The 55652-nt window shown below is 64.5% G+C and carries 55 protein-coding genes and 2 pseudogenes (2 of these 57 cut by a window edge); 16 read left to right on the top strand and 41 right to left on the bottom strand.

The features are described 5' to 3' along the window. The 3 genes in view from ACW9UR_RS24310 to ACW9UR_RS24300 are tightly spaced (at most 57 nt apart) and all read right to left on the bottom strand, a layout consistent with a single transcriptional unit that may run on beyond the window. A protein-coding gene (locus ACW9UR_RS24310; RefSeq protein WP_458919669.1) for an ABC transporter permease crosses the window boundary here: on the bottom strand, positions 1-875 show its 5' portion. It extends 277 nt beyond the left edge of the window; 875 of the gene's 1152 nt are visible here — the first part of the coding sequence; the start codon lies at positions 873-875; its stop codon lies off the left edge, out of view. Position 876: 1 nt separating this feature from the next. Beyond that, positions 877-1899 carry an ABC transporter permease gene (locus ACW9UR_RS24305; RefSeq protein ID WP_458919668.1) on the bottom strand — a complete coding sequence of 341 codons (1023 nt, stop codon included), beginning with the start codon at positions 1897-1899 and terminating at the stop codon, positions 877-879. A gap of 57 nt (positions 1900-1956) precedes the next feature. Beyond that, a complete protein-coding gene (locus tag ACW9UR_RS24300) occupies positions 1957-3978 on the bottom strand; it encodes an ABC transporter substrate-binding protein (protein ID WP_458919667.1) in 2022 nt (673 codons plus the stop codon). A 188-nt stretch (positions 3979-4166) separates the two neighbouring features. Between ACW9UR_RS24300 and ACW9UR_RS24295 the strand changes: the two are divergent. Continuing rightward, a pseudogene (locus ACW9UR_RS24295) lies at positions 4167-4935 on the top strand (IS256 family transposase); the annotation flags it as partial. Between the two features lie 111 nt (positions 4936-5046). Here ACW9UR_RS24295 and ACW9UR_RS24290 read toward each other — a convergent pair. Beyond that, a complete protein-coding gene (locus ACW9UR_RS24290) occupies positions 5047-5994 on the bottom strand; it encodes a helix-turn-helix domain-containing protein (RefSeq protein WP_458919666.1) in 948 nt (315 codons plus the stop codon). A gap of 45 nt (positions 5995-6039) precedes the next feature. On the opposite strand from ACW9UR_RS24290, the gene ACW9UR_RS24285 reads away from it, so the two are divergent. The 5 genes from ACW9UR_RS24285 (at position 6040) to ACW9UR_RS24265 (ending at position 12248) form a co-directional block, all read left to right on the top strand. Further along, complete coding sequence (locus ACW9UR_RS24285) at positions 6040-7311, top strand: ABC transporter substrate-binding protein (protein ID WP_458919665.1); 1272 nt, start codon at positions 6040-6042, stop codon at positions 7309-7311. Between the two features lie 89 nt (positions 7312-7400). After that, positions 7401-8261, top strand: coding sequence for a carbohydrate ABC transporter permease (locus tag ACW9UR_RS24280; protein ID WP_458919664.1), 861 nt, complete (start codon positions 7401-7403; stop codon positions 8259-8261). After that, positions 8258-9094, top strand: a complete 837-nt coding sequence (locus tag ACW9UR_RS24275; protein WP_458919663.1) for a carbohydrate ABC transporter permease — start codon at positions 8258-8260, stop codon at positions 9092-9094. Before ACW9UR_RS24280 ends, ACW9UR_RS24275 begins: the two co-directional genes overlap by 4 nt. Before the next feature lie 12 nt (positions 9095-9106). Further along, on the top strand, positions 9107-10180 hold the full coding sequence (locus ACW9UR_RS24270; RefSeq protein ID WP_458919662.1) for an ABC transporter ATP-binding protein: 1074 nt from the start codon (positions 9107-9109) through the stop codon (positions 10178-10180). Between the two features lie 76 nt (positions 10181-10256). Then, positions 10257-12248, top strand: coding sequence for a beta-galactosidase (locus ACW9UR_RS24265; protein WP_458919661.1), 1992 nt, complete (start codon positions 10257-10259; stop codon positions 12246-12248). A 42-nt stretch (positions 12249-12290) separates the two neighbouring features. Here ACW9UR_RS24265 and ACW9UR_RS24260 read toward each other — a convergent pair whose 3' ends face one another. The 18 genes from ACW9UR_RS24260 to ACW9UR_RS24175 form a co-directional block, all read right to left on the bottom strand. Then, positions 12291-12755: an OsmC family protein gene (locus tag ACW9UR_RS24260; protein ID WP_458919660.1), complete on the bottom strand. Its 465-nt coding sequence runs from the start codon at positions 12753-12755 to the stop codon at positions 12291-12293. A 9-nt stretch (positions 12756-12764) separates the two neighbouring features. Next, positions 12765-13469, bottom strand: coding sequence for an ABC transporter ATP-binding protein (locus ACW9UR_RS24255; RefSeq protein ID WP_458919659.1), 705 nt, complete (start codon positions 13467-13469; stop codon positions 12765-12767). Continuing rightward, the gene (locus tag ACW9UR_RS24250) at positions 13456-14205 is read right to left on the bottom strand and encodes an ABC transporter ATP-binding protein (RefSeq protein WP_458919658.1); all 750 of its coding nucleotides are present in this window, start codon (positions 14203-14205) and stop codon (positions 13456-13458) included. The genes ACW9UR_RS24255 and ACW9UR_RS24250 overlap by 14 nt, the downstream gene beginning before the upstream one ends. Further along, positions 14205-15128, bottom strand: coding sequence for a branched-chain amino acid ABC transporter permease (locus ACW9UR_RS24245; protein ID WP_458919657.1), 924 nt, complete (start codon positions 15126-15128; stop codon positions 14205-14207). Before ACW9UR_RS24245 ends, ACW9UR_RS24250 begins: the two co-directional genes overlap by 1 nt. After that, entirely contained in the window at positions 15125-16021 is an 897-nt protein-coding gene (locus ACW9UR_RS24240) for a branched-chain amino acid ABC transporter permease (RefSeq protein ID WP_458919656.1), read from the bottom strand. The genes ACW9UR_RS24245 and ACW9UR_RS24240 overlap by 4 nt, the downstream gene beginning before the upstream one ends. 91 nt (positions 16022-16112) lie before the next feature. Continuing rightward, positions 16113-17315, bottom strand: coding sequence for an ABC transporter substrate-binding protein (locus tag ACW9UR_RS24235; protein WP_458919655.1), 1203 nt, complete (start codon positions 17313-17315; stop codon positions 16113-16115). A gap of 79 nt (positions 17316-17394) precedes the next feature. Then, a complete protein-coding gene (locus ACW9UR_RS24230) occupies positions 17395-18282 on the bottom strand; it encodes an SMP-30/gluconolactonase/LRE family protein (RefSeq protein ID WP_458919654.1) in 888 nt (295 codons plus the stop codon). Next, positions 18279-18488 carry a tautomerase family protein gene (locus ACW9UR_RS24225; protein WP_458919653.1) on the bottom strand — a complete coding sequence of 70 codons (210 nt, stop codon included), beginning with the start codon at positions 18486-18488 and terminating at the stop codon, positions 18279-18281. Before ACW9UR_RS24225 ends, ACW9UR_RS24230 begins: the two co-directional genes overlap by 4 nt. A gap of 124 nt (positions 18489-18612) precedes the next feature. After that, positions 18613-19359 carry a response regulator transcription factor gene (locus tag ACW9UR_RS24220; RefSeq protein WP_458919652.1) on the bottom strand — a complete coding sequence of 249 codons (747 nt, stop codon included), beginning with the start codon at positions 19357-19359 and terminating at the stop codon, positions 18613-18615. Further along, complete coding sequence (locus ACW9UR_RS24215; protein WP_458919651.1) at positions 19347-20516, bottom strand: GAF domain-containing sensor histidine kinase; 1170 nt, start codon at positions 20514-20516, stop codon at positions 19347-19349. The genes ACW9UR_RS24220 and ACW9UR_RS24215 overlap by 13 nt, the downstream gene beginning before the upstream one ends. A 308-nt stretch (positions 20517-20824) precedes the next feature. Next, entirely contained in the window at positions 20825-22264 is a 1440-nt protein-coding gene (locus ACW9UR_RS24210; protein ID WP_458919650.1) for an aldehyde dehydrogenase family protein, read from the bottom strand. Between the two features lie 26 nt (positions 22265-22290). Continuing rightward, a complete protein-coding gene (locus ACW9UR_RS24205; RefSeq protein ID WP_458919649.1) occupies positions 22291-23289 on the bottom strand; it encodes an ABC transporter permease in 999 nt (332 codons plus the stop codon). Further along, the gene (locus ACW9UR_RS24200) at positions 23286-24797 is read right to left on the bottom strand and encodes a sugar ABC transporter ATP-binding protein (RefSeq protein WP_458919648.1); all 1512 of its coding nucleotides are present in this window, start codon (positions 24795-24797) and stop codon (positions 23286-23288) included. The genes ACW9UR_RS24205 and ACW9UR_RS24200 overlap by 4 nt, the downstream gene beginning before the upstream one ends. After that, positions 24797-25738 (bottom strand): ABC transporter permease, encoded by a 942-nt coding sequence (locus ACW9UR_RS24195; RefSeq protein ID WP_458919647.1) that lies wholly within the window; start codon positions 25736-25738, stop codon positions 24797-24799. The genes ACW9UR_RS24200 and ACW9UR_RS24195 overlap by 1 nt, the downstream gene beginning before the upstream one ends. 57 nt (positions 25739-25795) lie before the next feature. Beyond that, complete coding sequence (locus tag ACW9UR_RS24190) at positions 25796-26752, bottom strand: sugar ABC transporter substrate-binding protein (RefSeq protein WP_458919646.1); 957 nt, start codon at positions 26750-26752, stop codon at positions 25796-25798. Between the two features lie 120 nt (positions 26753-26872). Continuing rightward, complete coding sequence (locus ACW9UR_RS24185; RefSeq protein ID WP_458919645.1) at positions 26873-27898, bottom strand: zinc-binding dehydrogenase; 1026 nt, start codon at positions 27896-27898, stop codon at positions 26873-26875. Positions 27899-27905: 7 nt separating this feature from the next. Beyond that, the gene (locus tag ACW9UR_RS24180) at positions 27906-28622 is read right to left on the bottom strand and encodes an SDR family NAD(P)-dependent oxidoreductase (RefSeq protein WP_458919644.1); all 717 of its coding nucleotides are present in this window, start codon (positions 28620-28622) and stop codon (positions 27906-27908) included. Continuing rightward, entirely contained in the window at positions 28604-29737 is a 1134-nt protein-coding gene (locus ACW9UR_RS24175; protein WP_458919643.1) for an extracellular solute-binding protein, read from the bottom strand. The genes ACW9UR_RS24180 and ACW9UR_RS24175 overlap by 19 nt, the downstream gene beginning before the upstream one ends. 172 nt (positions 29738-29909) lie before the next feature. On the opposite strand from ACW9UR_RS24175, the gene ACW9UR_RS24170 reads away from it, so the two are divergent. The 6 genes from ACW9UR_RS24170 to ACW9UR_RS24145 are packed head-to-tail and all read left to right on the top strand — an operon-like array spanning position 29910 to position 35491. Beyond that, on the top strand, positions 29910-30905 hold the full coding sequence (locus tag ACW9UR_RS24170; protein WP_458919642.1) for a C4-dicarboxylate TRAP transporter substrate-binding protein: 996 nt from the start codon (positions 29910-29912) through the stop codon (positions 30903-30905). A gap of 52 nt (positions 30906-30957) precedes the next feature. Further along, positions 30958-31449, top strand: coding sequence for a TRAP transporter small permease (locus tag ACW9UR_RS24165; RefSeq protein ID WP_458919641.1), 492 nt, complete (start codon positions 30958-30960; stop codon positions 31447-31449). Then, on the top strand, positions 31449-32729 hold the full coding sequence (locus ACW9UR_RS24160; RefSeq protein ID WP_458919704.1) for a TRAP transporter large permease: 1281 nt from the start codon (positions 31449-31451) through the stop codon (positions 32727-32729). Before ACW9UR_RS24165 ends, ACW9UR_RS24160 begins: the two co-directional genes overlap by 1 nt. Then, positions 32726-33502 carry an enoyl-CoA hydratase/isomerase family protein gene (locus ACW9UR_RS24155; RefSeq protein WP_458919640.1) on the top strand — a complete coding sequence of 259 codons (777 nt, stop codon included), beginning with the start codon at positions 32726-32728 and terminating at the stop codon, positions 33500-33502. Before ACW9UR_RS24160 ends, ACW9UR_RS24155 begins: the two co-directional genes overlap by 4 nt. Positions 33503-33504: 2 nt before the next feature. After that, a complete protein-coding gene (locus tag ACW9UR_RS24150; protein ID WP_458919639.1) occupies positions 33505-34275 on the top strand; it encodes an IclR family transcriptional regulator in 771 nt (256 codons plus the stop codon). Positions 34276-34318: 43 nt separating this feature from the next. Next, entirely contained in the window at positions 34319-35491 is a 1173-nt protein-coding gene (locus tag ACW9UR_RS24145) for a CaiB/BaiF CoA transferase family protein (RefSeq protein WP_458919638.1), read from the top strand. 6 nt (positions 35492-35497) lie between these two features. On the opposite strand, the gene ACW9UR_RS24140 is transcribed toward ACW9UR_RS24145, so the two are convergent. The 11 genes and pseudogenes from ACW9UR_RS24140 to ACW9UR_RS24090 form a co-directional block, all read right to left on the bottom strand. Continuing rightward, a complete protein-coding gene (locus ACW9UR_RS24140) occupies positions 35498-36625 on the bottom strand; it encodes a CaiB/BaiF CoA transferase family protein (RefSeq protein ID WP_458919637.1) in 1128 nt (375 codons plus the stop codon). Between the two features lie 237 nt (positions 36626-36862). Further along, positions 36863-37093 carry a hypothetical protein gene (locus ACW9UR_RS24135; protein ID WP_458919636.1) on the bottom strand — a complete coding sequence of 77 codons (231 nt, stop codon included), beginning with the start codon at positions 37091-37093 and terminating at the stop codon, positions 36863-36865. A gap of 132 nt (positions 37094-37225) precedes the next feature. Continuing rightward, positions 37226-37423: pseudogene (locus tag ACW9UR_RS24130) on the bottom strand (IS6 family transposase); the annotation flags it as partial. A 21-nt stretch (positions 37424-37444) separates the two neighbouring features. Continuing rightward, a complete protein-coding gene (atzF, locus tag ACW9UR_RS24125) occupies positions 37445-39253 on the bottom strand; it encodes an allophanate hydrolase (protein ID WP_458919635.1) in 1809 nt (602 codons plus the stop codon). Positions 39254-39256: 3 nt separating this feature from the next. Then, positions 39257-39883 carry an urea amidolyase associated protein UAAP2 gene (locus ACW9UR_RS24120; RefSeq protein WP_458919634.1) on the bottom strand — a complete coding sequence of 209 codons (627 nt, stop codon included), beginning with the start codon at positions 39881-39883 and terminating at the stop codon, positions 39257-39259. Between the two features lie 12 nt (positions 39884-39895). Next, a complete protein-coding gene (locus tag ACW9UR_RS24115) occupies positions 39896-40720 on the bottom strand; it encodes a DUF1989 domain-containing protein (RefSeq protein ID WP_458919633.1) in 825 nt (274 codons plus the stop codon). A 109-nt stretch (positions 40721-40829) separates the two neighbouring features. Beyond that, positions 40830-41414, bottom strand: coding sequence for a cysteine hydrolase family protein (locus ACW9UR_RS24110; protein ID WP_458919632.1), 585 nt, complete (start codon positions 41412-41414; stop codon positions 40830-40832). A gap of 115 nt (positions 41415-41529) precedes the next feature. Next, complete coding sequence (locus ACW9UR_RS24105; protein ID WP_458919631.1) at positions 41530-42318, bottom strand: ABC transporter permease; 789 nt, start codon at positions 42316-42318, stop codon at positions 41530-41532. A gap of 4 nt (positions 42319-42322) precedes the next feature. After that, the gene (locus tag ACW9UR_RS24100; RefSeq protein WP_458919630.1) at positions 42323-43012 is read right to left on the bottom strand and encodes an ABC transporter permease; all 690 of its coding nucleotides are present in this window, start codon (positions 43010-43012) and stop codon (positions 42323-42325) included. A 76-nt stretch (positions 43013-43088) separates the two neighbouring features. Continuing rightward, complete coding sequence (locus ACW9UR_RS24095; protein WP_458919629.1) at positions 43089-43859, bottom strand: transporter substrate-binding domain-containing protein; 771 nt, start codon at positions 43857-43859, stop codon at positions 43089-43091. Positions 43860-43918: 59 nt separating this feature from the next. After that, on the bottom strand, positions 43919-44701 hold the full coding sequence (locus tag ACW9UR_RS24090; protein ID WP_458919628.1) for an ABC transporter ATP-binding protein: 783 nt from the start codon (positions 44699-44701) through the stop codon (positions 43919-43921). 128 nt (positions 44702-44829) lie between these two features. Here ACW9UR_RS24090 and ACW9UR_RS24085 point away from each other — a divergent pair, with 128 nt between their 5' ends. Next, a complete protein-coding gene (locus tag ACW9UR_RS24085) occupies positions 44830-45759 on the top strand; it encodes a LysR family transcriptional regulator (protein ID WP_458919627.1) in 930 nt (309 codons plus the stop codon). Here the strand turns inward: ACW9UR_RS24085 and ACW9UR_RS24080 are convergent. Then, positions 45756-46046: an ABC transporter substrate-binding protein gene (locus ACW9UR_RS24080; protein ID WP_458919626.1), complete on the bottom strand. Its 291-nt coding sequence runs from the start codon at positions 46044-46046 to the stop codon at positions 45756-45758. The genes ACW9UR_RS24085 and ACW9UR_RS24080 overlap by 4 nt on opposite strands. Before the next feature lie 158 nt (positions 46047-46204). On the opposite strand from ACW9UR_RS24080, the gene ACW9UR_RS24075 reads away from it, so the two are divergent. After that, a complete protein-coding gene (locus tag ACW9UR_RS24075; protein WP_458919703.1) occupies positions 46205-46861 on the top strand; it encodes an IclR family transcriptional regulator domain-containing protein in 657 nt (218 codons plus the stop codon). A 691-nt stretch (positions 46862-47552) separates the two neighbouring features. Here ACW9UR_RS24075 and ACW9UR_RS24070 read toward each other — a convergent pair. The 5 genes from ACW9UR_RS24070 to ACW9UR_RS24050 form a co-directional block, all read right to left on the bottom strand. After that, positions 47553-48716: an amidase family protein gene (locus tag ACW9UR_RS24070; RefSeq protein WP_458919625.1), complete on the bottom strand. Its 1164-nt coding sequence runs from the start codon at positions 48714-48716 to the stop codon at positions 47553-47555. Between the two features lie 19 nt (positions 48717-48735). Beyond that, positions 48736-49575: an ABC transporter ATP-binding protein gene (locus tag ACW9UR_RS24065; protein WP_458919624.1), complete on the bottom strand. Its 840-nt coding sequence runs from the start codon at positions 49573-49575 to the stop codon at positions 48736-48738. Positions 49576-49591: 16 nt separating this feature from the next. Continuing rightward, positions 49592-50413 (bottom strand): ABC transporter permease, encoded by an 822-nt coding sequence (locus ACW9UR_RS24060; RefSeq protein WP_458919623.1) that lies wholly within the window; start codon positions 50411-50413, stop codon positions 49592-49594. Continuing rightward, on the bottom strand, positions 50403-51362 hold the full coding sequence (locus ACW9UR_RS24055; RefSeq protein WP_458919622.1) for an ABC transporter substrate-binding protein: 960 nt from the start codon (positions 51360-51362) through the stop codon (positions 50403-50405). The genes ACW9UR_RS24060 and ACW9UR_RS24055 overlap by 11 nt, the downstream gene beginning before the upstream one ends. A 111-nt stretch (positions 51363-51473) precedes the next feature. After that, on the bottom strand, positions 51474-52241 hold the full coding sequence (locus ACW9UR_RS24050) for an IclR family transcriptional regulator (RefSeq protein WP_458919621.1): 768 nt from the start codon (positions 52239-52241) through the stop codon (positions 51474-51476). 75 nt (positions 52242-52316) lie between these two features. Between ACW9UR_RS24050 and ACW9UR_RS24045 the strand changes: the two genes are divergently transcribed. Next, positions 52317-53066, top strand: coding sequence for a sulfite exporter TauE/SafE family protein (locus ACW9UR_RS24045; RefSeq protein WP_458919620.1), 750 nt, complete (start codon positions 52317-52319; stop codon positions 53064-53066). Between the two features lie 123 nt (positions 53067-53189). On the opposite strand, the gene ACW9UR_RS24040 is transcribed toward ACW9UR_RS24045, so the two are convergent. Both ACW9UR_RS24040 and ACW9UR_RS24035 read right to left on the bottom strand, forming a co-directional pair. Continuing rightward, the gene (locus ACW9UR_RS24040) at positions 53190-53513 is read right to left on the bottom strand and encodes a hypothetical protein (protein ID WP_458919619.1); all 324 of its coding nucleotides are present in this window, start codon (positions 53511-53513) and stop codon (positions 53190-53192) included. A gap of 76 nt (positions 53514-53589) precedes the next feature. Beyond that, complete coding sequence (locus ACW9UR_RS24035; RefSeq protein WP_458919618.1) at positions 53590-54585, bottom strand: LacI family DNA-binding transcriptional regulator; 996 nt, start codon at positions 54583-54585, stop codon at positions 53590-53592. 172 nt (positions 54586-54757) lie between these two features. On the opposite strand from ACW9UR_RS24035, the gene ACW9UR_RS24030 reads away from it, so the two are divergent. Next, positions 54758-55652: the 5' portion of an extracellular solute-binding protein gene (locus ACW9UR_RS24030; RefSeq protein ID WP_458919617.1), read on the top strand. It continues 62 nt past the right edge of the window; the window shows 895 of its 957 coding nt (coding positions 1-895); it begins with the start codon at positions 54758-54760; its stop codon lies off the right edge, out of view.

Below are 55652 nucleotides of genomic sequence, written 5' to 3'. Positions count from 1 at the left end.
TGGCGCAGGATCACCCGCTGGTCCGAGGCCCCTACGGCCACTGCCGCCCGGACGTATTCCAGCGACCGCATCGACATCACCTTGCCCCGCAGTTCGCGGGCCAGGCTGGCCCAGCGGAACAGGATCAGGATCATGGCGAACATGAAGAAGACCTGCATCGGCTCGGCCCGACGCGGCAGGACCGCCGCCAGCGCCAGGTAGAGCGGCAATTCCGGGAAGGACTGGACGAACTCGATGAAGCGCTGGATCAGGTTGTCGACCGCGCCGCCTAGGTAGCCCGAGGTCACGCCCATCAGCGTCCCGATCACGCAGGCCACGCCCATCACCGAGAACGCCATCAGCAGGGTCAGCCGCGTGCCGTGGACCATGTTCGACAGAACGTCCCGGCCCAGGTTGTCGGTGCCCAGGAAGTGGACTGGTTGGCCATCGGCCCCGCCGACCAGATGCCGATCGAAGCTCAGCCCCAGGAATTGCCAGCTATCGCCCTGCACGAAAAGCGCCAGGTCGACCCGCCGGCCGACGCTGGGCTGGAAGGTGATCTCGAAGGTTTCGTCGTCCATCACTTCTTCGAAGCCCAGGACATGTGGGCGGGTCAGGCCGTTCTCGCCGAAGAACCGAACCTTCTGGGGGGGCGAATAGATCGCCGCCGCGTCCTTGGTCTGCGGCGCATAGGGGGCCAGAAAGCCCGCAAAGACCGCCGTCAGCAGGATTGCCAGCGACACGACCATCCCGGCCATGCCATAGGCGTTCCGGCGGAAGCGTCGCCGCACAAGCTGCCAGTAGGACAGCGACGTGCCGCGATATTCGGCGTTCAGCGCGGGATCGGCGGTCAGACCGCTGTCCGCGGCCACGAGGGTGGAGCCGTCATCGTGCATCTCAGGCCTTTCCGAACATTTCGCGGCGCACGCGCGGATCGACCAGCGCAAGCAGCATGTCGCCAAGCAGGTTGCCGATCACCAGCAGCGTCGCGACCATCAGGACGATGGCCGCCAGCACGTACATGTCGCGGTCCGCGACCGAGCTGAGGATCAGCGGACCCAGGGTCGGCACGCCCAGCACGATCGCGATCTCGATCTCGCCCTGGACCATGTAGCTGAAGCGCGACCCGGTATCCGAGATGATCGCGTGCAGCGCATTGGGGGCGGCGTGGCGGAACAGCACGCTGCGCCGGGACAGCCCCTTGGCGCGGGCGGTCTCGATGTACTGCATGTTCATCACGTCCAGCATGTTCCCGCGCATCACGCGCAGCGTGTAGGCCTGCCCGGCCCAGACCGAGATCAGGATGATCGGCCAGACGTGCAGGAAGAAATCCCACAGCTTGCCGAACGAGAAATGGTCCTGAAGGATGTATTCCGGCGACTGAAGCGCGCCGATGTAGGGCGAGTGCCATACGAAGGCGAGCAGGTAGAGCAGCACCAGCGATACGACGAATTTCGGGATCACCACGCCCATGAAGGCGAACACCGTCGCCAGCGTGTCGCCCAGCCGGTACTGGTTAGCAGCGGCATAGATGCCAAGCAGGATGCCGATCGACTGGCCGATGATGATGGCGATCAGTGCCAGCAGGATCGTGCGCGGCAGGCGCAGGCCGATCACCTCGGTCACGGGGCGGTTGTGGGCGAAGGACATGCCGAAATCGCCGTGCAACAGGATGTTCTTCATCCAGGTCACGTACTGGACCGGCAGCGGCTGGTTCAGGCCGTACCGTTCACGCATTTCCGCGACCTGCGGGGCGATTTCCTCTTCGGACAGGCCGGTCATCGCCATCGTCTTGCCGGCCCAGGCATCGACGAAATCGCCGGGCACCAGGTTGATGATCGAAAAGGCCACGATCGAGATGCCGATCAGCAGGGGGATCGCCGACAGCAGCCGTTCGGCCAGGAATTTCAGGAATGCCATGTTGTGCCTTCGGAACGGAGGGGCCGGGCGGCGCGGGGCCGCCCGGCGGATGCGGGATCAGTACTCGGCGATGGTGCCGGGCAGGATCTCGTCAAGCTGGTCGGCCTTCGCCGTCCACAGGCGTTCGCGGATCACCCCGTCCTCGGCCCACTGGAACAGGAAGACCGGCGTGCCCGGGTGGGCGTTGCGGATCCGCTTGTTCACCAGCAGGGCGGCAGGCGTCTGGATCGTGCCGATCGTATAGACGTTCTGCGTCAGCAGTTCCTGCATCCGCTGGACGATCTGGATCTTTTCGGCCGGCGCGCTGGTCGCCAGGAAGTCGGCATAGAGCGCGCCCAGTTCGACCTCGAAGTCCATCGTGTCGCGCGGCTGGTCGCCGGCCTGGTGATGCAGCGGGCACTTGTCACTGATCGGCAGGTGGCGGCAGGTCTTGTCGGTCGGGTTGGTGAAGTTCTCGCGCTTGAGTATCGCGTTGAACGTCCCGCCGTTCAGCATCGCCTCGACCGCGGACTCGTCGCTGGGCTTGGGCAGCACGCGAATGCCGACCTCGGCCAGTTGCGAGGCGACGGCGTCGACCTGCTTGCGGTCCTCGGGGCGGGTGGTGCGGTAGACCATGTCGATGGTCAGATCCTCGCCGCCGTCGGGCAGGTTGCGAATGCCGTTCCCGTCGCTGTCGGTCAGGCCAAGCCCGTCCAGAAGGGCGTTGGCCTTGTCCTGGTCGTAGGACTGAAACTCGGAATGTTCCTTGCTGTAGTAGGGAGAACCGGTCAGGAACCCTGCCACGTAGGGATAGGCGAACGGGCCACGGGCGACCGCCTGGCCGATGGCGTCGCGGTTCAGCGCGTGGCTGATCGCCTTGCGGAAATCGAGTTCGCGGAACACCGTGCGAAGCTGCTGGTCATAGGGATCGTCCGCTTCCTTGGCGGCATAGTTCAGTTCGATCCGCCAGCCCATCGTGCGGGGGCCGAACTTCGCGTCGACCGGCGCATCCTCGCTGCGCGACTGTTTCAGCGCCTCGACGTAGTTGGCCGGGTTCTCCATGTTCGAGAAATCCCCGGTGCCGGCCACGGCCTGCGTGGTGCGGTCGTCCCAGGTGGTCAGCTTGTAATGCGTTTCGTTGTGATAGGGCAGCTGGTTCCCGGCCTCGTCCACCTTCCAGTAATAGGGGTTGCGGCGCATCACGACCAGTTCGTCAGGCTTGTGCACCACAGGCACGAACGCCCCCATGACCGGGACGGGCAGGCTGTCGGCGGGCATTGCCTCGCGGTAGTCGTTGTAGGTCTTGTCCGGGTTGTAGCGGGGGTGGTGATCCTTCAGCCAGTGGCTCGGTCCCGGGCAACCCTGGATGTAGGCCAGCGCCTCGAGCGTCGCAGTGCCCTGGATTTTCCGGAAACTGAACTTGAAGGTGTAGTCGTCGATCACGGTCAGGACCGTGCCCTCGCCCAGGGTGCCCGGCTTCATGCGCGCGGTTACGTTGGGATCCTCGACGTTGTCCTCCCACCAGAAGCGGATGTCCTCGGTATCGAAGGGGTCACCGTCAGACCATTTCGCGCCCTCGATCAGGTGCATGGTCAGCTCGGTCCTGTTCTCGTTCCACTCCCACGACTTTGCGAGGTTTGGCAGAGGACCAGTCTGTTCTTCAGCCTTGATCTGCCAGCGGGGCCCTTGCCGTACAAGGCATTCCTGGACGGTCATGTCGATTCCGCCCCATCCCGCATTCTGCCCTGCCAGCCAGTTCCAGCCCTCGGGGCGGCCGCCGATCACGTGCCGGAACACGCCGCCAAACTCCCCGATCCCGTCCGACATCGCACCGGTCTTGAAGACGAGCGGTTCTTTCGGAAGACGGTCCTCCAGCGGCGGAAGTTTCCCCTCTGCGACCTGCTGATCCAGGAACGGCGCTTGGGAGTAGCTGTCGAGTGCCTTGTACTCGTAAAGATCGTCGATGCCGATCAGCTCGTACTCGAGGCTTGCTAGGCTCTTCTCTTCGGGCATCGGGTCTGCCGCCGCGGGTGCCGCTGGCAAGCCGAGCAGGCTGAAGCCGGTCAGCAGCTTCGTCGCCCAGAATAGTCGGTGATCCATCTGTTCCTCCCAAGAATTTTTATTGGAAAGGAATGTGTGTCTCTACCACACGCCACGCTTCCTGCCTCGCATGAATTAGTTCCGGAAACATCCGGCGCATGTGGGCGTCGCTCGGTCCGACACCCGCAGGGCGATCGAGTTTCGCGCCGACCGGTCAATGACGCATGTCGCCGAACCGGCTGCCCCCGATGACCAAACCAATGATGGACCTGCGTACGCTGGTAGAGAAGAGCGCGGATGCCGACCTGCTTCGCGAGATGATCGGCTTTGCTGCCGAGAGGCTGATGGAGCTGGAGGTCGGCGCCAAGACCGGTGCTGACTATTGCGAGAAGAGCAGCGAGCGCTTAGCGCAGCGTAACGGCTATCGCGGCCGGGACTGGCAGACCCGGGCCGGCAGCGTCGAGCTGCGCATCCCGCGCCTGCGCACCGGCTCCTATTTCCCCTCGTTCCTCGTTCCTCGAGCCGCGGCGCTCGGTTGAGAAAGCCCTGACCGCCGTGATCCAGGAAGCCTATGTCCATGGCGTCTCGACGCGCTCGATGGACGACCTGGTGCAGGCCATGGGTGGCACAGGGGTATCCAGGAGCCAGGTCAGCCGCCTGTGCGAGGAGATCGACGAGCGTGTGGACGCCTTCCTGACGCGACCTATCGAGGGCGAATGGCCCTACCTCTGGATCGATGCAACCTACCTCAAGGTGCGCCAGGGCGGGCCGATCGTATCCGTGGCGGTCACACTGGCAGTGGGCGTCAACACCAACGGCAGGCGCGAGGTTCTGGGCATGGCGATCGGCGCCTCCGAGGCGTTCGGCGGGGCGGCCGTCCACCGGACGCCCGCTTGTTCCGCCTTACCCTTCTGGACTGAGTTCCTAAGTGACCTCGTCTGCCGTGGCCTCGGCGGCGTGAAGCTTGTGATCAGCGTTGCGCATGAGGGCATCAAGGCTGCCACCGCTCGGGTCCTGCCCACAGTACACGCGATGTCGAGTGTGCCGCCAAAGCGAAGCGACTTCTGCATCAAATCGCAACGACCAGGTTCAAGACATCACGCATAGCACGCTACAGGGACTACCGGGTCAGGCTCTGAGGGGCTGTAGACGTGCGCTCGTATCGCGTCGAAAGTCTGACGGGCTTTGTCCCGTGTGCTTTCGGAACATGCGGTTGAAGTTCGACAGCGAGCCGAAACCGCTGCGCATGGCGATGTCCAGCACACCATCCTCTCCGCGCAACAGCAAGGCCTGTGCATAGGACAGGCGCAGCAGCAGGACATACTGGTTCAGCGTCATGCCGGTGGATTTCCGAAAGACGCTCATCGCGTACTTGGGATGGATCTGTGCCGAACTGGCGATGCTGATCGCATCGATCTCGTCCCGGAAATGGTCGGCCATGTATTCCAGCATCGAGCCGATCCGGTCGAAGCTCTGCTGGTCCGGGGCCTCGGTTCGCGTATCCCCGGCGCCGGGCGGGGTCAGCAAACGGTGCGGCGCGAGCACCAGTCGCTCGATCCGCAGCAGCAATTCCTCGCTGGCGATCACCCGCTTCTCGCGATGGTCCGAGCGCAGGTAGTCGCACCAGCGAGCAAAGGCCAGCCGATCCTCGTCCTGCGCCTCGCCCGTAACCAGCGCGCCGCCATGCATGAGCGTGTCGCGCAGCGTTTCGGGCAGCCGCAGCCGGAAGAACTGCATCAGCGGCAGGTGGATCGCCTCCATCTCGCCGTCGGGGGCACAATCGGCCAGCCGGTGCGGCAACCCGCCCCAGAACACCGCGACATGGCCCTGGGGTACAGTCAGGTCGAAGCCGTGCATCTGGTAGTGGACGTCGCCGCGCCTTGCGTAGTTCACCTCGATCTGGGCGTGCCAGTGCTGCGTGGCCATGATCGCCGGACGACCGCGGCCCAAGATGATCTCGTTCGGAAGCCGCTCGACGGTGCTTTCCGCCGGGTCCCACAATCTTTTCTCGACGATCTTACGATCCGGTGAGTTCGTGTTCCCTTGTGGCAAGACGGGGCCTTTGCGATGGGGCATGTTCACGTTCACAACATCATAACATGCCTGCGGAGGAACCACGACATGAAACGACTCACCGCCTGCGCCGTGGCCGCGCTGAGCCTTGCCGGGCAAGGCGCTGCCGCCCAGACCGAGATCACTGTCTGGGGCTGGGGCGTCGCCGCCAAGGCGCTCGATGCGACGGTCGCCGGGTTCAACGCGCAGCATCCCGACATCAAGGTGACGGTAGAGAACCTCGGCTACTCGCAGGTGAAAAGCCGGGTCCTGGCCGCCTGTGCCGCTGGCGGGACCGGGTTGCCGGACGTGTTCCAGTTCCAGAACATCGAGATGGAACTGATCAGCGCCCAGTTCCCCGATTGCGCAGCCGACCTCGTGCCGCTGGGCTTCACCGAGGATCACGCCGCGAACTTCCCCGATTTCAAGATGGCCGCGCTGCGCGATGGCGACCGCGTCATCGGCATGCCCTGGGACACCGGGCCCGCCGTCCTGTTCTACCGCCGCGATTTCTTCGAGAACGCCGGCGTGGACCCGGAAGGCATCGTCACCTGGGACGACTTCCACGCAGCGGGCGTGAAGATCATGGAGGCCAATCCCGGCGTCACCATGTCCAACGACAACCTCAACGGCGGCGCGGAATGGTTCCGCATGATCTCGAACGAGCAGGGCTGCGGCTATTTCTCGGAGGATGGCGAAAGCATCACTGTCAGCCAGCCGGGCTGCGTCGCCGCGCTCGAGGTACTGGGGCGCATGGTCAACGACGGGCTGGTGACGGCGGGTGATTTCGGCGAGCGGGTGCAGAACTCGGCCGCCGGAGTGGTCGCCACGCAGATGAACGGCGCCTGGTTCGATGGCACGCTGCGTGATAACGTTCCCGAGGATCATGAAGGTAAATGGGGCGTCACTCTGATGCCGACGGTCGCGGAAGGCGGCAGCCGCGCTGCGAACGTGGGTGGATCCCTGCTGGCGATTGCCGGGAACAGCGACCAGAAGGACGCCGCCTTCCAATACCTGTCCTACACGCTCGGCACCAACGAGGGGCAGATCACCATGCTGCGCGAGTACGGGCTGGTTCCCTCGCTTCTGAGCGCACTCGAGGATCCCTACATCGCCGAACCGCGCCCGTTCTACGGCGGCCAGAAGGTGTGGGAACTGATCCTCGGCCGGCTGGAGCATATCCGTCCGGCGACCGGCACGCCCTTCTTCGGCGACGCCGACCAGGTGATCCAGGCCACGCAGATCGCCTATATCAACGGCGAGTACGACAGCGCCCAGGAGGCGCTGGACGAAGCTGCCAAGCAAATCAGCTTCGCCACCGGCCTGCCCGTCGCCGAATGATCGCGGGCTGAACCGCTCGATCCGTCCATAAACGGGCGCCGCCGCTGCGGCGGGGCGCCCGGTTCTCATAACGAAATCAGGCCCGATACATGCGATACCGCACGGCAGCGGCATACGGTTTCCTTGCACCCTACCTGGCGATCTTCGCCGTGTTCTGGTGCTGGCCGATCCTCTACTCGTTTTTCCTGTCCTTCCTCTCCACCCGGCGCGCCCCGTGGAGCTGGAACCCCGGCATGACCTGGGGCAGGGTGGTGCAGGATCCGGCATACTGGAACGCGCTCGAGAACACGCTGACGATCCTGGTGATCCAGGTCCCGGTCATGCTGACGCTGGCGACGCTTCTGGCAGTGCTGCTGAACTCGCCGCTGCTGAAGGCACGGGGGCTGATGCGCTTTGCCTTCTTCGCCCCGGTCGTCATCGGCGAGGCCGCCTATGCCGCAGTCTTCCGGCTGATGTTCAACGCCGAATTCGGCATCGTGAACAAGATATTCGAGGGCGTGGGGCTGCCCGCGCTCAACTGGTTCGGCGATCCCGATGCGGCGATGGCCGTCATCATCGTCGCCGTGACCTGGCGCTGGGTCGGCTACAACGCGATCATCATCCTGGCGGGCCTGCAATCCATCCCCGAGGATGTCTACGAGGCCGCGACCCTCGACCGGGTCAGCCCGCGCCAGCAGTTTCTGCACATAACCCTGCCGTTGCTGCGCCCGATCATCCTGTTCTGCCTGGTGCTCTCGGTCATCGGCTCGATGCAGATGTTCGTCGAACCCTACCTGATCACCAACCAGGGCGGCCCCGGCGGCGGAACCGAGACGCTTGGTCTCTACCTTTACCGGCAGGGCTTCCTGAACCTGAACTTCGGCTACGCCTCGGCCATCGCCTACACGATCGCGATGCTGGCCGTCGCCATCGCCGCCCTCAACCTCTGGCTTGGAAGGGACCGCGCATGAGATCCCGAAGCGCAAACCGGCGCACCCAGTCGCTCGCCATCCATGCGGTGCTGGTGCCGCTGGCCATCGTCTGGCTGTTCCCGATCTGGATGATGGTCGTCTTCGCCACGATGGGTGACGAGGGGATCTTCAGCCCCAGGATCGAGCTGATCCCCCACGGTGAGTTCCTGTCGAACTTCCGCAAGCTCCAGGGCGACCTGGATTTCGTCCGCACCATCTTCGTTTCGGTCGTCGTCGCCAGTATCTACACCGTTCTGTCGATGGCGCTGACCTCGATGGCGGGCTGGGCACTGGCGCGCTATCGCTTTCACGGCAAGGTGGCCGTGGTGGCGATCATCCTGGGTACAATGACGCTGCCCTATTTCGTCGTGGTTATCCCACAGTTCATCATGGTGGCCCGCGATTTCGGCCTCAGCGACACATGGGTCGCGCTGATCGTGCCGCCGCTGTTCAACTCGCTCGGCGTGCTGTTCATGCGGCAGGCCTTCTCGATGATGCCGGCGGACCTGTTCGACGCCGCGCGGGTCGAGGGTGTCAGCGAGTGGAAGATCTTCCTGCACGTCGCGCTGCCAATGGCCAAGCCGACGCTGGCAGCACTGGGGATCATCCTGTTCCTGCACTCGTGGAACAACTACCTCTGGCCGCTGCTGATCGCCAACGACCCGCGGATGATGACCGCGCCGGTCGCGCTCGGCTCGCTGATCGGCATCACCGAGGTCAGCTGGGGCGGTATCATGGTCGGGGCGGTGCTGCTGACCGCGCCCATGCTGGCGGTCTTCGTGTTCCTGCAACGCTATTTCATGGCCGGCATCACCGCCGGCGCGGTCAAGTAGAAGGGGGGCGACATGGCATCCGTGACGCTTCGCGACCTGCGCAAGGTCTATGGCAACCACCCCGTGATCCACGGCGCCGACCTCGAGGTACCGGACGGCGAGTTTACCGTCTTCGTCGGCCCCTCGGGCTGCGGCAAGTCCACGCTGCTGCGCATGATCGCAGGGCTCGAGGACATCTCGGGCGGCGAGCTGCAGATCGACGGGCAGCGCATGAACGACACCCAGCCCGGGGATAGGGGCGTGGCGATGGTCTTTCAAAGCTACGCGCTCTATCCGCATATGAGTGTCGAGGGGAACATGTCCTTCGGCATGCGCATGACCGGCCACGACAAGGCGGACACCCGGTCCCGCGTCCGCGCCGCCGCCGACGTGCTGCAGCTGGGCGCACTGCTGGACCGGCTGCCCAAGGCGCTTTCCGGGGGGCAGCGGCAGCGCGTCGCCATCGGCCGGGCCATCGTGCGCAAACCGGGCGTGTTCCTGTTCGACGAGCCGCTGTCCAACCTCGACGCCGAACTGCGCGTCAAGATGCGTGTCGAAATCGCCCGCCTGCATGGCGAGTTGGGCGCGACGATGATCTACGTCACCCACGACCAGACCGAGGCGATGACTCTCGCCGACCGGATCGTCGTGCTGCGCGACGGCAGGATCGAGCAGGTCGGCGCACCGCTCGAGCTTTACCAGCGCCCCGTGAACCGCTTCGTGGCAGGGTTCATCGGCTCTCCGACGATGAACTTCTTCGACGCGCTGGTGACAAGCGGCGGCATTCGGCTGACCGGACATCCCGAGTGCACGCTCTCGCTTCCGCAGGCCGCGCGGCTGGACGATGGCGCGCGTGTCACCCTGGGGATCCGTCCCGAGCATTTCGCACCCGGACCGCTGCCCACGGGCAACCTGACGCTGAGTGTCGATGTCGTCGAACGGCTGGGCGCGACCAGCTACGCCTACGCCGAGACCCGCGGCGAGGCGCCGGTGATCGTAGCGCGTCCCGAGGATGCCGGAAACGACGCCCCCGGCGATAGCATCACCGTCGGCATCCGTCCCGACCGCGCGCATCTCTTCGACAAGGACGGCACCCGCATCGGCTGACCCGGCCGCACATCCCAGACCCCCGGCGCCGCCCCAAGGGGCGGCGGACGCAACCCCTTTGCCCGCAGGAGCGCACATGAGTTTCGACCGATCCCCCACCCAGACCCTCGGCGTCTGCTACTACCCCGAACACTGGCCTGAAGAGCGCTGGCCCACCGATGCCGCGATGATGGCCGAGGCCGGGATCACATTCGTCCGCATCGGCGAGTTCGCCTGGAGCCTGATGGAGCCCGAACCCGGGCGCTACGACTGGGACTGGCTGGACCGTGCTTTCGACGTGTTGCACCGGGCCGGGCTGAAGGTTGTTCTGGGCACGCCTACGGCGACGCCGCCGAAGTGGCTGGTGGACCGGATGCCGGACATGCTGGCAGTCGATGCGCAGGGCCATGTGCGGGGGTTCGGCTCGCGCCGTCATTATTGCTTCAGCCACGAAGGCTACCGTCGGGAAAGCGTGCGGATCACCGAGGCGCTCGCGCAGCGCTATGGCGAACACCCTGCACTGGCCGCCTGGCAGACCGACAATGAGTACGGCTGCCACAAGACAACGCTCAGCTACTCGCAGGCGGCCTTGAACGGGTTCCGGGACTGGCTGGCGCAGAAATACCAAAGCCCGGATGCACTGAACCGGGCCTGGGGCAACGTGTTCTGGTCGATGACCTATCGCAGCTTCGACGAGATCGAACTGCCGGTCGGTGCCGTGACCGAGACCAACCCATCGCACAAGCTCGACTTCCGGCGCTATGCCTCGGAACAGGTGGCAGCGTTCAACCGGCTTCAGACCGAGGTGATCCGGCGGCATTCTCCCGGCCGTCCGATCAGCCACAACTTCATGGGCAAGTTTTTCGAGTTCGATCACTACGAGGTCAGCGCCGACCTGGATATCGCGGCATGGGATGCATATCCCACGGGTTTCCTTGACCGCGAACTGGGCGACGAGACGCTGATCAAGCGCTACATGCAGGTCGGGCACCCGGATTTCGACGCCTTCCACCACGACCTCTACCGGACCTGTGGGCAGATCCGCAACGGCGACGATGCCGGGCGCTGGTGGGTGATGGAACAGCAGCCGCCGGGACCGCTGAACTGGGGCAGTTACAATCCCGCTCCCGCACCCGGCGCGGGTCGGCTATGGGTTTGGGAGGCCTTCGCCGCCGGGGCCGAGGTCGTCAGCTTCTTTCGCTGGCGGCAGCCTTCGTTCGCGCAGGAGCAGATGCACGAGGGTCTGCTGCTGCCCGATGGCCGTCCGAACTACGGCTATGACCTGTGCAAGCAGATCACCGGGGAACTGGCCGATCTGAACCCCGCGCCCGCGCCGGCCCGGGCCGAGGTCGCGCTGGTTTTCGACTACACCAGCCAGTGGGTGACCGAGATCCAGCCGCATGGCCGCGACGCCTCGCATTTCGACACGGCGCTGCGCACTTATGCTGCGCTTCGGCGCGCCGGGATCAGCGTGGACATCATACCGCCCAGTGCCTCGGCCATCGCCGGGCGCAAGCTGGTCGTCCTGCCGATGGTCGCCCTGATCGAAGAGGATTTCGCCCAGGCGCTTGCCGATTGCGGCGCCATGGTGCTGGCGGGCCCGTGGTCCGGGGCCAAGGGGCACAACCTGACGATCAGCGAGGGGCTGCCGCCGGGTCCGTTGCGCAAACTGATCGACATCACCGTACGCCGGGTCGAAACGCGCCGCCCCTTCGCGCCGATCCCGCTGGCGAAGGGGGGCAATTTCGCGGGCTGGCGCGAGTTCGTCGAGCCGGGCGAAAGCGTCGAGGTGATCGAGACGACCGAAGACGGCACCCCGGCGCTGTTGCGGCAGGGCAGGGCGCTTTATCTCGCCGGGCGCTGCGACGAGGCGGCTCTGGACCGTATCGCACGCGACGCGCTCGACGCGGCGCAGGTCGCGTGGTTCGACCTGCCCGAGGATGTGCGCGTCAGGGACAACGGGCGCTACAGGTTCGTGTTCAACTACGGTCCGGACGCCGCCGACCTGTCAGGCGTGTTCCCGGACGCGGATTATGCGATGGGTGGCCCGGACCTGCCATCCTGCGGCGTGTCCTGCATCCGCCTTTGAAGCACCAGGGCGCACCGCTTCGTCACGGTGCGCCCGGACCACTCATGCCGAGACCCGGTTCACCCAGGTTTCGCGGATCTCGCATCCGGCTTCGCGCAGGATCACTGAAACGGGGCATTTCTGCGCCACGGTCTCACGGAGACGGGCCAGCGTCGCCTCGTCCGCGTCGGTATCCAGTTCCACGCGCAGTTCGATCACCGGGAAGGGCACCCGCACTTCGGCTTTCGAGAACACGCCGCGTGTGTCGAAATGCCCGGTCAGCGACATCTCCAGCCCCTCGATCCGCACGCCCATCTTGCCGGCAACGAAATGGGTGATGACATTGGTGCAGCCCAGAAACGCCGACAGCATCGTCTCGAGCGGGCTGGCCGACAGGTCAGTGCCGCCGCGCTCGGGCGGCTCGTCGGTGGCGACCAGGTGGGTGCGGGCGCGCAGTTCGGTGCGTGCCGGAGAGATCGCGCCGCCTGCGACGTCGATCCGGAAAAGGTCGGGCATGGTATGGGTCATTCGGGGTCCTCAGACGGTCAGGTAGCGTTTCACGAGCGCGTCGTCGCCGCGCACTTCGTCGGGGGTGCCGTGGAACTTCACCTCGCCCTTCTCCAGGATGTAGACCCGGTCCGAGAGCGAGAGCACGAAGTCGAGGTTCTGCTCGGCCAGCACGATTGCCAGCCCCTGCGCCTTGAGCGCGGCGATTTGCGCGCGCAGCTTGTCCACGACCAGCGGTGCCAGCCCCTCGGACGGCTCGTCCAGCAGCAGGATGTCGGGATTGCCCATCAGGCTGCGGGCGATGGTCAGCATCTGCTGCTGGCCCCCCGACAGATGCCCGCCCCGGCGGTCCGCAAAGGTCTCGAGTTCAGGAAAAAGCGCATGAACCCGCGCCTCCGTCCAGGGATCCGGCGTGCCCCGGTCCCGGCGCGCGATGTCCAGGTTCTCCCATACGGTCAGATCGGGGAAGACACGGCGATCCTCCGGGACGAAACCGATGCCGCGCCGGGCGATCTCGTGGGTGGGCAGGCCGGTGATGTCTTCGCCCTTCCAGCGCACCGCGCCACCGCGCGGAGGCGTCAGCCCGTTTACAGAGCGCATGGTGGTGCTTTTGCCGACACCGTTGCGCCCCAGCAGGCCGACGCATTCGCCGTCACCGACGGTGATCGAGACGCCGAACAGCACCTCGGAAATGCCATAGGCCGTGTGGATGTCGGAAACCTCAAGCAGCGGCATCGGCGTGCCCTCCAAGATATATACGCCGGACCTCGGGATCGGCGCGGACCGCGTCGGGAGACCCGGTGGTGATCAGCTCTCCATGATGAAGGACCGACAGGCGGTCGGCGATCGAGAAGACAACCTCCATGTCGTGCTCGGTGAACAGCAGGGTCAGCTTGCGGCGCGCGGTAATTTCTCCGATCAGCGCGATCGAGGCACGGGTCTCCTGCGGGGACATGCCCGCCGTCGGCTCGTCCAGCAGCAGAAGGTCCGGGTCGGAACACAGCGCGATTGCCAGCTCCAGCTGCTTCTGCTTGCCATAGGACATCAGCCCGGCGGTCTGCTCGGCCTCGGTCCCGAGGTGCACCAGATCCAGCATGCGCGCCGTGTCCTCGCGAAACAGCGTATCACCCCGGCGCAGCAGGTTGAACGTCATCCCCCGGTCGGCTATCAGCGCCACCTGCACATTCTGGAACACCGTCAGTTTAGGATAGATGTTGATCCGCTGGAACGACCGGGCGATGCCGCGCTTGACGATCCGGCTGGGCGAAAGCCCGGTGATCTTACGGCCCTTGTAGGTTACGCTGCCGTCGGTCGGTGCAAGCTGACCGGTCAGGCAGTTGAAGAATGTCGTCTTGCCGGCCCCGTTCGGCCCCAGGATGGCATGGCACTCCCCCTCGGCCAGGTCGAGATCGATTGCGTTCAGGGCACGGAAGCCGGCGAAGCTCTTGCCGAGATTTCGGATAGACAGCATCACGGGCGCTCCTTTCGCGGACCGCGGCCAAGGCGCAGTCCGGTCAGCCCCTCGGGGCAGAAGAACAGGACAGCCAGCAGGATCACCGCCAGCACGGTCGGCCAGTACTGGGTGAACTCGGTGATCAGCCGGTCGAGCACGATCAGCACCCCCGCGCCGACCGCCGGGCCGATGAAACTTCCGATGCCGCCGAGGATCGCCATGATCATCACTTCGGCGGACGAGGTCCACCAGGCGGTCTCGACAAAGACCGAGTGGTTGAACAGCGTGAACAGCGCTCCCGCGACACCCGCGAACAGACCCGCGATGACAAAGGCGACCAGTTGCACGCGGCGCACGTTCATGCCGATGAACTCGGCCCGGTTACGGTTCTCGCGTGTGGCGGTCAGCGCAAGGCCGAAAGCCGAGCGGGTGATGACCCACAAGGCACCGGTGCAGGCGGCGACGGTGACAAGGGCGAAATAGAAGAAACGCTCGGGCGTGTTCAGCATCTCGGGCACCGCGACGCCGATGAAACCAGTGTCGCCCCCGGTCACGCCGACCCATTTGAAGGCAATGGCCCAGACCAGCTGCGCGAAGGCCAGCGTCAGCATCGAGAAATAGATCTCGGTCAGGCGAACGCAGAAGAAGCCGATTACCGCCGCGGCAATCGCAGCCGCCAGCACCGAGGCCGGAAAGGCCAGCGCAAAGGGCCAGTCCAGTGTCGTCAACAGAATTGCGCACGTATAGGCGCCGATTGCGAAATACGCCGCGTGCCCGAACGAGATCAGTCCCCCATAGCCCAGCAGCAGATTGAAGCTGAGCGCGAACAGCGCGAAGATCAGGATCTCGGTGAACAGGTAGATGAGGTAGCGGTCGCCGGTCAGTGGCACCAGCGCCAGAGCGGCCAGCAGCGCCGCCGTCGGGATCGTGTATCGGGTCATTTGTAGCCAGCCTCGGGTTTGCCCAGCAGGCCCCAGGGCCGGATGAGCAGGATCAGGACCATCACCAGGTAGATCAGCACGATCTCGAACTCGGGGATCAGCATGACCCCGAAGGCGTTCAGCAGGCCGAGGATGAGCGCACCCAGAAAGGCGCCTCCCAGGCTGCCGAGCCCGCCGATGATGACGATGATGAAGCACTCGACGATGATCTCGGCATCCATGCCGGGGGCGAGCGCGATCGCAGGGGCGGCCAGCGCGCCGCCGAGGCCCGCCAGCGCCGAGCCTGCGACGAAGACCAGCATGTAGATCCGCCCGACGTCGATCCCGAGCGCCTCGAGCATCTCGCGGTCCTGCCGCGCGGCGCGGACCAGCCGCCCGGCGCGGGTGCGGTTTACGAACAGCCAAAGGCCCACGCCGACGGCAATACCGATGCCGCACAGCAGCAGGCGGTAGGTGGGATAGTAGGCGATACCTAGGTTGGTCGCCCCCTTGAAGCCGTCGGGGAAAGACACGGACAGCACCGAAGTGCCCCAGCCGACCTTCACCAGATCGCCGATGATCAGCACCAGCGCGAAGGTGAACAGCAGCTGGTAGAGGTGGTCGCGGTCATAGAGATGGCGCAGCATCGTGCGCTCCACCCCCCAGGCGAGGACCGCCATTGCGAGCGCTGCGCCGGGAACCGCCAGCCAGAACGCGCCGGGCACCGGGGTCAGCAGCCCGACCAGGGTGAAGCAGGCATAGCCGCCCAGCATGAACATCGCGCCGTGGGCGAAGTTCAGCACGCGCAGCACGCCAAGGATCAGCGTCAGCCCGGCCGAGATGATGAACAGGTTCATGCCCAGCGAAAGGCCGTTCATCAGCTGGATGAACAGAAGCATCGGATTGTCGAACATGCGTATCTTTCGGGTATGCGGAAAGGCGCCCCCGGCCACCGCTGGCCGGAACAAGGGAGGGATCCTGTAACGGAGCCGGGGGCGACCGTTCTCAGTCCATCAAGCCGTCAGCCGGGACGTACTCGACCGGATCGAGAATCTTGTAGGGATAGGCGGGGTCCTTGGACTGGCTCATCTGTCCCCAGAACATGCCCCGGTTCGCCTGGTGATCGCTGGCCCGCATGGTCTGCTGCCCGATCGGTGTGTCGATCGTCATGCCCTCGAGCGCCGCGATCACCGCATCGCTGTCGGTCGAGCCCGCCGCCTTGACCGCTTCGGTCAGCCACTTGGTCGCGATATAGCCCGTGCTCGGCCACGAGGGCGGATGCTCGGTTCCCAGAAGCTCTTTCAACTCGCCGACATAGGCCATGTGTTCCGGCGTGTCGGGATAGTAGAAAAGCTCGTAGCTGTTGGTCCAGATCCCGGCCGGCATGTCGTCGCCCATCTGTTCGGACACGACCGGTGCGCCGACCTCACCCGCGCTGATGTACTGCACCTGATCGAAGAACCCGAAGGGCTGCGCCTGCTTGGCGAAGGCGGGAAAGATGCCGCCCCAGATGTTGCCGAACACGCCGTCGCAATCCGCGCCAAGCGTCTTGGTGATATAAGCGGTGTAGTCGGTGGTGCCGAACTTCGGCCATTCCTTGTTGACGATCTCGGCCTCTGGACGGATCTGCGCCAGGTGCGCCGAGAATGCCTCGTCCAGGCTGTAGCCGTAGGAATAGTCCAGCAGGATCGTGCAGACCCGGTTCCAGCCCAGCTTGTCGGCGATGACGGCGGCGGACTTGCCCTCGGTATTGGTGTTCGCGGCGGCCCGGAACACGTATTTGTGGAAGTTGGCCTCGTTGGTCATCTCGGTCGTCTTGGGAATGGCCGCCATGTAGATGACGCCTTCCTGCTTGGCGACTTCCGAAATGGCTTGTCCCTCGGACGAGCTGATGCCGCCGACCAGGAAGTCCACGTTGTCCTTGGCGATCATGTCGCGTGCCGCCGTGGTGGCCTCGGCCGGGTTGCACTGGGTGTCGCGGTGCACGGTGACGATCTTGCGGCCGTCGATCCCGCCTTCGGCGTTGATCCGGTCGACCAGCATCTGGTGCCCCTTGAGCGCCAGTTCTCCAAAGATCAGGCATGCGCCCGAGGTGGCGTAGAGCGCGCCGATGCGGATCTCGTCCTCGGCGGCCTGTGCCGGCGCAGGGCTGAGCACCGATGTTGCGGCAAGCGCGGCGGCTAGTCCGCAGGTGGTGGTACGTTTCATGGTTTTCCTCCCGATCTTTCGGTTTTTGTTTGTGAGGCCCCCGCCGGTCGTCCTGCCGGATGCGCCGCCGGGGGCAGGGTCAGAACAGCGGCAGGCCGGGCGTTATCACCCGCGCGCTGTAGAGCGAGGTGGACGAGGTGAAGAACATCGTCCGCAGATCGTCCCCGCCCCATGCGAAGTTGGCGGTCAACTCGCGCATCAGGATCACCCCGAGGCAGGTGCCGTCGGGCGCGAAGACCTGAACCCCGCCGGGGCCGGTGCAGTAGAGGTTTCCGGCACTGTCGATCTTCATCCCGTCCGGATGCCCCTCGGCCTCGCCCTGGGGCGTCGCCCAGACCGCGCCTCCCGACAGGCTTCCATCCGCGGCTACATCGAAGCGCCGGATGTGTCCCTTCTCGGTGTCGTTCACGAACAGCACATCGTGATCCGGCGAGAAACACAGCCCGTTGGGCTGACCGAAATCGTCCGCGACCCGCGCAAGCCCGCTGCCGTCGGGGTTGACCCGATAGACGCCCTGGCAATCGAGTTGCGGTGCGCGGGGCACGCCGAAGAACTCCATCCGCCCATAGGTCGGATCGGTGAACCAGATCGTGCCGTCGCGGCGCACCACGATGTCGTTGGGGCTGTTCAGCTCCTTGCCATCGTATTGGCTGGCCAGCACGGTGATCGATCCGTCCGCCTCGGTCCGGGAGAGGCGGCTGGTGGCGTGTTCGCAGGTCAGCAACCGACCCTCGGCGTCATAGGTGTTGCCGTTCGCCTTGTGGCTGGGCTTGCGGAAGGTCTCGATCCGCCCGTCCGGATACCACCGACGCATATGATCGCCAGGCATGTCCGAAAAGGTCAGATGCTTGTCCCGCGGATGCCAAATCGGCCCCTCGGTAAACAGGAAACCGGTGCCAAGCCGCGCAAGCGAGATCGTCTCGCCGATCACCTCGACAAAACGCGGATCGCGGATCTCGACGCTCATGTGTCGCCTCGAAGCGCGCGCACGCTCTTACCGCCCGCGAACCAGTCGTCCTGGGACACTTCGTCAAACACGACCCAGACGTTTTCGGCCGGGATCTGAGCGGCCGATGCGATGCTCGCGCTGACCTCGCGCCCGATGCGTTCCTTGATCCCGTCGGGGTCGGCGGCGATCACCTCGCGCACGATGCGGATGTTGACGAACGGCATGTGTTTCCTCCTAGAAGCGATCTTTTCCAGAGAGGCTAGCGCCGCCAGATGGGCCCGTATGCGTGGGCCCGCGCAGCAGTTTCGCGGAAATCCGCACTCCGTACTGCGGGTTCCCGCAGTGCCGTCAGTCGGGCAGCTCGATACCGGCGCGTCTCAGCCAGTCGGCCAGCGCCTCGTCCTCGCGTTTCAGCACATCCGCATTCAACAGGCCGCGTTGAAAAGCAAGACTGATCGTCCGGCTGCGCGAGTTGAAGCTCGGTCCCCAACTGCCTTCCGGGATCTCGGCCCGGTCGAGGCCCAGCTTGGCATAGACGTTCTGAAGCCGGACCTGCGCGGTCCGAAGCGACACCTTGCGCCGCGCCGCGATGGCACGGTCCGTCAGGCCGAGCGCCAGGTCGGTCAGGGCTTCGAACTCCTGCTCGGTCAATCCCTGCCAGCGGTCGCGGCTACGCCGCTGCACCCCGCGCACCTCGCGGTCGACGATGCACTGGTCCTGTTCGAACACGCCCCGGATGGCCGTTGCCAGCCGGTCCTCGGCGGCCGACTTCAGGACATAGCCATAGACGGCCTCTTCGGGGACAATCCGGGTGATGCCCCGCACATAGGCTTCCTCGGCATAGTTCGACCAGAACAGGATCCGGGTCCCGGGGCGCCGCCCCCAGATGTGCCGCGCCGCATCGACGCCGGTCGCGCCGGGCATCTGCAGGTCGAGGATCACCGCATCGAAGGGTGCGTCGTCGAATAGCGCCTTGGCGATGGCCCCGTCGCGGGCCTCGCAGATCTCTGTCTCAGGGCCGCCCAGGACCGCCTCGGCCGAGGTGCGCAGGAAGGCCCGGTGCAAGGGGTCGTCCTCGGCGATCAGAAGGCGCATTGCCGTGTCTCCTGCATGAGGTCCTGCACGGGCAGGGTGATGCGAACGCGGGTACCGCTCGGCAATCCTTCGATCACAACGCGTGCCGAGATCAGTGCGGCGCGGGTCCGGATGTTCGCGATGCCGTTCGCGGACTGCATGTGTTGCGCCCCGATCCCGCTACCATTGTCCCGTACTGTTATCACCAACGCGCCGGGCGCACATTCGGCGGTGACACCGACCTGAGAGGCCGCGCCGTGCCGGATCGCGTTGTTCCCTGCTTCCTGCACGATCCGATAGAGCGCGGTGCGGACGCTGTCGGGCAGCCTGTCGACCGCACCGCCGCTGACATCCTCTATCGCGATCGCCACCAGTCCCGGCGCAGTGGCCGCACAGCGCTCGAGATGCGCCTCGACCGCTTCGGAGAAGCCGAAGAGCTGCAGGATTGTCGGCTTCATGTCCTCGACCACACCCCGAAGATCGGCGAGACAACGATCCAGATCGTCGCGGATACCGTCAATCTCGGCGGCCTGGGTCCGGCTTGCCGGCGCCAGTTGCGAGACCCGGCGTGCCAGTCGCGCCATGTCCGCCAGCGTCTGGTCGTGAATGTCCATCGCCAGCCGCTGACGTTCGGTCTCGATGCCTTCCGTCAGCCGTTGCGCGCCGATGCGAAGGGCCTCCTCGCGGCCCCGCGCCTCGCTTTCGGCGACTGCGGATTCGCGGGCCTCGCGGCCGCGTTCCAGCGCGAACAGATAGGACGAGATCAGGTCGGCTGCGCCCTGAGCGGTCTCGACCATGCCGGTGTCATAGCGGTCGGCATGGTGGCTGGAGATCGCCAGCGATCCGATGATCTCGCCCTCGACGCGGAGAGGCACGACAATGCGGCTGTGCAGGTTCGCCCGGAATATCGGCGCGCTGTCGGCGCCATCGAAATGAAAACGGGCGTCGGTCCAGGCGTCGCCCGTCAGGAAGAATGGCGCATCCCCGCGCAGCACATCGCGGATCGGGCTGGTATCGGTCGGCTTCCTGTCATCGCGGCGGCTCCACGACGTATGCAGGCAGGCCTCATGGCAGATCTGCGTTCCGGAGGGATGCAGTAGCACGATATCTAGGTGATCATGCGGGATCAGGTCGCGCAATCCTGCTGCGAAAGCCTGGAGTATACGGTCGTAATCCATTGTTCCGGCAAGCGACCGGGCGATTGCGAGAAAGCAGCGTAGAGATGCGTCCGCGTCCGGCATCGGGGTCTCAGCGTTGTTGTAAATACTGGTAGTTTCCGGATTTGGGTTACGGTCGCAAGTCTGAACCGGGAGTTCTCCCGCGAGTAGCGCGGTTCCCGCAAGATCGTTGCGGGAACCCGCACCCTGTGGAGTGCCAAGTTACGAAAACTTCGAAGTTTGTTCGTGCGTTCTGGGGAGACGTTTGCCCGCCGACGCGCGCTGCGCTTATCGGGGGCAAGGTCTACGCTCCTTTTCTTATCTGCTTGTTAAAACGTCGATAGATAGACCGTACGTTTCTGCAGGTAACCTTCTATCCCGTAAATACCGTCCTCTCCGCCCAGACCGGACCGCTTATGACCGTTGTGATAGCCTTGGACGAGGCCCGAGATCCCCTTGTTCATGAAGATCGTTCCCGTCTCCATCCGCGCGATGGCGTCCGCCTGGATTGCCGGGTCACGCGTCCACAGATAGGCCGAGAGCCCGTCGTCGCGGGAATTGGCGATATCCAGCGCTTCTTCATAGTCGCCGACGCGGACGACCGGCAGGACCGGGCCGAAGATTTCTTCGCGGACGGCGGCTGTGTCGCGGGTGGCGTTCAGCAAAACTGTCGGATCGAGCCAGTTGCCCGTCTCGAAGCCCGCGCCCTGCGGGACGGCGCCGCCGAGGGCAACTTCAGCGCCTTGTTCGACGGAGGTTGAGACCAGCCCCTGCACGCGGCTCCGGGCGGCAGCGGTCGTCAGCGGGCCCATCCCGGCATTCTGCATCGGGTTGCCGGGGCGAATCTCGGCGGCACGGGCCAACAGGTGCTCGGTGAAGGCGTCGGCGACCTTCTCGTGCACCAGGACCGTTTCGGCGCAGATGCAGACTTGGCCGCAGTTGGCGTAACGGGCAATCACGGCGGCCTCGGCTGCGGCAGCGATGTCGGCATCCGACAGCACGATGAACGGTGCCTTGCCGCCCAGCTCCAGCGAAAGGGCGGTCAGGTTCGGGGCTGCCGCCGCTGCCACGCCCTGGCCCGCGCGGATCGAGCCGGTCAGCGAAATCAGCCGTGTCACAGGGCTTTCCACCAGCCGCGAGGCGGCGGCAATCCCGGCACCGGTGATCACGTTCACCACACCGCGCGGCACCCCGGCTTCGGCGACCACTCGGGCGAACTCACAGGCCGTCACCGGGGTCGCCTCGTGCGGTTTGACGATCACCGTGTTGCCGGTAACCAGCGCGGGGCCGACCTTGCGCCCGATCAGCGCCAGCGGGTAGTTGTAGGCGCAAAGCGCCAACGTCACGCCGTAGGGCACCTTGTGGATATCCAGCCGTTCGCCCGGCACGTCCGAGGACAGGATATCGCCGGAGATCCGCCGCGCGGCCTCGGCGGCGTAGGTCATGTAGCGGATCGTGTCGTCGACCTCGGCTTCGGCCTCGGCCAGGGTCTTGCCCTGTTCGCGTACCAGCAGGGTGGCGAAATGGGACTTCTCGGCGCGCAAGCCCTCGCAGATCCGGTAGATGTGGCCGGCCCGCTCGATGGGCGGCAGCAGGCCCCAACCTCGCTGCGCCCGGTGCGAGGTTTCAAGCGCGCGGTCCGCGTCGGAAGCGTCGCAGTCGGCGACCTCGGCCCAGGTCTCGCCGGTTGCAGGGTCCTCGACGGGCACCCGGTTGCCGGTGCTGCCATCGATCCATTCGCCGTCGATGAAGGCGCGGTAGAAGTGCATGGTTTCCTCCGAATGTCGTGTCGGGTTCAGGCGTGCGCCTCGCGCAGGCGGGCGGCCTTCTGGGCGCGAAGCTGCCGGTCGCGGCGCAGGGCCGAGACACGGTCCACGGCGACGGCGGCCAGCAACACCGCGCCGCGCACCACGTCGTAGACGAAGGGCGAGGCGTTCATCAGGTTCAGCCCGTTGTCGATCAGCACCAGGAACACCGCGCCGATGACGCTGCCGACGATGGTGCCAGACCCGCCGGTGAGCTTGGTGCCACCCAGGATCACGGCGGCGATCACGGTGAACTCGATGCCGATGCCGATCCCCGACTGCAGTCCGCCGACGCGAGCCAGCAGGATCAGCGCGGCGATGCCGGTGACGAAACCGCCGATGGCGTAGACCGTAACGGTCGTGCGCCCGATCGGCAGGTTCGTCTCGCGCGCCGAGCGCAGCGAATTGCCGATGGCGCGCACGTGCACGCCGAACCGGGTCCGCGTCAGCGCGTAGAGCCCGAGGGCGAAGACCACTGCCAGCAGCAGGATCGGCACTGGCAGCCCGAGCAGCTTGCCGTTGCCCAGAAAGCCCATCTCGCGCGGGACGGGGATGTTCTGTGCGCCGGTCAGGTGGATCGCCGCGCCACGATAGATCGAATAGGTGGCCAGCGTCGTGATCAGCGGAGAGATCCCGAACCGCACGACGAGCAGCCCGTTCAGCGCCCCCAGCGCCGTCGCTGCCGACATCGCGGCGGCAAAGGCCAGCGGGTAGGAGCCGGTCTCCATCATCAGCTGGGCGAACAGCGCCGAAGTGAAGAACAGGATCGCGCCGACAGAGATGTCGATGCCGCCCGACAGGATGATGAACGCCATGCCCACGGCCATGATCGCCGTCACGCTGGATTGCACGAGGATCGACTGGAAGTTCGACAGTGTCAGGAAGGCGGGCGAGGCCAGCGACAGCAGCGCGCCCAGCACCAGGGTCGCGATGGCGATCGGCAGCCATTTCTGGCGGCTCAGGGCGCGGGTGAACGTACTACCGGTCATGTCCTGCCTCCGGTCTCGGCACTGGCGGCCAATGAGATGATCCGCGCCGGGTCGAACTCGGCCCGGTCGAAGCCGCCGACGATGCGGCCCTTGCGCATGACCACGATGCGGTGCGCGGTGTTGAGCAGTTCCGGCAGGTCGGAGGAGATCAGCACCACGCCCGTGCCCGCTTCGGCCAGCGCCCCGATGCTGTTGTGAATGTCGAACTTCGCGCCGATGTCGACGCCCTTGGTAGGTTCGTCGAAGACAGCGACGCGCGGGGCCGTCGCAAGCCAGCGGCCCAGAAGTACCTTCTGCTGGTTGCCGCCCGACAGGTCGCCCACCGGGTTCTCGATGTGCGGGATGGCGATGTTCATGCGTTCGACCACCTCGCCCGCGGCCTGCCGTTCGCCCCGGAAACCGATGCCGCGCAACACGCGCCGCACGAACCGCGCCAGCGCGGCGGCCGAGAGGTTCTCGCGCACGGGGCGGTTCAGGAAAAGCCCGTTCAGCCGCCGGTCCTCGGGCACGTAACAAGCGCCGAGTAGTTTCATCGCCGCGACCGAGGGGCGTGGAACGACCTGGCCATGCACGCTGATCCGGCCCCGTGCCGGGCGCAGGCCGAATATCGCCTCGGCTAGTTCGGTGCGGCCCGCGCCCATTAGTCCTGCGATGCCAAGGATCTCGCCCTGACGGACAGTCAGAGAGACGTCGTGGAAATCCGCCGCTTCAAGCGCTTCGACGCGCAGGGCATCTTCGGTCCGGGGCGGGAGCAGTTCCAGCCGCGCAGCGCCCACGCTGCGGCCGACCATCAACTCCTCCAGCCGAGCCTGCGAGACGTCAGCCAACCGCCCGGCGCCGACCTGCGCGCCATCCCGCAGGACGACGTAGCTGTCGCAGACCCGGAAGATCTCTTCCATGAAGTGCGAGATGAAGACGATCGCCAGCCCGCGCGCCTTGAGCCGGTCGAGAATCTCGAACAGTTTCTCGCGTTCCACGGCGGTCAGCGATGTCGTCGGCTCGTCCAGGATCAGCACCCGGTCGGTGGTCAGCAGCGCCTTGCCGATTTCGACCAGTTGCTGCCGGCCTGCGCCCAGCGTCTCAACCGCCGCACGCGGGTCGATGTCCATCCCGAGGAAGGCCAGTTGCTCGCGCGCGATGCGGTCCGCCTCGGCCCAGTCGATGCGCGCAGGGTGGCCGGGCAGCCGGTTGATACAGATATTTTCGGCAACGCTGAGCGTCTGGAACAGGCTGAGTTCCTGGTGCACCGCCGAAACGCCATGCGCTTCGGCGTCAAGCCGCGCGACGGGCTGGCCGTCGATCCGGATCTCGCCGTCGCTGGGCGTGAGCAGGCCGCAGAGCATGTTCTTGGTGGTGGACTTGCCCGCACCGTTTTCGCCGACCAGGGCCAGCACCTCGCCGGGGCGCAGGTCGAAGGTGACGCCATCGACCACGGTGCGCCCGGCGAAGGCTTTCGACAGGCCGCGGACCGACAGGACGGGCGGGGCCTCGATGTCCGCGTGCTGCATCACGCCCTCCGCCGTGTCAGGGCCTGCGAGGCCCAGGTGCCGACGAAGATCAGCACGCCCTGGACGATCAGCTGGTCGTAGAACGGGATGCCCATCAGGTTCAGCCCGTTGATCAACACCGCCAGCAGGGCGACGCCCAGCAAGGTGCGCGGGATCGAGCCTTCGCCGCCGGTCATCGTTGTGCCGCCGAGGACTACCGCGCCGATGATCATCAGCAGAAGCGTGTCGCCAACGCCGGGGATGGCGTTGCCGAGGTTGGCGATCGAGATGAACCCGGCCAGCCCGCCCAACACGCCCGAGACGAAATAAACGCTGAAGGTGATGCGCCCGACCGGAATGCCGGTGAACCGCGCGGCGGCGGGGTTGGAGCCGACCAGCATCACCTCGCGCCCCCAGCCGGTAGCGGAGAGCGCCCACGCGGCGAGCGCCACGACGGCGAGCGCCACGAGGGTGACCGCGGGGACACCGCCCCACGCCATGAAACCGAAGTCGAGCAGCCAGAACGGCGTGCCCTTCACCGCCACCCCCTGCGAGAGGATGAAGGCAAGGCCGCGCGCGATCAGCTGCGTGCCCATTGTGGTGATGAAAGGCGATAGGCCGAACCCGCCGACCAGCAGGCCATTGAGCGCGCCGAAGCCCGCGCCGGTGCCGAGCGCTGCGGCCACGCCCAATGGCACGCTGTCGGTTGCCGCCATGACCACGCCCGAGACCACCGCGCTGGCCGATATCACCGTGGCGATCGACAGGTCGATGCCACCGGCAAGAAAGACGAAAGTCATGCCCACGGCGGCGATCAGCACCACGGCATTGGCGGCCAGCATCGCCTCGATGTTGCCGGCGGTCAGGAAGAAGGGCGAGGCCAGCGAGAACGCCGTCACCAGCGCGGCCACCAGCGGAACGGCGGGAAAGCGCCGCGCCGCGTCCAGGGTTCGGGTCAGCATCACGTCACCTGCGGTTGGCGCCGCGCCCCGAGGCTTGCCAGGGGGCGCGGCGTGGGATCACTTCGCGCCCCAGATGGCGTCCTTGTGGGCCTCGATATCCTCGTGGCTGTAGAACCGGCCCGGGATGACGTTGGTGCGTTCGACCTCGTTTCCGGCGATCAGCTCGGCGGCCAGCGCGACGGCGGTGCGCCCGGTGGTATCGAGATCCATCACCACGATGCCGTCGGCATTGCCTGCCGCGACGGCCTGGTAACCGTCGTTCGAGCCGTTGATCCCGGTCACCACGACATGCCCGGCCTGATCCACCGGCACCAGCTTGTCCATGTCCCGCAGCACGGTCTCGACCGCCGGAATATGGGTGTCGGTCGCCGCGAAGACCCCGTGGATGTCCGGGTTGGCCTGGAAGGCGTTCTGCGTGCCGGACAGTGCGCGGGCGCTGTCCCAGTCGGTCGGCACCTCGATGATCTTCAGGTTCGGCAGCTTGGCCATCGCCTCGCGCCAGCCCTTCTGCCGGTCGATACCGTTCTGATCGTTGAGCGCGCCGATCAGCTCGACCACGGTGACCTCGCCGTCGACTTCGGCCAAGGCCTCGGCCATGTACTCGCCCGCCGCGCGGCCATCGAAGATCGAATCCGGGCCGACGAAAGCGGCGACCACGCGGCTGTCCGGCAGATCGCGGTCATAGGCGATGACCGGGATGCCGGCCCGCTGGGCGGCGATCAGGGCGCGTTCGATGGTGTTCTGGTCCACGGCGCAAACAAGAATCGCGTCGACCTGCTGCGTGATCAGCGTCTGGATCTGTGCGTTCTGCTGCTGCGCGTCGCCGTCTGCGACGACCTCGATAAGCTCGTAGCCACGGTCTGCGGCCTCGGCCTTGATCGCGTCGTTCACGCCGACCCGGCTTTCGAACAGCTGGTCGACCGACAGGCCCAGTGTGATCTTGTCGTCCTGCGCGAAGGCGGCGCTGGCCAGCAGCATCGCACCTGCGGTGATAGTTCCAAAAATGGTCTTCATGTCTATCCTCCCTGGATTGCTATTTTTGCAGCGCGCGGCCCAGAACCGGGTCGCGCGGTTGCCTGGTTGGGGCAGGGCGAAGGAGTCTTTTCCTACGCGCTGCCATGCCGCCACCCGCCGCTAAGCGCCGCGCAGCAGGATCTTTCCGGGCCGCCCGCCCGCTTGCATGAGGCGCAGCGCGTCGCCAGCCTGCGCCAGCGGGAACTCGGCGGCGATCAGCGCGTCGAAATCGGTCGCGCCCGCCTCGATTACCCGGACGGCCTCCTCGAATTCTCGGTTGAACTGGAACGAGCCAGTCACGGCGATTTCCTTGAGCATCACCAGGTGCAACTCGACCACCGCCGCCTTCGGCTGGATGTTCGACAGGATCGAGAGCCGGCCCTTGCGCCGCAGCGCGCGCAGGCCGAGGTTCAGTGCCGGGTGTGCGCCGCTGGCTTCGATCACCGCGTCGAATTCGGGGGCGGGGGAGAGCGCCTCGAAGGCCTCGACGCTCAGGCCTTGTGTGGCGCCGACCTTCTCGCCCAGTTTCGCGGCCTCTTCGCGCAGGTCGATGCAGGTGACCTCGGCGCCCCTGGCCGCCGCGGCGACCACCGCGAGCAGGCCCATCGGGCCGCAGCCGGTGACGAGGACGCGCTCGCCCGCCTTAACGCCCGCCTTGGTGACCGAGTGCATCGCGCAGGCCAGCGGTTCGGCGAAGGTCAGGTGGCGCGGGTCGACCTCGGGGCCGACCGGGCGGCAGCAGCGGGCCGGGTGGTCGATGACCTGCTGGAAGAACCCGTCGATATGCGGGATTGTCGTTGCCGAGCCGGGAAAGCGTTTGGCGGTGCACAGGTTGACCTCGCCGCGCTGGCAGGCGGGGCAGGTGCCGCAGTTGATGATCGGGTTGAGGGCGACCAGCGTGCCCTCGGGGATGCCGCTGCCGTTCGCGTCGATCACCCGTCCGCAGCCCTCGTGGCCCAACGAGACCGGGCCCTGCAACTGGAACCCCGCGTTCGCGAAGTGCCGGAAATAGTGCAGGTCGGTGCCGCACAGGCTGGCGACGGAAAGGCTGACGCGCACGTGGCCCTCGGGGATTGCGGGCGCAGGATCTCGGTCCAGCGTCTCGACGGTTTCGGCGGCGGTCAGCCGGGTGGCAAGATAGCTCATCGTGACCTCAGAATCCGATGGCGTACCCGCCGTCGACCGGCAGGTTGACGCCATTCACATAAGCCGCCCCGGACGAGGCGAGCCAGAAGATCGCATCGGCCACGTTCTCGGGTGTGCCGAAGGCATGGGTGGGGATACGCCGCTCGATCCGCTCGCGTCGGGCCGGGTCCTTGGCCAGCACGGCGCGGGTCATGTCGGTGTCGATGAACCCCGGAGAGACTGCGTTGCAGCGGATCCCGAAGGGCGCGGCGTCGACCGCAACGCTGCGGGTCAGGCCGACGACGCCGGTCTTGGCGGTGACATAGGCGGCGGCCGAGGGCAGGGCCATCAGCGCGCCCATCGAAGCGACGTTGACGATCGCGCCGCCCGTTTCGCGGCGCAGGTCCACATAGGCGCCGCAGGCCGCGAACATGGCGCGGACGTTCAGCGCCAGCACCTGGTCCAATTCATCGGTGGTGACGTCCCACACGGGTTTCTTCAGGTGCACGCCGGCGTTGTTGACCAGCGCGTCGATGCCGCCTTCGGCCTCGTGGATACGGCGCAGGTAGTCGGCCGGGCCCGGGGCAGACAGGTCGTGCTCGACGAAACAGGTGTCGCCTTCCAGAGTGTCGAGGTCTCCGCGGCTGCGGGCGACGACGACAACGCGCCAGCCGGAGTTCAGGAAGCGGCGGGTCTGGGCAAGGCCCAGCCCTTTGTTGCCTCCGGTTATGACGGCGACGGGCATTCAAGCAGTCCTTTCACATGATGTCGGTAGGCGCGGTTCAGACGGCCGAGAAACTCGGCCGGGTCCTGGTCGCGCAGGAAGAAGTCGGGAAAGATCTCGCACGCGTCGTCGACAAAGCCGAGGAACCAGGGCGCGCGGGGCCGGGTCCAGGCGTTCGAGATCGTCTGCCACCCGCCGTCGAAGAACCCTGCGTAGGCGGCGTCGTCCCGTTTTGCGAGCCAGCTGTGCCGGTTCGCGGGTTGTCCTTCGTTCGCAAGGTAGACGCCCGACTGCACCGGTTCCGAGGCCAGCCAGGCGGCGAAGTCGCGTGCCGCGTCGGGCGCAGCGGTGTGTGCCGAGACGCCGATGCCAGCGCCGCCAAGTATCCCACGTCGGCGGCCTGCATCTGCGCTGACCGGCAGGTCGAAATAGCGCAGCTGTTGCGGGCGGAAGCCGGGGCGCGCGTAGTTCACATAGCCGAACAGGCAGGGCGACAGGGCAAAGTCATCCGTGCTCGAGAGCATTTCGAGCACGGCGATCGGGTTCATCCGCACCGCCTCGGCCGGGCCGCGCCGGTAAAGCGCCTTGAGCACGTTCAGCGCATAGAGCCCGTTTTCGTCCGAGACGAAGCGCTCGGGCGAGATGGGCAGATCTTCCTCGCCGCGCCCGGCGACCAGCGTCATCATCATGTCGAAGGCATCGACCGGCAGCAGCGGGGTCAGCGCGTGGAAGCGATCGGCGTCGGGGCCGGTCAGGTCCTCCCAGGTCCGCGGAAGCTCTGCCGTGAGGTCCGGCCGGTGGACGGCCATCTGGCAAGCGGCGTCGATTGCATAGGCCCAGCAGGTGCCGTCCCAGAAATAGCTCTCGGCCGATCCGCCCAGCGAAGCGGCGGTATCGCCCGGAGGGTCCAGCGGCAGCAGCGCGCCCTGTTCCGCGATCAATCCGACATGGGGATGGTCCAGCACGATGAAATCGTAGTTCCGCGCCAACTGGTCGATGGGCGCGTCGGCGAATGCCTGAAGCGACCGCTTGTCCCAATCGATGCCGACACCGGTGCGCGCCTCGTAGTCCCGCGATGCGGCGACCACGCAATCGTAGCCGCGCGGATGGTCCCAGGTCATTCCCTTCAGCCGCATTCCGGCGCGTCCCCCCGTTCTTCGATTGCGCACAGGTTTGGTCTTTCGTCAGCTTCATGTCAAATATAAAAATGACTTTGACATACGGAAATGACCTGCTAGCTTCCGCCCACAATCAGAACGCCGGGGCCTGCCCTGCGGGGCGCCCTCCGGCCGGGAGGAGGAAAGTCGAATGTTTCAACTGAAGAACGCTTGCCGCGGGTTTGCCGCGCTGGCGGCCGCTGCCGTCATGTCCGCCGCACCGGCGCTGGCCGCCGACTATGAGATCCGCCTGGGTCATGTGACCTCGGACAAGGAACCGATCCAGGAGGCGATGGAATCCTTCGCCGCCAAGGTTGCCGAACGCACCGATGGCCGGGTCGAGATCACGATCTTCCCGAACGCCCAACTGGGCACCAATTCCGAGGTCTATGAGCAGTTGCGCGCCGGTGCGCCGATCATGACCATCTCGGATCCCGGTTACCTGTCGGATTTCGTCGCCGATTTCGGCGTTCTCGGTGGACCCTACCTGATGGAGGACCCGCGGGATTTTACCAAGATCGTCGAGTCGGATCTCTATGCTGACATGGTCGACCGGCTGCGCGCCGAGTCAGGCATCGAACTGCTGGCGCTGAACTGGTTGTTCGGCTCGCGGCACATGATCTCGGACATGGCGATCTCGACGCCCGAGGATATTGCTGGCATGACCTTCCGCACCCCGCCGAACATCATGTGGGTCGAAACTTTCGACGCCATGGGCGCGCGTCCGACCCAACTGGCCTGGGCCGAGGTCTACTCGGGCCTGTCGGCGGGCGTCGTCGATGGCGCCGAGGCGCCGTTGCCCTCGATCTACGGCGCAAAGCTGCACGAGGTGAAGAAGACCGTTTCGCTGACCGGGCACTTCAAGGGCTTTACCGGGCTGGTCATCAACGCCGACTATTTCGCCTCGATGCCCGAGGACATTCAGGTTGTTCTGGCCGAAGAGGCCGTCGCCGCCGGGGTCTTCATGACCGACCTGATGCTGAACTCGGAGGAGGAGTGGATCGCCACGCTCGAAGCCGAGGGCGTGACCTTCAACCGCGACGTGGACGTGGCCGGCTTCCAGGACAAGACGGCAGAGGTCTACACCAAGTTCCCCGACTGGTCCGACGGGCTATACGATCAGGTCCGGGCGATCCTGGATAAGTAAGGCATTGGCGCGCCGGCTTGTCGCCGGCGCTTCCCGCAGCCGGACGGATGCCATGACACGTATCGCCACCTTCATCGACCGGGTCGAGACCTGGGTCTGCAACATCGCCCTCGGCGCGCTGCTGTCGTGCGTGCTCTGGGGAGTGCTGACCCGCTACATCACCGAAAAGCCCGCAGTCTGGACCACCGAGTTGTCGGGCATTCTGTTCACCTGGGTCGTTTTCGTCGGCGCGGCCAGCGCTATGGCGCATGACCGGCACATAAGGGTCTCGCTGCTGGTGGACGTGCTGCCGGAGGGCGCGGCGGCCTGGGTCCGGCTGCTCTCACGCATCATCGTGGTGCTGTTCCTGGCCGCCGTCACATGGCTGAGCGTGCAGATGATGCTCAAGGGCGCCAGCCGGCCCTCGCCAGTGCTGCGGATCCCGTTCTCGTGGGTCTACCTGGCAAGCGTGCTGGCCTTCGCCGAGATGACCCTGACCGCCACACTGCGTCTGACCGGGATCCTGCCCGCGCCGCGCGCCGCACAGACACCTGAGGTGACGTGATGGAGTGGCTGCCGATCCTGATCCTGCTGCTGGCCATCGCGATCGAAATCCCGGTGGCGATCGCCATCGGCATCGCTGGGCTGGTGTTCTTCGTGGTCTCCGGCGCGATGCCGCCCGAGATTTTCGTGCAGCGCATGGTCGCCGTGACGCATTCGTTCCCGCTTCTCGCGATTCCGCTCTTCGTGATGACCGGTGTGGTGATGAACTACGCCGGGATCACCCGTCGGATGATGACCTTCGCCGAGGCGATGACCGGCCACTGGCGTGGCGGGCTGGCGCAGGTCAACGTGCTGCTCTCGACGCTGATGGGTGGTGTTTCGGGTTCTGCCAACGCGGATGCCGCCATGCAGGCCAAGGTGCTGGTCCCTGAGATGTCACGGCGCGGCTACGATCCGGCGACCTCGTCCGCGATCACCGCGGCCTCGTCGATCATCAGCGTGATCATCCCGCCGGGGATCGGGCTGATCCTCTACGGCTTCATGGGCGATGTGTCGATCGGACGGCTGTTTCTTGCCGGAATCGTGCCGGGGATGCTGCTGTGTGCGGCGATGATGGTGCTGGTCGCGGTGCTGGCCCGGCGGCAGGCCATGCGTCCGGCCTTCGAAGCGCCGATGCCCTGGGCCGGTCGCTGGCAGGCGTTTCGCGGCGCCTTCCTCGCGCTGCTGGTGCCGGTGGGCATCGTCGTCGGCATCCGCTTCGGCTTTTTCACCCCGACAGAGGCGGGCGCGATGGCGGTGCTGTTCGCGCTGGTCATCGGCCTCGTGACCGGCGAGCTACGCCTTGCCTATGTGCGCCCGATCCTCGAACAGACCACGCAAGCCACGGCAGTGATCGTCCTGGTGATCTGCATGGCCAACGCCTTCGGCTTCTATATGACGTGGGAGCAGATCCCCGATGCGGTTGCCTCTGCCATGCTCACGCTGACCGACAACCCCTATCTGCTTCTGTTGCTGATGAACCTGCTGCTGATCCTGGCGGGAATGTTCATCGAGGGGCTGGCAGCGCTAATCCTGCTGACGCCGATCCTTGTACCTGTTGCCGTCGGCGTCGGGGTCGACCCGGTCCACTTCGGCGTGGTGATGGTGCTGAACCTGACCATCGCCGGGGTCACGCCGCCGCTGGGGACGCTGATGTTCACGACCTGCGCTATCACCGGTGTGCCGCTGGGACGGTTCATCCGCGCCTCGCTGCCGTTCTATGCGCTGCTCTTTGCCATGCTGCTGGTGCTGACTTTCGTTCCGGGGCTGTCGCTGTGGCTGCCCGACCTGAAATTCCAATGACCGAGAGAACGATGAGCGACGACGGATTTGTAAGGCTGGAGCGACACGGGGCCGTGGCCGAGATCGTGCTGGACCGGCCCGCCAAGCACAATGCGCTGACCCCTGCGATGTATAGTGGCATCGGTGCCGCCTGTGCCGAGCTAGACGCGGACGACGAGCTGCGTGTTGGCATCTTCCGCGGCGCCGGGGAGCGCGCCTTCTGTGCAGGTTCGGACATCAAGGCGCTCGACGGTTACGAGGATTTCTGGGCCTGGCGCAATCGCTACGACTACATCCCGCCGATCCTGGCGACCCGCAAGCCGCTGATCGCCGCGACCAGAGGGTGGGCGCTTGGCGGCGGGTTCGAGATCGCACTGGCCTGCGATCTGCGCGTCGCCGCCCGCTCGACCCGCTTCGCCGCGCCCGAAGTGGCCCTGGGCTGGAACGGGGCCGGGGGCGCGGCGCAACACCTGGTGCGGCTGTGCGGCTATGGCCGGGCTATGCGCCTTTTGCTGACGGGCGAGCGTATCGACGCGGAAACCGCGCACGACTGGGGTATTGTTGAATATCTCGCTGAGGACGGCGCCGAGTTGGACATTGCGCGTGAAGTCGCGACTGCGATAGCCGCGCATGGGCCGGTCGCGCCGCAGGCGGTGAAGGCGGCCGTGCGCAACGCAATGGACGTCACCGTGGGGCAGGGGCTGCGCCACGACAACGAACTCATGTCGCTTTGCTTTGCCAAGGCGGAACGGGATCGGCTAAGCACGGGGACCCCAGCCGATGGTAAGGACTGACCATGCCCGACACGACGCCGCCTGCGACCTCGAAGAAGAAGTCCTCGGTCCCCGCGGTCGAGAAGGCTCTGGACGTGCTGGAGCTGCTGTCGCTGCATCGCGACGGGATGACGATGAACGAGCTGGTGGCCGAGTTGGATCGGACCATGGGCGAGCTTTATCGCGTGGTGCTCTACCTGGCCGAACGGGACTACGTGCGGCAGGACCCGGCGACATCGCGCTACGCGCTGACGCCGCGCCTGTTCGAGCTGGCACACCGCCATCCGCCGACCGAGCGGCTGCTACGCGAGGCGGTTCCCGTGCTGGAGCGGATCGCCGCGCTGACCGACCAGTCCTGTCATCTGGGCACACTGAACCGGGCGAACATCCTGATCCTCGCCTCGGTCGCCAGCCCGCGCCCCGCAGGATATGCCGTGCGTACAGGTGCGATGTTCCCGGCGACGGCGACAAGTTCGGGGATGGTGATCCTTGCGTTCTCGCCCCCCGATGCCCAGAAGCGCTTCCTGGCCCGCCTGCCGAAGGAAGAGCGCGCGCCCGCGCAGGAACGGCTCGCCCGCATCGCCGAGCATGGCTACGACGACAGTCCCAGCCAGATCGTCGCCGGGGTGCGGAACCTCTCGGCGCCGGTATTCGACAACCGGGGCGTTGTCTGCGCGATCACCTGCGGCTTCATTGCGCAGAGCGAGCAGAAGCTTCGCCCCGACGAGACGCTGGACGTGATCCGGCAGAACGCGACACAGCTTTCCCACGCACTTGGGGCGCCCACCGGCTGAGACCGGCCGCCGTCTCCGGTGCCTGCAACGAACCGAGGACATGATGACCGGGCAAACCCTTTCGCCCGCCGAGCTTCCACTCAGCGGTTTTCGCGTGTTGGACTTCGCGCAGTTTCTGGCCGGCCCCGTCGCCGCGATGCGGCTGGCTGACCTTGGCGCCGAAGTGATCAAGGTCGAACGGCCCGGCGGCGGCGACGCCTGCCGGTCGATGGTGATTAACGACCAGAGGCTCGGCCCGGACAGCCTGCTGTTCCACACCTTCAACCGCAATAAGCGCAGCTTTGCCGCCGACCTGAAGTCGCCCGAGGATCTGAGCGACGTGCGTGATCTGATCCGTTCGGCGGACGTGCTGATCCACAATTTCCGCCCCGGCATCATGGAACGGCTCGGTCTGGGCTGGGACAGCGTGCGGCAACTGAACCCACGACTCGTCTACGGCGAAGTGACCGGCTATGGCGAGACCGGACCCTGGCGCGACAAGCCGGGGCAGGACCTGCTGATCCAGTCGCTCTCGGGCATGGCCTGGCTGTCGGGCAATGGTGACGGCGATCCAGTGCCTGCGGGCTTTCCTCTGGTCGATATCGCCACTGCTGGAAACCTGGTGCAGGGGATTCTGGCGCAATTGCTGCGGCGGGGTCGGACCGGAACCGGCGGGCAGGTGCAGGTCGATCTGATGAGCTCGGCCGTGGATCTTCAGATCGAACACTTGACCGCTCACTTGAACGGCGATGGCAGCCTGCCGCGCCGGAGTGCGTTGGCCAATGCCAATGTCTATGGTGTCGCGCCCTACGGGATCTATCGTGCCAGCGACGGCCATATCGCGCTGGCTATGTGTCCGCTTGGGAAACTGGCCGATCTGCTCAAACTGCCGGCGCTTGCCGCGTTTGCCCAGGACGAGGCGTTCTCGCGCCGGGACGAGATCAAGGCGGTGATCGCGCAGGCAGTCGCGCAGCGCCCGGTGGCCGATCTGCTGGCCGTGCTGGAGCCGGCGGATGTCTGGTGCGCGAAGGTGATGGACTGGCAGGAGTTCACCGGGTCGGAAGGGTTCGCGGCGCTGCAGCCTACCTACCGGGTCCGTTCGGCGACGGGGCTTGAGGCGACGGTGACGCGCTGCCCGATCCGGCTTGACGGCGCGATCCTAGCCAGCCCTCAGGGCGCCCCCGCGCTCGGTGCGGACACCGAAGAACTGAAACGCGGGCGGCGTGCCGAGGCCTGAAACCGCCTAGAGACCAAACTCCGCTGCGATCGCGGCGCCGTGCTCGCCCACATCGGGAGCAGCCGAGGTGCATCCGGCCCGCTCGCCGTCGATCCGCAGCGGCGAGCGCAACAGCCGCATCTCGGTGCCAAGGTTGTTGTGCACGCCCTGCATCATGTCCAGCCGCTCGAAGGCCGGGCTGGACAGCAGGCGTGTCCAGTCCAGCACCTCGGACGACCAGATGCCCTCGGGCTCCAGCAGGGCGAGCCAGTGCGCAGTCGGCTGCTCTGCCAGCCTGCGCGCGAGCGCGGTTTTGATTTCGTCCCGGCGCGCGAACCAAGCGCGCGGATCCATGGCGAGCGTTGTAAGTTCCGGCAGGTTCAATAGCTCCACCAGCCGGGGCAGGGGCGTCATCGCAATCGCGAGATGCCCATCGGCTGTGCGGTAGACGCCGTAAGGCGCTGCCAACCCGGCGTGGGCCGGGTTGACCCGTGAGCGTTCAGGCAGCCGTCCGCCGTCGTTGAAGTGCGTCGCCAATACCTCGAATTGCAGGTCCAGCAATGCCTCCAGCAGGCTGGTTTCGACATGCGCGCCGCGCCCGTGCAATCCGCGCCCCACGAGCGCGGCCAGGATTCCCTGCGCGATCGTTGCGCCAGCCATCATGTCAGCCACCGCGAGGCCGAAAGGCACCGGCCCATCCTCGGAACCACCGTTCAGCCACATCAGCCCGGACTTGGCCTGTGCCAGCAGGTCCTGCCCCGGAAGCCCGGCCCACGGCCCGTCTGGACCGTAGCCCGAGATCGAGGCATAGACGATCCCGGGACGCAGCGCGCGCACCGCCCCGTAGTCGAGGCCCAGCCGCTCGATCACTCCAGGGCGGAAGTTCTGCATCACCACATCAGCCTGCGCGATCAGCTTCTGCACCCGAGCAAGGTCTTCCGGCCGTTTCAGATCCAGCGCGATGCTTTCCTTTCCGCGATTGATAGCATGGAACATTGTCGACTCGCCGTCGATCACCGTATCCGACAAGTACAACTGCCGCGTCAGGTCGCCGGCACCGGGGCGTTCGACCTTGATGACACGTGCGCCGAGGTCCTGTAGCCGAAGCGAGGCATAGGGGCCGGACAGGAACTGGCAGAGGTCAACAACCAGCAACCCTTTAAGCGGTCGGTAGGCTCCATCAGCACTTAGCGTGTTTTCGTACGCTGTTGTCCCGCGGCCTGGTGCTGATTGATATGGCTTCTTCATTGTTCACATATAGAAGTTACTTTCTTATATGTATCACGCATTGCATCTAGCGCAACTCCTTCTCGATGCATGAGTGGGGCTCGGGTAATGTGTAAATTGACAATGCCCGGCCAGCCATCGTTTCGAGGGTGGCTAGGCTTGATCTCAAGCTTCGATATGGTCGTAGGCGCCGGTCTGCCTGCGCTCCTCCAACGGCCTGCGGTCCACGCCCAGCAGCACGATGTTCTTCGCGATGTAGATCGACGAATAGGTGCCGACCACGACGCCAAAGGTGATCGCGATGGCGAAGGCCCGGGTCACGTCGCCGCCGAAGACCAAAAGTGCGATCAGCGCGGCGAGCGTCGTCGCCGAGGTCAGCAGCGTGCGGCTGAGCATCTCCTAGGCCGAGAGATTCAGAACATCGCGCAGCGGCGTCCGGGTGAAGCGCCGAAGGGGTACTGTCAGACGGGTTCGAACTAGTCTCAGCTTGGGCAGTGAGGCTGTCGCTTATGCCGCGCAAGAACCACGTCACTCGGCAAGGGCAGTGGCGCGGTTGAGCTTGAAGTTGGCTCGGGAAGAGAGACTGTACTCGCTGTTGAAGTGGTTTGATACGGAGGCGTGGACCGACGCGGATTTCTGCAGACCTCGCATGCGTCGGAAACGGAGCATCGCCCGCTCCCGCCTTCGGAACGCGAGGTGCGAGTTCTCCGTCCGGCTGTTAAGCCAGCCTCGTCTTCCGTCCGGCCATCAAGCCTCAGTGCATACGGATTGCTGTGGCCATGCAGAAAGATAGGCCTTCCACCCACAGTATTCGGTAATGTCGGCAACCTGACCCATCGCGCGGCTTTCACAGATGAAACCTTTCATCTGTCGACCATCCGAAAGTCGAATCGTCCCAAGGCCAAGCGGTGCCGGAATAAGCTTCAGAAAGTTGCCAACTGCGTCTTCGGGAAGGCGCCAGATTTCCAACGCGATTTCCGCCCCCTTGCTTTCCGGATCGCGGACAAGTCCCGGTTTGGGTGGTGTCGTGTCCGAAAGGGCATAAAGCCGGTATTCCGGCGAAGTCTTCGCCGTTTCCAGCAAAAAGCCCCCCCGGTCCGTCAGCTGGTGGTTCAGCGGCATCCCGGTCAGATGCGCGCCCACAACCGCAAGGTCGACGTATCGCCCATCCTCTCTATCCGGGACGTCCTGCGCCCCAACAGCAAGGCAGTCGCGCCCAGTAGTCGGGGACAGAAGACCGTGGATTTGTCCGCCAAGCCGCGCAAGGGCACCGTCGGTGAAGGCCGGCGCGACGAGTGTGACACCCGCAGGCAAGCCGTCGGCGCGGAACCCGGAAGGGACGGCTATCGCGGCATAGTCCAGCAGGTTCACGCAATTGGTGTAGTAACCCAGCTGCTTGTTGAGCAGGATCGGTTCCGCCTCCAGCTCTGCCAGCGAGTAGAAGGACGGCGTGGTCGGGACCAGCATCACGTCGATGTCGTTCCAGATCACATCCAGCGCAACCTTTGCCTTGGCGGCTTTATAGATCGCATCAAACGTATCGACCGCGCTGTATTTCAGGCCGTCTTCGACGATCTTGCGGGTGATTGGATGCAGCGGATCGGGAGAGGCAGCTAGCCAAGGCGTCATGGCATGTGTGCGCTCGGCCACCCAGGCGGATTCGTAGAGCATCCGCGCGGTGGCGGCGAAGGGATCGAAGTCAAACGGGACAAGCGTGTAGCCCGCCTTGATCAGTGCGGTACAGGCCTCGGCGTAGTTGTCGGCCGCATCCGTATCGCCGAAGAATTCCAGCGATGCGGCACTGGGCACACCGATCCGCAGGTCTTTCTGCCCCCAGTCCACGGGCGTGGCGTGGCGGGCATAGGGGTCAAGCCCATCCACCCCTTGGACAATGCGGCGGACCGTGTCGCCGTCCAAGGCGCTGAGCGCAAAGATAGACACACAATCCTGGCTTTTGTTGGCCGGGAAAACGCCGGTCGTGGGGATCACGCCCTTGGTCGGCTTGACGCCGACGATGTTGTTGAACGCGGCAGGCACCCGGCCCGATCCGGCGGTATCCGTCCCATAGGAAAAGCTGACCAGGTGGGCCGCAACCGCAACGCCGGACCCCGAGCTGGAGCCACCGGAAATCATTGTGTCGTCAAACACTGAATGCGGCGCACCATAGGGGGAGCGGACCCCGACCAGACCCGTGGCGAACTGATCCAGATTGGTCTTGCCGATCAGGACCGCGCCCTGATCCAGTACACGTTCCACCGCCGTCGCCGTCCGCCTTGCCAGCAGGCATTCGATTGCCATGCCCATGGTCGTCGGCATTCCGGCGACGTCGATGTTGTCCTTCACCGCGAAGGGAACGCCGTGCAGGGCCCCACGGTCCTCCGGCGCAACCGCATCAAGCTCCGCTGCGCGGGCCAGAACGGCATCGCGGTCCACGCGTTTGATGAACACTGCAGGGTCGCAGTAGCTGTCACAGGCCTCAAGGACCTGTGTCATGACCTGCCTGACGGTTTCCCCTTCGGCATATCGGCGGGCGAGTTCGGGAAGGCGTAGATCCATCGGTCAGACCTCCTCTGGCGTCCAGATCAGGACGTCGATTGGGGTCGGGTTGAAGCCGTTGCACGGGTTGTTGATCTGCGGACAGTTCGAGATCAGGCAGATCACGTCCATCTCTGCGCGCAGATCCAGCGAATTTCCCGGGGCCGATAGCCCGTCCGAGATGGCCAGTGCGCCGTTCGTCTCGATCGGCACGTTCATGAAGAAGTTGACGTTTGCGACGATGTCACGCTTGTCCATTCCCCATTTCGCGGCCTCGGTGACAAAGTTGTCGCGGCAGGCGTGCAGGTGGCGGACCTCATGGCCGAAACGCACCGTGTTGGCCTCGCAGGAGCAGGCCCCAGCAGAGGTGTCATGCGCCCCGACGGGGTCGCGCAGGACCGTCATCATCGGGCGGCCATCGTTCGACAAAAGTACCGATCCTTGGGCGATGTAGGGAGACCGCTGGGCCAACACCGTATCCTGAGCCGAGTAACGCTCGGACGTGTCGGCTGCGCTGTAGAACAGGGTGTCCACGGCCTGCTGACCTTCAAGATCAATGATGCGCATCATCTGGCCTTTGCGGATGATCGCGGACCAGCCGACATTTGCGGGGATATGATGGTTGTCGGCGTGATTGGGGGCGTCGAGCATCGGACAGGCTCCTTAAGACAGACGTTTGCGGTCACCGAACAGGGCGTCGGTGTTTTCAAAGGCGCGGCGGGCCTCGACGGTGCCGGTGCGGGCAAGATCATCCTCGGCCACGGGCGGGGCCCGAAACTGGGTGACGGACAGGGGAAGCGGGTAGCGGTCAGGGGACATCGGGTGCGCCGAATTCGACAGCGCCACGATCAGATCCATCTCTGCACGCAGATCGACGGTGAACGGGCCGCTGCCGGATTGATCCTGCCACGTCAGTTTGCCGCCGGCATCGACGGCAACCGGCGCAAAGAAGCTGATGCAAGGGCCGACATCACGCTTGGTCAACCCGTTTTTCAGCGCGGTGCGCAGGAAATGCGCCCGACCGCTCTGCCAGTCGGGGCCATCGGCAGGACCGGGCAGGGACACACCGGCCAGACAGTCGGAGCGACCGAAATCATCATGCGTGATCGAAACCATCGCCCGCCCCATGTCGGACAGGAGAACGCGGCCTGTGGTGATTACGCTGGTCCACTGGACTTTGATCGTGTCGCCGGGGTTGAACCGTTCAGAGGTTTCGTTGCTGCGCCAGAAAGAAGCGGCGACACCGGTCGACGTTTTCGCCACCAGCCGCAAACCGTCGCCGCGCTTCAACCGACCGTGCCAATATCCCTTGGCCGGTACGACATCGTCAAAGAGTACCGATGACGCATCAATCGCGTGCGCGTCCTGGTTGCGGGCCGCCGCCTGTCTTGTGGCAAAGTCACCACTTTGGCCGTTTCCTTCGGCCTTGAGCCTTTCGTAGCGTTCCTGCGGTGTTTCGCTATGGGTCGGCTTGCTTCGCGCGGTCATGGCAGGTGTCTCCTCGGTCTTTGGCGATAGGAATTCGGTTCGCGGAAGCGGGCGGGAACACGTTTCCACGTTCGTGGCGCGGGTTCCCCCGCATGCCATCAAGGAAAGGTCAAGCGACCCGTGTTTCGGCCTGGCCTTCCATGGCGGTCAGAATTTCGTCCAAGGTGCGGATCGCGCCGTGTTGAAGGTATTCCATGGCGTTCAGCGACGCCTGGTGCGCCTCGATGCTGGACCCGGCCACGCAGTCTTCGATCACGCGGCAGAAATAGTCGCCTTGATGGCCGTCGACGAAGGTGTAGTGCACGCAGACATCCGTGAGTCCGCCGACAAGGATCAGCGTTTCCGCCTTGAGCCCTTTCAGCAGGATTTCCAGATCTGTGCCGTAGAAGGCCGAGTAGCGGCGTTTCGAGATGCGATAGTCGTCCGGACGCATGCCCAGCTCGTCTTCGGCGAAGGCGGTCAGCGGATTGCTGTCGAGGCAATGCACATCCTCGTCACCATCAGTTTCACGGCCCATGTCGATCAGGTTCGCACGATGGATTTCCTGAATGAAGACCACCGGAACCCCGACCTCACGCGCCTTGTCGATTGCGGCTTTCGACCTCGCCATCCGTTGGGCATAATCCGGCATATGGGCAATCGCGCGCTTGTCATACGGAATGGGAGCGAATGCCGATTTCTGGATGTCGATCACGATCAGGGCCGCACGCCCTTCGATAAGATTGCGTTTCTTGGAGCTGGTCATTGGGAACCCTTTCAACGGAGAATGACGAGAGATGAAGGAGCTTGCAGTGCTAGGGACTTGCGGTTCAGGCCGCGACCCTGGCCGCGCCGGGCTGCTTGGCCGTTTCACGAGGGCGCAGGTGGCGCAGGAACCGTCTTTCTGCCAGTCGGAAGGCGAAGGTGATCAGGAAGACGATCGCCATGTAGAACACCATGGCCGTCAGAAAGCCTTCGTAGGCCAGGTAGTAACGGCCATTCAGCCAGCGCCCGACGCCCAGCAGATCCTGCAAGGTGACCGTGCTGGCGATCACAGAGCCATGCAGCGTAAAGATGACCTCGTTCGAATAGGCGGGCAGCGCCCTGCGAAAGGCGTTCGGCAGAACCACCAGCCGCATCCGGGTGAATGGCGACATGCCGCAGGCCTTGGCCGCCTCGACCTCGCCACACGGCGTGGCTTCGATGGCGCCACGCAGGAACTCAGTCGTATAGGCCGCAGTGTTCAGCGTGAACGCGATGATGACGCACCACCAGGGACTGCTGAGGATCGGTTCCCACAGAAAGCTTTCCTGCACGGCGGTGAACTGCCCAAGGCCGAAGTAGAAAAGATAGACCTGCACCAAAAGCGGCGTACCGCAAAAGAGGTAGGTGTAGACACGGATCGCAGGGCTGAGGAATGGCTTGTGATAGGCCCGCGCGATGGCCAGCGGCACGGCGATCAACCCGCCGACTAGAAGTGCAAGGAAGGTCAGTTGCAGGGTGACAAGCGCGCCCTCGAGAAAGCGGCCCAAATTGTCGTAGATCAGGATGAAATCGATCGGCGACCGGGTTTCACTGAAGCTTTGCAGGTACTCGTAAAAGCTGCGTTCGGGTTCCATCGGGTTACGCCTGTCTCACGCCGGCGGCGTATTTCCGGTCGACCATCCGCAGGATGAGATCGGATAGACCCGTGATGATCAGGTAGACGACCATGACGGCGAGCATGAAGGTAAAGAGTTTGTGCGTGGAGCGGCCTGCCGAAAAGGCGTTCCAGACCAGATCATGCAGGCCGATCACCGACACCAGCGCCGTGGATTTGACCAGGACAAGCCAGTTGTTGGTGAAACTGGGCAGCGCGAACCGCACCATATGCGGCCAGGTCACGATGCGGAACACCTGCCCGGGGGCCATGCCGACCGCCTTGGCAGCCTCGATCTGGCCGGGGGGAATGGCAAGGACTGCACCGCGAAACGTTTCTGACATATAGGCGCCAAAGATAAATCCCAGCGTCAGCACTCCGGCGATAAACTGGTTTATCTCGACATAGTCCCATAGGCCCGTCAGCCCCCCGATCTGGGTCAGCAGCGTCTGCCCCCCGAAGAAGATCAGCATCATCAGCACCAGATCGGGTACACTGCGGACAAACAGGGTATAGACATTGCCCGCCCGCCGGATCGCCCGCTTGGGCGACAGTTTTGCGAATGCACCGACCAGCCCCAGAACGATGGACAAAGCCAGAGACAGCACCGCCAGCGAGATCGTCACCAGCGTGCCCTCGATCAGGATCTGTCTATATTCAAGGATCACGTCCATGTGCTTGGCCCGGTTGTTGCAGGGAGGAGGCGACAGGAGGGCCCGGAGGCTCCCCTGTCGCGCGGTGAGGGCAGGATCACTTGCCGTAGATATCGACTTCGAAGTACTTGTCGTTGATTTCGGCGTAGGTGCCGTCAGCCCGGATTGCCTTTATCGCGGCGCTCAGTTCAGCGGCCAGCGGATCGCCCTTGCGCACGGCAATTCCGGTGCCTTCGCCAAGGCAGTCGGGGTCGTCCAGGTTATCACCGAGAAATGCAAAGCCTTTGCCCTGATCGGTGTTCAAGAAGCCGTCGATGGCTTGCAGCGTGTTGTTTAACTGCATGTCCAGACGCCCGGCGACCAGATCGGCAAACACGTCCTCCTGCGTGTTGTAAAGCCGCAGATCAGCCTCCGGAAAAGCCTTCTCGACGTGGCATTGCAGCGTCGTGCCGCGCAGGACGCCGATTTTCAGGCCCTTGGTGCCTTCCGCGGTCAATTCAAAGGTCGCACCTTCCCTCGCGACGAAACGCGACGGCGTGAAATAGTATTTCTCGGAGAAATCGACACGTTTCTTGCGGTCTTCGGTGATCGACATCGAGGCAACGATGGCGTCATACTTCTTGGCGATCAGGGCGGGGATCATGCCGTCCCATTCCTGCTCGACCAGTTCGCATGCGCGGTTCAGCTCTTCGCACAGGGCAAGCGCGATATCGATGTCGAAACCGGACAGCGTGCCGTCGGCTTCCTTTTTCGAAAACGGAGGATAGGCGCCTTCGACGCCTATCCGCAGCGGTTCTGCTGTGGCCATTCCGGCCATCAGTACGATGCCACCGACGGTAGAGGCAAAAAGTGTCTTCTTGATCGACATTTCAATTTTCCCTTGTCTGGATTTGCGTGTTGGAGTCGGGCGGCAAAAGAAGGTCAGGCCTAATGCCGGGTGTTGGACAGGAATTCCTTGAGGCGGGCGGATTTCGGGCTGCCGAAGATCTGCTGGGGCGCGCCCTGTTCCTCGATCAGGCCTTGGTGAAGAAAGATCACCTCGGACGAGACATCGCGCGCAAACCCCATCTCATGCGTTACGACGATCATCGTGCGGCCTTCTTCGGCCAGTGACCGGATGACCTTCAGAACCTCGCCCACAAGCTCGGGATCGAGGGCCGAGGTCGGCTCGTCGAACAGCATCACTTCGGGTTTCATGGCCAGCGCGCGGGCGATGGCGGCGCGCTGTTGTTGACCACCGGAAATATGGGCGGGGTAATAGTCCCGACGCTCGTACATGCCGACGCGTTGCAGCGTTTCCTTGGCGTATTCGATGGCCTCTGCGCGAGGCTGTTTCAGGACGTGGATCGGACCGGCGATGACGTTTTCCAACACGGTCATGTGCGACCAAAGGTTGAAGGACTGAAACACCATAGCCAGCCTGGCGCGGATGCGTTCGACCTGCCGGGCGTCAGAGGGCCTCGCCTCGCCATGCAGGCCCTTGGTCATCTTGATATCTTCGCCATGAACTGTGATCAGGCCAGTGGATGGCGTTTCCAGCAGGTTGATGCAGCGCAGCAGTGTGCTCTTGCCGGACCCCGAAGATCCCAGCAGGGAAATCACGTCACCTTCGCGGGCCTTCAGCGATACACCCTTGAGCACCTCAAGCGACCCAAAGGTTTTGTGCAGGTCCGTGACACTGAGCGAGACGTTGGTGTCTGTGGGTGACATGAGTGCTACCATTCTGGTCCCAGTTCGGCGTTTGTGAGCGAAGTGTTGACCCAAGCTAGTCGTCCCAAGCGTCCCCCAAAAAGCGCGTTTAACTTGCTCTCAGCGAAGCTTTTACCTACGCTAAGGCGATGAGAAACACGCTCCGCCACTTGAATGCGCTCCGGGTCTTCGAGGCTGCGGCACGACATTCCAGCTTTGCCAAGGCGGCAAGCGAATTGAACGTCAGCCACAGTGTCGTCAGCCAGCACATTAAGAACTTGGAACTGTGGTTCGGGACCGAGCTGTTCATCCGGCATCGCAACCGGGTAGAGCTAAGCGAGAACGGTCGGGACCTGCTGCCGCAGATCGCAAGCGGGCTGCAAACCTTGACCGATGCAAGCGAGAACCTGTTGCGCAAGACACGTTCGGGGGCTGTCGTCGTCAGCGCCGAACCGGCGATTGCGTCGCTTTGGCTGCGCAAGCGCATCACCGAATTCTGCAGCCTGTTCCCGCGCATAGAGGTGGATTTGCGGCCCGCCTGGACCCCGGCGCAAATCGGAGAGGGGCACGCGGATATTGGCATCCACTTCGAAACCCGCATGCCGGGCAGTGGCGTCGTGAAGGAACGGCTTTTCCCCATCGACGGCTTTCCGGCCGCCACGCCGCATCTGCGCGCAAAGCTTACGTCACAGGATGATACAGTCGACTGGAACCGCGCGATCCTGATCCACGACAATGGCAAGGAGACGTGGCACAAGTGGTACTCGGCCCACGAATCGCAAAGCTCAGGCTGGCGGTCGGGCAAGGTCTACTCTGACCTGTCCCTCGCGATCGATGCCGCGATAGACGGCGAAGGTGTCATCCTTGCCGATGACATCCTGTGTGAGAGAGAGCTTTTGTCGGAACAGCTTGTCCGCATGGACAAGCGCGCGATCAGGTGCATCTGGTATGAAATCGGGCTGGACAAGAATACATCCGGCTCGTCCGCGTCCTCATTTTTCAAGAACTGGCTTCTGGACCAGACGAAATATCTACGAGAACAGCGCCTCTCGCGTCGGTCCAATTCAGAAAATTCTTAAAAAGAAACGGTTCGGTCTCGCATGCATCTTCGTTTAGCACCGAAATTCTCGTTCGCCATCGGAGCGAAGTGTCCGTCGTCTTCGTTCAGGCCGGCGTCGGCCAGGGCTTTGATCAGCAGCGGATACTGCTGCGAGCCCTTGCCGGGATAGGCGGTGGTCTTGCCCTTCAGGTCTGCCACGGTAGCTATGTAGCAGTCCGGCTGCACCACGATCGCAGTCTGGTCCATAATTGTGATGGTGATGAGTTTCGCGTCAAGCCGCGCCGACGCGAAGATGGCCGGGCCCATGCCCGCGTTGGCTCGCGGCCCAAGGATTCCAGTAATATGAGAAACATGACTCACTATTTGGGATTCGACAAATGGATGATCGGACCTTCGTCCTGCTCGAGCAGGTAGCCCGGCACGGCACCGGAGCAACGGCGCGTGCGATTGCTTAGGCGAGCGACATCCCGACGGCGACCGTCTATCGGCGCATCGCCGAACTCGAGGCGATTGGCGCAATCGAAAAGGACGGGGGCAGGGGCGGGTACCGGATCGGCTCGAGGCTCTACCGGCTGCTTGCCTCGGGTGTTTCGACAGAGTCTCTGGCCTCCCGAATGGCACCGGCGGCGGCAGCCCTGGCCGAGGCTACCGGTGAGGTCTGCTTCGCAGCGAGGCTTGTCGACGCGCGTGTCGAGATCTTCCTGACCGAAGTCCCTGCGGAACCTGCTGGCGCGATGGTGGTGCCGCCGCACGGCCCAAGGCCCGCGACCATCTGCTCGGCCGCCAAGGCGATCCTTGCCCACGTTCCCCCGGCGCTGCTCGCGGACGCGCGAACCGCGTCCATCGGGCTGTTCCCCGACCTGCCGGCGCGTGAGGAGGCCATCTTCCTCGCTGATCTCTCGGCGGTCCGGGAGAGTGGTTTCGCGGCCTGTATCGGGGACGAGGATCCGGACTGCGCCAGTATCGCGGCACCGCTGCGTCTCTCCGGAGGACTCGGGCAGCTCCGCATCGGACTTTCAGGCCCGAGAGGCAGGTTCAGCGGCAAGCTCGAGGAGGGTTTGTCGGCAACGCTGCGTGAGCATGTCGAGAGGATTGAGGGCTCCGGAAGGCTCGACGTCTAAAGGGCCGATCCACCGAAAGCGACATTTTTTTGCAACCAAGTAGAAATGCCACTGCTTCTGCAAAGCAGGAATGTCACCACAGTTCGCGACGGGAACAAGGCTTAGCAGCCCGGAGACCTCAAATATCGCAGGGCTGATAAGCCTTGCGGAGACTATTAGTCGAACTGTAGTAGATGTCGAAATCGATTGCCAGACCTCGCTCAGCAAGCATTTGCAACGTTTCGTCCGATAGGCTGATAACTTCATTGCCTGCTTTCATGAACAGGCCGCCTGCGATAGCGGCGATCCGCTCGTAAGAGCCCGCCGTGTGGCTGTCGATTGTTCTGCTGGAGCAGACCGCCAAGCAGGCGCTGGCCGAGTTCGGCGAGTGGATGCGGGGCAAGATCGCGACTAACTGATGTGACTGGCGGCGGCCGGGTTTGCTCGGCCTCCTTGCCACTTCGGAGGCATCGGAGCAGACGGTGCGCCCGGAGAAGAACGAAAATCTTCATGCCCATCTCCGAAGCGGAGTCGGGTCTTCTTCGGACTGCCATCACGTCGACCAGCGTTTCGAAGGGTGCAATCAGCGCAAGAGGTTAGGGCGAGTGATTGGCTCGGGCGTGGACTTCAACTGTATTCTCTCGCGACAAGCCAATCGAAGATGCCCCGATGGCGGTCAACCCGGTGCCTCTCGAGCGCCCGTCGTCGATCGTCACATCGCTCCAATCTGATCTTCGATGAGTTGAGCGAGTTCGAGCAGCGGCAGGTCCGCGCCGGGTCTCGCAGCAAGCTGCACGCTTATGCTCAGGTGCTGGTGGGGGTAGCCATACTCGCAGACAGGCAGACTGATCGCGGGCCAGCCAAGCAACGTGAACAAGCGCTGCGGTTCTCTCAGTCCGGTCCCGCTGCCGATCTCGGGCGGGAGGTCGATCACCGATGGCATGAGCAGCACCGCGTCCTCGGGCACGTTCTTTAGCATCGTCTCGCGCATGGCGTCGCGATCCGTTCGCAACTGAGCGAGTTCGTGATCGGCGATCTGCGCCCCGGCCTTGGCTTTGTCCAACAGGTCGCGCGGAGCATCTGCGGCATGCGCTTCCAGGAATGCACGGTGATTGTCGTGGATCCCGCGGCACAGCAGCTTTTCGAGCACGTCCGCCTCTGATGCCGTTACGTCCGGCGGCAGGGCCACGCGCGTTGAGGCCAGCCCGGCGTCGGCAAGCAGGCGGATTGCGGTATCGAGCGCTGTCGCCACAGCCGGATGTGGGGTTTGCCGGAACCAGAGCTCAGGGACGAACACGCGCTGGAAGGGCGGGGCGGCGAGGCTTTCTGGACACAGCGCCCGGAAGACCTTCAGAATGGTCGCCACATCCTTCGCGATAAGCCCGGTGTGGTCGAGATCTACGGACAGCGGCATGACGCCCTTGGTCGAGAGCGTGTCGAAGGTCGGTTTCATGCCAGGGACGCCGCAATAGGACGCGGGCCGGACAATGGATCCGACGGTCTGCGTCCCAAAAGCGAAATCGATCAGCCCCGCAGCGACAGCCGCGGCCGAACCTGCCGAAGAGCCCCCGGGCGTGCGAGCCGGATCGCGCGGGTTTCGTGTCCTCGTCTCGCCGGTGATTGCCATCGCGGTCGAGCGCGTCGTGCCGACCCTTCGGGCGCCAGCAACCTCGGCCTGGCGGATGACGGTAGCATCTGTCTTCCCGATCCGGTCGCCGAGAAAGTCGAGGCCTAGCGGCGTCAGGCGGCCCGCCTGCTCGAAGACCTCTTTCACACCGAAGCTCAGGCCCGACAGCGCGCCGTTCGCCGGTGCGGGGGCGTCCGGGAAAAATTCGACAAACGCGTCCACCCGGTCGGCCACGTCCGCGTGCAACATGACTGTGTCCTGCGCCGGGTCAGTCCGCATAGCCGCCGCTTTCATCGATGGAGAACGTTTTCGCAAGCTCCTCGTCCAGCGCCTCGAAGATCTTAGTCTCGGTTTCGCGGAACTCGGGTGAGGTGATGGTGCGCGGATAGGGCAGGGCGATCTTCTGGTCCAGCTTCACCCGGCCGGGCCTCGCGGTCATGATCACGATGCGGTTGGCCAGGTAGACAGCTTCCTGCACCGAATGAGTAATGAAGATCACCGTCTTGCGGTGCTCGCTCCAGATTTTCAGAAGCTGCTGCTGAAGGAACCGCCGGGTCAGGGCGTCGAGCGCACCGAAGGGCTCGTCCATCAGGATGACCTTCGGGTCTGTCGCGAAAGTGCGGGCAATCGCGACGCGCTGTTTCATCCCGCCCGAGAGGTGCCTGGGATGCTTCTGCGCGAATTCCCCCAGGCCGACGAGGTCGAGCCATTTCATCGCGGTTTCTCGGGCGTCCGCTCGGGAGTGGGTCTTCTTCAGGCCGAAGGTGACGTTGTCGAGAACCGAAAGCCATGGGAACAGCGCGTAGTCTTGGAAGACCATGCCGCGCTGGATATCCGGCCCGGCAATTGGCTCGCCATCAACGAGGATCCGGCCCGAGGACGGGGTGTCGAACCCGCCGAGCATATTGAGCAGGGTGCTCTTCCCGCAGCCCGACGGGCCGACGATGGCGACGAACTCACCCTCCCTTATGTCCAGCGAGGTGGACCGCAGTGCCTCGACGACACCGCCGTCGCCGTCGCGAAACTGCTTGCTGACGCGTGAGATATCGATTGCGGTGCGCGCTGGCCCGGTGCTGTGGCTGCTTGCTGACATTTCTGCCAAGGACATCATATGCCTCCTGTGCTCAGGCGATACGGCTTGCGAGGAACTTGAAGAGCGCATCGACCATGACGCCGATGATCCCGATGGCGATCATGCCGACCATGACGAGGTCGGATCGCAGGATCTCCATCCCGTCCGCGATCAGGTAGCCGAGGCCGGAATTCGCGGCGACAAGTTCGGCGGCGATGATCGCGGCCCAACCGGTTCCGAACGAAACCCGAAGACCCACCAGGATCGACGGCAGCGCGGCCGGCAACATGACGCGAAGGAACAGTTCGGGCGCGGAGGAGCAGCCGAGCACCTGGCCCGCGCGCAGCAGGACCGGGTCCACGCGCTTGATACCGTCGACGGTGTTCAAGACAATCGGGAAGAAGGTCGCGATGAAGATGATGAAGACCTTCCCAGCCTCGCCGATCCCGAACCACAGGATCGCAAGCGGAATCCAGGCCAGCGGCGAGATCGGGCGAAACAGCTCGATCACTGGGTCGAGCAGCTTTTCCGCAAGCGTGTTGCGAGCGATCAGTACGCCCAGCGGGATTCCGATGACAGCCGAGATTGCCCAGGCGGTCGAGACCCGCGTCAGCGACACGGCCGCGTTCACCAGAAGCTCACCCGACAGCAGTTCTTCGAAGAACGTTCCTGCCACCGCTCCCGGCGAAGGCAGGATCGTGGACGGCGGGGTCAGGATGACGATCGCCAACTGCCAGACAACCGCGACCATGATCAGCGCGAGGCCGTAGGGAGCAGCCCCGGTCAGCGCCGTACGAGACGCGCGGCCGGCGCCACCGATCAGCGTGACCCCTTCCCCGGCGGGAAGGGGGGCCGTGTTGGACTTACCCGGCATTGGCAGCTTTCTGCGCGAAGCTGGTGTCGATCTTCGGAAGATCTTCGGGCTTGAGGATTTCTGCGTCCTTCAGGAACTTCGAATAGGCGTCGATGGTCTCCTGATCCGGGGTGATGTCGGTTGTGTAGACCGATATGCCTTCGTTGATCGAATATTCGATGACATCGCGTGGCACGCCCACCTCGGTGGCCCACATGTCGATGGCGGTTTCGGGATCGTCCAGGATGAGCTGCGCGGCGCGGATCAGGGCGTCCACTACCGCTTGAGTGACCTCGGGATTGGCCTCCATGAAATCGGTGCGGGCATAGAACCCGTTGCCGATATAGTGATCTCCCTTGATCGGAAGGATCTTGCCCGAGGTCAGCAGCACCTTTGCCGCGCCACTGGCCAGTGCGCCGGACACGTGCGGATCCCAGGTCACGCCCGCATCCACCTTGCCGGCGGACAGAAGTGTGCCGACGTCCGAGCCCTTGGTCTTGAACAGGCTGACGTCGTCTTCGGTCAGGCCTGCGTCCGCCAGGGCTTTGATCAGCAGCGGATACTGCTGCGAGCCCTTGCCGGGATAGGCGATGGTCTTGCCCTTCAGGTCTGCCACAGTGGCTATGTCGGAGTCCGGCTGCACCATGATCGCCGTCTGGTCAAGAATTGTGATGGCGATGAGTTTCGCGTCAAGCCGCGCCGACGCGACGATGGCCGGGCCCATGCCCGCGCTTGCCAGCTGGATCTCGCCCGCGGCCATGGCTTGGTTCTCGGGGGCGCCGTAGGAGAAGCTCTTGAACTCGAAGGTCACGTCATGGGCGGCTTCGATCTCGTCCAGATAGCCTGCGGCCTTGGCGATGTAGATCGGCTGCGTCGCGGGTTGGACGCCGATGTTCACGACCTGTTGGGCAAGGGCCCCGCTTGCGCCAAGGGCCATCGCGGCCGTCATGGCGAGGATAAGACGGTTCATGTGCAAACTCCGCTGTTGGTCTGTGGTCTTTCCGTCGCAGGATCGCTGCCTGCGCCAACCACACCTTCGGAGCTTACATGGGCGACGTCAAAATAAATGGGACGTCACGTCTCAATTTACGAACATAGAGCTCGCTATTTCATCAGCTGCTGCCCGAATCTTTGGCAGAAAACCTTTCGCACGCTCGATCGATACCCGTGCCGTGGGTGCGTGCATGCCAAGACCGGCGACCACGGTTCCATTCGGATCGCGAATCGGAACCGCTATTGCGATCAGGCCGACCGCGTCCTCTTCCTTGTTCACCGAGAAATCTCGCGTCCGGATCTCTTCGAACGCGATGTCCAGCAGGGCGGGATCGGTGATCGTGTTGTCTGTCAGCGGAACAAGATCGAGACTGGATAGGATCTTTAGTCGCGTCTTGCTTTCCGCGAAGGACAGTAGAAGCTTGCCGATTGCAGTACAGTAGGCTGGCACCCGGCTGCCCGGCCGGAGCTGCACGCGCAAGGGCCAATCGCATTCCACGCGGTCGACATAGAAGACCTGGTTGCCGTCTAGCATACCGACATTGCAGGTCTCGCCGACCTCGGCCACCAGTCGCTCCAACACCGCATGCCCCGCAGAGTTCTGCTGGTGGCTGGACAGGCAAGACAGTGACAGGCTTCGCAGCCGGCTGCCGACCGTGAACCTGTCCGAGCCCAGTTCCCGCACCAGGACACCCAAGGTCTCAAGCTGACTGACGAGGCGGTGCGCGCTTTGCCTCGGCAGGTTCATTTCCAGCGCGATCTCGGCGATGGAGATCGGCCTGAGTTGCCGTGCGACAAGTTCAAGAAGATCGAGGCTACGGCTGATGGCAGAGTTGGTGCTTGTCTTGTTGTCCATAATTCGAGATGTAGTGTCTTGAAATTTTCCTGACGATAGCTCCGGCAGGTCGCTGCGGCAACATGAGATCGCCAAATGTTTGAGATGCCCCCTGACTTCGCGTCGTTGCTCTTGGCGGGAAGTGCGGGACTTTTCCTGGCAGCGGTACTTCGCCGCGTGATCGGGTTCGGGTTCGCGATGGTCTCGGTAGGGGTGCTGTCACTGATGATCCCACCGGCAGAAGCGGTGGGGGTCACGCTGCTCCTGTCACTGGTGCTTGGGGCGCGCAACGTGCCGATGATGCGCGCGGACGCATCCTGGCCATTGGTCGGCAGGCTCGTCATTTCGGGTTGTGTCGGGGTTCCGGTGGCCCTGTTGGTGATGTCCGAGGCGGACGAGGCATCGCTGAGGGTCCTGATCGCGCTGGCGATCATGGCCAGCCTCATCCCGATGATACGCAAGCCGCTCGCAGTGTCGCCGGCGCTGAGATGGCCGGTCGCCGCGGCGGGCGCACTTGCCGGCATGCTGAACGCGATAGCGGCGGCCCCGGCCCCGCCGCTGGTCTACTACATGATGGCACGATCCGACATTTCACTGGAAGCGCGTCGCGCCAGCCTGATCGCGATATTCACCATGCTGGCCGCTTTGACCGTCACCGCGCGCCTGTTCGCTGGCGCCATGCCGGTCCACAGTCTCTGGATTGCCGCATGTCTGATACCGGCCGCTCTTGCCGGAGACTTTTCTGCCCGCGGATTACCTGCGGTTCACAGTCGTCGGGTCGTTGACGCGCTCAGCGTCGCGGTTGTGCTGATGGTCAGCGTACTGCTTGCCCTACCGGTAGTCTGAAGGATGAGTGCGGCTGCTGCGCTTTATATCCCTCCAGCGTATCCAGCGCGCCGGCGAAGAAGTCCTCGGCTCCGAAGTTGCCCGCCTTGAGCATGATTGCGATCTACGCACCGCCGCTTTCAGCTAAGCACCAGGGCACGCCGGGGTGCCGATCAGGCCGGAACTGGTCGGTTTTTGCGCCGCCGTCGACACATCCTGCATCGCCTGCGCGTAGGGGTCCGGGCCATGGTCCGGGTCGTCCAGCAGCCCGGCCAGATCGGCAAGGCACAGCGCCAGCCGCGGCTCGGCGCTGCCGGTGTGCACATGGCGGGGTGCGGTCTGTTCCGCGACGGTGGGGGAGTGCGCCTTGGGTGCGCCGAACGTGCTGCCGATGCTGAACGGCAGCAAGAGCAGAAGGGCCAGGAAAGCCCTTTGGATCGTTCGGAACAGTCCGGTGCGCGCTTTCATCAATCCGCTCTGGCAGGTCGCCCTGTCGCTATCAATCCAGCCCGGCGAGACCGGGTCAGTTGCGGCAGACGGCGCATCATCCGCGGTTTTCGGGCGGTGTCGATTCAACAAAGCGTGTGGGCAGGGTCACGACGATCGGCTTGTCCTTCGGGGCCTTCCCCGCCCGTTGCCGAAGAATCGAGCGAATGCCCCCGACCAGCGCCTCGGGGCTTTGCTCGATCGTGGGCAGATTGTAGGTGGGCCAGCGCGCCTGCGGAATGTTGTCGAAGCCGATCACCTCGAGCGTTCCGGGCACGTCGATTCCGTTCTGGAAACGCGCGACATCCATCGCCCCCATTGCCATCGCGTCGTTCGCGCAGAAGACGCAGTCCGGCAGCGGTCCCCGCTCTTGCAGGGCGGCGAAGGCGCGCTTGCCACCCTCGTAGGTGAAGTCGCCCTCTTCGGTGTCCATAAGGGTGACATGCGTTCCGACCATCGCTTCCAGCAGCGCGCTGTTCCTTGTGTCATATGCGGACGAGCTGCGCCGGGCGGTGATCAGCCACAGGGTCTTTCTGCCCTTTGCGACGAGGTGTCGGATCATCTGGCGGATACCTACGGCGTCATCGGTCACGACCCGGTCCGCGACCTCGCCAGGTTCGATCCGGCCATTGAGCATGATCGGCGGCGCCTCCAGGCAGTAGGGCGAGATCTGCTGGCAGGTCACGCTGTCGGCGGTGACGATGGCGGTGGCGATCGGCATCTGGATCAGGTCCGTCAGCGACTGCGCACCGGCATAGGTGGTGCCGATGGAAATGACGTAGGGCACGAGGCCCTCTTCCTGCAGGGCGACGTTCAGAAGATGGAGCAGTTCCGACCTGAGAATGTCCGGTTTGCTGTTCGTCAGCACCGCGACGATGTTGCTTTTGCCGCTTGCAAGCGTCGATGCCACGCCATTGGGGCGATAGCCCAGCTCTGCCGCGGCGCGCAGAACCTTGTCGCGCGTGTCCGGGGCGACGCTGGCGGTTTTCGAGAAACTGCGCGACACCGCTGACCTGGAGACCCCGGCCCGTGCCGCCACTTGATCCGCTGTCACTCTTGCCAAAACGGTCTCCGTCGATGAAGGCGCGTGCAACGTAGCATTGCCAGATTTCAATTGGTACCGGGAAACGGAAGATAAAGAGTTGTTTGACAGGCTGTTCCGCAAGTGCCATAGATTTCCGTGCAATGCACGCGCGTGCAATGAGCGTGCGAACAAGGAGGAAAGAATGCTGGGAACACGATCCATCATCGGGGGCCTTTTCATCGCCGCCACATTGCCCGCAGCGGCGATGGCGGAAGACCTGATCATCTATGCGGCGCATGGTGACGACGTTTACGGCCCGCTGGTCACGGCGTTCGAGGCGCAGCATCCGGATATCGACGTCGAGGTCATCGTCGGGGAGACGGGGCCGCTGTTCCAGCGGGTGCGCGCCGAAACCGCGAACCCGGCGGCGGACATCCAGTGGGGCGGCTCGATCCGGTCCTTCGAGCAGTTCGCCGATCTTTATCAGTCCTACGAGTCGCCCGAGGCGAACGGGCTGCGCATCTCGGACCCGAACAATATCTGGTTCCCGTTCACGATGTTCGCTCAGCCGATGATGGTGAACACCGACAAGGTTCAGCCCGAGGATTTCCCGGAATCGGTGAAGGACGTGCTGGACCCGAAGTGGCAGGAGCTTGGCGGCGTGGTGCTCGCGGATCCGAACCATTCGGGCACCGGGCATACGATCGTCTCGGGGCTGGCGTCCGGCCTGGGCTGGGATTTCATGACCGAGGTCATCAAGGCGGTGCGCGCGACACAGGGCTCGACCCCGATGTTCGAGGCGGTCCGCGACGGTGAAGCGGCGCTTGGCTGGGTCAACGAGGATCTTGGCGGCAAGTGGATGGCCGAGGGTCTGCCCGTGCAGATGATCTATGCCTCTGACGGGGTGACGATCCAGGTCGATGGGCTGGCGATCATCAAGGGCGCGCCTCACCAGGCAGAGGCGCAGGCGTTCGTCGACTTCATCATCAGTCAGGAAGGCCAGACCATCGCCTCGGAAGCGGTCAACCGCCGCTCGGTCCGCAGCGATGTGGCTGCCCCCGAAGGCCTGCCCGAGCTGGGCGATCTTTCGCTGTTCA

It is taken from the genome of Halovulum sp. GXIMD14794 (genome assembly GCF_054457455.1).
This window is presented reverse-complemented; position numbering and strand designations above follow the sequence as displayed.

Coding starts and splice junctions, on each gene's coding strand:
- ACW9UR_RS24265 (WP_458919661.1), top strand. CDS start 10,257: ATGAGTTTCGACCGATCCCCCACCCAGACCCTCGGCGTCTGCTACTAC.
- ACW9UR_RS24180 (WP_458919644.1), bottom strand. CDS start 28,622: ATGCCCGTCGCCGTCATAACCGGAGGCAACAAAGGGCTGGGCCTTGCC.
- ACW9UR_RS24285 (WP_458919665.1), top strand. CDS start 6,040: ATGAAACGACTCACCGCCTGCGCCGTGGCCGCGCTGAGCCTTGCCGGG.
- ACW9UR_RS24235 (WP_458919655.1), bottom strand. CDS start 17,315: ATGAAACGTACCACCACCTGCGGACTAGCCGCCGCGCTTGCCGCAACA.
- ACW9UR_RS24260 (WP_458919660.1), bottom strand. CDS start 12,755: ATGACCCATACCATGCCCGACCTTTTCCGGATCGACGTCGCAGGCGGC.
- ACW9UR_RS24205 (WP_458919649.1), bottom strand. CDS start 23,289: ATGACCGGTAGTACGTTCACCCGCGCCCTGAGCCGCCAGAAATGGCTG.
- ACW9UR_RS24105 (WP_458919631.1), bottom strand. CDS start 42,318: ATGGAACCCGAACGCAGCTTTTACGAGTACCTGCAAAGCTTCAGTGAA.
- ACW9UR_RS24150 (WP_458919639.1), top strand. CDS start 33,505: ATGCCCGACACGACGCCGCCTGCGACCTCGAAGAAGAAGTCCTCGGTC.
- ACW9UR_RS24290 (WP_458919666.1), bottom strand. CDS start 5,994: ATGCCCCATCGCAAAGGCCCCGTCTTGCCACAAGGGAACACGAACTCA.
- ACW9UR_RS24210 (WP_458919650.1), bottom strand. CDS start 22,264: ATGCACTTCTACCGCGCCTTCATCGACGGCGAATGGATCGATGGCAGC.
- ACW9UR_RS24100 (WP_458919630.1), bottom strand. CDS start 43,012: ATGGACGTGATCCTTGAATATAGACAGATCCTGATCGAGGGCACGCTG.
- ACW9UR_RS24095 (WP_458919629.1), bottom strand. CDS start 43,859: ATGTCGATCAAGAAGACACTTTTTGCCTCTACCGTCGGTGGCATCGTA.
- ACW9UR_RS24250 (WP_458919658.1), bottom strand. CDS start 14,205: ATGCTGTCTATCCGAAATCTCGGCAAGAGCTTCGCCGGCTTCCGTGCC.
- ACW9UR_RS24070 (WP_458919625.1), bottom strand. CDS start 48,716: ATGTTGCACGCGGACGTGGCCGACCGGGTGGACGCGTTTGTCGAATTT.
- ACW9UR_RS24060 (WP_458919623.1), bottom strand. CDS start 50,413: ATGCCGGGTAAGTCCAACACGGCCCCCCTTCCCGCCGGGGAAGGGGTC.
- ACW9UR_RS24240 (WP_458919656.1), bottom strand. CDS start 16,021: ATGTTCGACAATCCGATGCTTCTGTTCATCCAGCTGATGAACGGCCTT.
- ACW9UR_RS24160 (WP_458919704.1), top strand. CDS start 31,449: ATGGAGTGGCTGCCGATCCTGATCCTGCTGCTGGCCATCGCGATCGAA.
- ACW9UR_RS24245 (WP_458919657.1), bottom strand. CDS start 15,128: ATGACCCGATACACGATCCCGACGGCGGCGCTGCTGGCCGCTCTGGCG.
- ACW9UR_RS24270 (WP_458919662.1), top strand. CDS start 9,107: ATGGCATCCGTGACGCTTCGCGACCTGCGCAAGGTCTATGGCAACCAC.
- ACW9UR_RS24165 (WP_458919641.1), top strand. CDS start 30,958: ATGACACGTATCGCCACCTTCATCGACCGGGTCGAGACCTGGGTCTGC.
- ACW9UR_RS24040 (WP_458919619.1), bottom strand. CDS start 53,513: ATGAAAGCGCGCACCGGACTGTTCCGAACGATCCAAAGGGCTTTCCTG.
- ACW9UR_RS24255 (WP_458919659.1), bottom strand. CDS start 13,469: ATGCCGCTGCTTGAGGTTTCCGACATCCACACGGCCTATGGCATTTCC.
- ACW9UR_RS24175 (WP_458919643.1), bottom strand. CDS start 29,737: ATGCGGCTGAAGGGAATGACCTGGGACCATCCGCGCGGCTACGATTGC.
- ACW9UR_RS24115 (WP_458919633.1), bottom strand. CDS start 40,720: ATGACCGCGCGAAGCAAGCCGACCCATAGCGAAACACCGCAGGAACGC.
- ACW9UR_RS24050 (WP_458919621.1), bottom strand. CDS start 52,241: ATGGACAACAAGACAAGCACCAACTCTGCCATCAGCCGTAGCCTCGAT.
- ACW9UR_RS24135 (WP_458919636.1), bottom strand. CDS start 37,093: ATGCTCAGCCGCACGCTGCTGACCTCGGCGACGACGCTCGCCGCGCTG.
- ACW9UR_RS24190 (WP_458919646.1), bottom strand. CDS start 26,752: ATGAAGACCATTTTTGGAACTATCACCGCAGGTGCGATGCTGCTGGCC.
- ACW9UR_RS24275 (WP_458919663.1), top strand. CDS start 8,258: ATGAGATCCCGAAGCGCAAACCGGCGCACCCAGTCGCTCGCCATCCAT.
- ACW9UR_RS24225 (WP_458919653.1), bottom strand. CDS start 18,488: ATGCCGTTCGTCAACATCCGCATCGTGCGCGAGGTGATCGCCGCCGAC.
- ACW9UR_RS24300 (WP_458919667.1), bottom strand. CDS start 3,978: ATGGATCACCGACTATTCTGGGCGACGAAGCTGCTGACCGGCTTCAGC.
- ACW9UR_RS24080 (WP_458919626.1), bottom strand. CDS start 46,046: ATGGGCCCGGCCATCTTCGCGTCGGCGCGGCTTGACGCGAAACTCATC.
- ACW9UR_RS24305 (WP_458919668.1), bottom strand. CDS start 1,899: ATGGCATTCCTGAAATTCCTGGCCGAACGGCTGCTGTCGGCGATCCCC.
- ACW9UR_RS24065 (WP_458919624.1), bottom strand. CDS start 49,575: ATGTCCTTGGCAGAAATGTCAGCAAGCAGCCACAGCACCGGGCCAGCG.
- ACW9UR_RS24195 (WP_458919647.1), bottom strand. CDS start 25,738: ATGCTGACCCGAACCCTGGACGCGGCGCGGCGCTTTCCCGCCGTTCCG.
- ACW9UR_RS24215 (WP_458919651.1), bottom strand. CDS start 20,516: ATGGATTACGACCGTATACTCCAGGCTTTCGCAGCAGGATTGCGCGAC.
- ACW9UR_RS24280 (WP_458919664.1), top strand. CDS start 7,401: ATGCGATACCGCACGGCAGCGGCATACGGTTTCCTTGCACCCTACCTG.
- ACW9UR_RS24230 (WP_458919654.1), bottom strand. CDS start 18,282: ATGAGCGTCGAGATCCGCGATCCGCGTTTTGTCGAGGTGATCGGCGAG.
- atzF (WP_458919635.1), bottom strand. CDS start 39,253: ATGGATCTACGCCTTCCCGAACTCGCCCGCCGATATGCCGAAGGGGAA.
- ACW9UR_RS24120 (WP_458919634.1), bottom strand. CDS start 39,883: ATGCTCGACGCCCCCAATCACGCCGACAACCATCATATCCCCGCAAAT.
- ACW9UR_RS24155 (WP_458919640.1), top strand. CDS start 32,726: ATGACCGAGAGAACGATGAGCGACGACGGATTTGTAAGGCTGGAGCGA.
- ACW9UR_RS24085 (WP_458919627.1), top strand. CDS start 44,830: ATGAGAAACACGCTCCGCCACTTGAATGCGCTCCGGGTCTTCGAGGCT.
- ACW9UR_RS24220 (WP_458919652.1), bottom strand. CDS start 19,359: ATGCGCCTTCTGATCGCCGAGGACGACCCCTTGCACCGGGCCTTCCTG.
- ACW9UR_RS24185 (WP_458919645.1), bottom strand. CDS start 27,898: ATGAGCTATCTTGCCACCCGGCTGACCGCCGCCGAAACCGTCGAGACG.
- ACW9UR_RS24145 (WP_458919638.1), top strand. CDS start 34,319: ATGACCGGGCAAACCCTTTCGCCCGCCGAGCTTCCACTCAGCGGTTTT.
- ACW9UR_RS24170 (WP_458919642.1), top strand. CDS start 29,910: ATGTTTCAACTGAAGAACGCTTGCCGCGGGTTTGCCGCGCTGGCGGCC.
- ACW9UR_RS24200 (WP_458919648.1), bottom strand. CDS start 24,797: ATGCAGCACGCGGACATCGAGGCCCCGCCCGTCCTGTCGGTCCGCGGC.
- ACW9UR_RS24090 (WP_458919628.1), bottom strand. CDS start 44,701: ATGTCACCCACAGACACCAACGTCTCGCTCAGTGTCACGGACCTGCAC.
- ACW9UR_RS24045 (WP_458919620.1), top strand. CDS start 52,317: ATGTTTGAGATGCCCCCTGACTTCGCGTCGTTGCTCTTGGCGGGAAGT.
- ACW9UR_RS24055 (WP_458919622.1), bottom strand. CDS start 51,362: ATGAACCGTCTTATCCTCGCCATGACGGCCGCGATGGCCCTTGGCGCA.